The 57,671-nt window shown below is 67.8% G+C and carries 46 protein-coding genes (2 of these 46 cut by a window edge); 11 read left to right on the forward strand and 35 right to left on the reverse strand.

All coding sequences use genetic code 11. The features are described from left to right. Positions 1-436, forward strand: partial view of a hypothetical protein gene (locus J7643_09395; protein ID MBO9540791.1) — the final stretch only. The gene continues 806 nt to the left of window position 1, outside the view; 436 of the gene's 1,242 nt are visible here — the last part of the coding sequence; its start codon lies beyond the left edge, outside the window; the stop codon is at positions 434-436. A 28-nt stretch (positions 437-464) separates the two neighbouring features. On the opposite strand, the gene J7643_09400 is transcribed toward J7643_09395, so the two are convergent. Then, complete coding sequence (locus J7643_09400; protein MBO9540792.1) at positions 465-2,498, reverse strand: CHASE3 domain-containing protein; 2,034 nt, start codon at positions 2,496-2,498, stop codon at positions 465-467. A 320-nt stretch (positions 2,499-2,818) separates the two neighbouring features. Here J7643_09400 and J7643_09405 point away from each other — a divergent pair, with 320 nt between their 5' ends. Together J7643_09405 and J7643_09410 are read left to right on the forward strand one after the other, a co-directional pair. Next, the gene (locus tag J7643_09405) at positions 2,819-4,507 is read left to right on the forward strand and encodes an AMP-binding protein (GenBank protein ID MBO9540793.1); all 1,689 of its coding nucleotides are present in this window, start codon (positions 2,819-2,821) and stop codon (positions 4,505-4,507) included. A gap of 145 nt (positions 4,508-4,652) precedes the next feature. Next, entirely contained in the window at positions 4,653-5,414 is a 762-nt protein-coding gene (locus J7643_09410; protein MBO9540794.1) for a DUF2878 family protein, read from the forward strand. Here the strand turns inward: J7643_09410 and J7643_09415 are convergent. Next, positions 5,302-6,027 carry a single-stranded DNA-binding protein gene (locus tag J7643_09415; protein ID MBO9540795.1) on the reverse strand — a complete coding sequence of 242 codons (726 nt, stop codon included), beginning with the start codon at positions 6,025-6,027 and terminating at the stop codon, positions 5,302-5,304. The genes J7643_09410 and J7643_09415 overlap by 113 nt on opposite strands. A 171-nt stretch (positions 6,028-6,198) precedes the next feature. On the opposite strand from J7643_09415, the gene J7643_09420 reads away from it, so the two are divergent. Next, positions 6,199-6,849, forward strand: coding sequence for a hemolysin III family protein (locus tag J7643_09420; protein MBO9540796.1), 651 nt, complete (start codon positions 6,199-6,201; stop codon positions 6,847-6,849). 53 nt (positions 6,850-6,902) lie between these two features. Here the strand turns inward: J7643_09420 and J7643_09425 are convergent, their stop codons facing one another. Beyond that, complete coding sequence (locus J7643_09425) at positions 6,903-8,270, reverse strand: DEAD/DEAH box helicase (GenBank protein MBO9540797.1); 1,368 nt, start codon at positions 8,268-8,270, stop codon at positions 6,903-6,905. Between the two features lie 122 nt (positions 8,271-8,392). Between J7643_09425 and J7643_09430 the strand changes: the two genes are divergently transcribed. From J7643_09430 to J7643_09445, 4 genes are all read left to right on the forward strand, one after another. Then, complete coding sequence (locus tag J7643_09430) at positions 8,393-9,628, forward strand: DUF1015 domain-containing protein (GenBank protein ID MBO9540798.1); 1,236 nt, start codon at positions 8,393-8,395, stop codon at positions 9,626-9,628. A 6-nt stretch (positions 9,629-9,634) separates the two neighbouring features. Beyond that, entirely contained in the window at positions 9,635-10,843 is a 1,209-nt protein-coding gene (locus J7643_09435; protein MBO9540799.1) for a class I SAM-dependent rRNA methyltransferase, read from the forward strand. Between the two features lie 8 nt (positions 10,844-10,851). Beyond that, positions 10,852-13,143: an N-acetylmuramoyl-L-alanine amidase gene (locus tag J7643_09440; GenBank protein ID MBO9540800.1), complete on the forward strand. Its 2,292-nt coding sequence runs from the start codon at positions 10,852-10,854 to the stop codon at positions 13,141-13,143. 152 nt (positions 13,144-13,295) lie between these two features. Next, positions 13,296-13,991, forward strand: a complete 696-nt coding sequence (locus tag J7643_09445; protein ID MBO9540801.1) for a transglycosylase SLT domain-containing protein — start codon at positions 13,296-13,298, stop codon at positions 13,989-13,991. A 41-nt stretch (positions 13,992-14,032) separates the two neighbouring features. On the opposite strand, the gene J7643_09450 is transcribed toward J7643_09445, so the two are convergent. The 3 genes from J7643_09450 to lpdA are packed head-to-tail and all read right to left on the reverse strand — an operon-like array spanning position 14,033 to position 16,712. After that, a complete protein-coding gene (locus J7643_09450; GenBank protein MBO9540802.1) occupies positions 14,033-14,632 on the reverse strand; it encodes a TVP38/TMEM64 family protein in 600 nt (199 codons plus the stop codon). Further along, a complete protein-coding gene (gene lipB, locus J7643_09455; GenBank protein ID MBO9540803.1) occupies positions 14,633-15,304 on the reverse strand; it encodes a lipoyl(octanoyl) transferase LipB in 672 nt (223 codons plus the stop codon). Further along, positions 15,279-16,712: a dihydrolipoyl dehydrogenase gene (gene lpdA / locus J7643_09460; protein MBO9540804.1), complete on the reverse strand. Its 1,434-nt coding sequence runs from the start codon at positions 16,710-16,712 to the stop codon at positions 15,279-15,281. The genes lipB and lpdA overlap by 26 nt, the downstream gene beginning before the upstream one ends. A gap of 231 nt (positions 16,713-16,943) precedes the next feature. On the opposite strand from lpdA, the gene J7643_09465 reads away from it, so the two are divergent. Beyond that, the gene (locus tag J7643_09465; protein ID MBO9540805.1) at positions 16,944-17,954 is read left to right on the forward strand and encodes a hypothetical protein; all 1,011 of its coding nucleotides are present in this window, start codon (positions 16,944-16,946) and stop codon (positions 17,952-17,954) included. A 66-nt stretch (positions 17,955-18,020) separates the two neighbouring features. Here the strand turns inward: J7643_09465 and J7643_09470 are convergent, their stop codons facing one another. The 19 genes from J7643_09470 to J7643_09560 all read right to left on the reverse strand — a co-directional run bounded on the left by J7643_09470 (position 18,021) and on the right by J7643_09560 (position 41,231). Continuing rightward, positions 18,021-19,385 carry a 2-oxo acid dehydrogenase subunit E2 gene (locus J7643_09470; protein ID MBO9540806.1) on the reverse strand — a complete coding sequence of 455 codons (1,365 nt, stop codon included), beginning with the start codon at positions 19,383-19,385 and terminating at the stop codon, positions 18,021-18,023. Between the two features lie 15 nt (positions 19,386-19,400). After that, a complete protein-coding gene (locus tag J7643_09475; protein MBO9540807.1) occupies positions 19,401-20,375 on the reverse strand; it encodes an alpha-ketoacid dehydrogenase subunit beta in 975 nt (324 codons plus the stop codon). Between the two features lie 3 nt (positions 20,376-20,378). Continuing rightward, on the reverse strand, positions 20,379-21,413 hold the full coding sequence (locus tag J7643_09480) for a thiamine pyrophosphate-dependent dehydrogenase E1 component subunit alpha (GenBank protein MBO9540808.1): 1,035 nt from the start codon (positions 21,411-21,413) through the stop codon (positions 20,379-20,381). A gap of 128 nt (positions 21,414-21,541) precedes the next feature. Then, positions 21,542-22,483: a lipoyl synthase gene (lipA, locus tag J7643_09485; protein MBO9540809.1), complete on the reverse strand. Its 942-nt coding sequence runs from the start codon at positions 22,481-22,483 to the stop codon at positions 21,542-21,544. Positions 22,484-22,621: 138 nt separating this feature from the next. After that, positions 22,622-24,274, reverse strand: a complete 1,653-nt coding sequence (locus J7643_09490; GenBank protein MBO9540810.1) for an SUMF1/EgtB/PvdO family nonheme iron enzyme — start codon at positions 24,272-24,274, stop codon at positions 22,622-22,624. A gap of 21 nt (positions 24,275-24,295) precedes the next feature. Beyond that, entirely contained in the window at positions 24,296-25,945 is a 1,650-nt protein-coding gene (locus J7643_09495) for a hypothetical protein (protein ID MBO9540811.1), read from the reverse strand. A 20-nt stretch (positions 25,946-25,965) separates the two neighbouring features. Next, positions 25,966-27,264: a hypothetical protein gene (locus tag J7643_09500; protein MBO9540812.1), complete on the reverse strand. Its 1,299-nt coding sequence runs from the start codon at positions 27,262-27,264 to the stop codon at positions 25,966-25,968. A gap of 10 nt (positions 27,265-27,274) precedes the next feature. After that, entirely contained in the window at positions 27,275-28,399 is a 1,125-nt protein-coding gene (locus J7643_09505; protein MBO9540813.1) for an Ig-like domain-containing protein, read from the reverse strand. A gap of 303 nt (positions 28,400-28,702) precedes the next feature. After that, positions 28,703-29,227, reverse strand: a complete 525-nt coding sequence (locus J7643_09510) for an EF-hand domain-containing protein (protein ID MBO9540814.1) — start codon at positions 29,225-29,227, stop codon at positions 28,703-28,705. A 97-nt stretch (positions 29,228-29,324) separates the two neighbouring features. After that, a complete protein-coding gene (locus J7643_09515; GenBank protein MBO9540815.1) occupies positions 29,325-30,356 on the reverse strand; it encodes an FAD:protein FMN transferase in 1,032 nt (343 codons plus the stop codon). Continuing rightward, complete coding sequence (locus J7643_09520; GenBank protein MBO9540816.1) at positions 30,353-31,135, reverse strand: PepSY domain-containing protein; 783 nt, start codon at positions 31,133-31,135, stop codon at positions 30,353-30,355. Before J7643_09520 ends, J7643_09515 begins: the two co-directional genes overlap by 4 nt. A 9-nt stretch (positions 31,136-31,144) precedes the next feature. Beyond that, complete coding sequence (locus tag J7643_09525; GenBank protein ID MBO9540817.1) at positions 31,145-31,711, reverse strand: FMN-binding protein; 567 nt, start codon at positions 31,709-31,711, stop codon at positions 31,145-31,147. A gap of 10 nt (positions 31,712-31,721) precedes the next feature. Further along, positions 31,722-32,915 carry a hypothetical protein gene (locus J7643_09530; GenBank protein ID MBO9540818.1) on the reverse strand — a complete coding sequence of 398 codons (1,194 nt, stop codon included), beginning with the start codon at positions 32,913-32,915 and terminating at the stop codon, positions 31,722-31,724. Positions 32,916-33,103: 188 nt separating this feature from the next. Then, positions 33,104-34,762, reverse strand: a complete 1,659-nt coding sequence (locus J7643_09535) for a hypothetical protein (protein MBO9540819.1) — start codon at positions 34,760-34,762, stop codon at positions 33,104-33,106. Positions 34,763-34,778: 16 nt separating this feature from the next. Next, complete coding sequence (locus J7643_09540; protein ID MBO9540820.1) at positions 34,779-36,452, reverse strand: hypothetical protein; 1,674 nt, start codon at positions 36,450-36,452, stop codon at positions 34,779-34,781. 10 nt (positions 36,453-36,462) lie between these two features. Then, positions 36,463-37,761 (reverse strand): hypothetical protein, encoded by a 1,299-nt coding sequence (locus tag J7643_09545; protein MBO9540821.1) that lies wholly within the window; start codon positions 37,759-37,761, stop codon positions 36,463-36,465. 9 nt (positions 37,762-37,770) lie between these two features. Next, a complete protein-coding gene (locus J7643_09550; protein MBO9540822.1) occupies positions 37,771-39,000 on the reverse strand; it encodes an IPT/TIG domain-containing protein in 1,230 nt (409 codons plus the stop codon). A gap of 137 nt (positions 39,001-39,137) precedes the next feature. Further along, a complete protein-coding gene (locus J7643_09555; protein MBO9540823.1) occupies positions 39,138-40,037 on the reverse strand; it encodes a hypothetical protein in 900 nt (299 codons plus the stop codon). 141 nt (positions 40,038-40,178) lie between these two features. Then, positions 40,179-41,231, reverse strand: a complete 1,053-nt coding sequence (locus J7643_09560) for an EAL domain-containing protein (GenBank protein MBO9540824.1) — start codon at positions 41,229-41,231, stop codon at positions 40,179-40,181. A 261-nt stretch (positions 41,232-41,492) separates the two neighbouring features. Here J7643_09560 and J7643_09565 point away from each other — a divergent pair, with 261 nt between their 5' ends. Beyond that, a complete protein-coding gene (locus J7643_09565) occupies positions 41,493-42,116 on the forward strand; it encodes a response regulator transcription factor (protein ID MBO9540825.1) in 624 nt (207 codons plus the stop codon). Between the two features lie 119 nt (positions 42,117-42,235). Beyond that, positions 42,236-42,979 carry a HAMP domain-containing histidine kinase gene (locus J7643_09570; GenBank protein ID MBO9540826.1) on the forward strand — a complete coding sequence of 248 codons (744 nt, stop codon included), beginning with the start codon at positions 42,236-42,238 and terminating at the stop codon, positions 42,977-42,979. Here the strand turns inward: J7643_09570 and J7643_09575 are convergent. From J7643_09575 to J7643_09620, 10 genes are all read right to left on the reverse strand, one after another. Then, a complete protein-coding gene (locus tag J7643_09575; GenBank protein ID MBO9540827.1) occupies positions 42,976-45,219 on the reverse strand; it encodes a HAMP domain-containing protein in 2,244 nt (747 codons plus the stop codon). The genes J7643_09570 and J7643_09575 overlap by 4 nt on opposite strands. Beyond that, positions 45,212-47,554, reverse strand: a complete 2,343-nt coding sequence (locus J7643_09580; GenBank protein ID MBO9540828.1) for a HAMP domain-containing protein — start codon at positions 47,552-47,554, stop codon at positions 45,212-45,214. Before J7643_09580 ends, J7643_09575 begins: the two co-directional genes overlap by 8 nt. 262 nt (positions 47,555-47,816) lie before the next feature. Beyond that, the gene (locus J7643_09585; protein ID MBO9540829.1) at positions 47,817-50,171 is read right to left on the reverse strand and encodes a sensor histidine kinase; all 2,355 of its coding nucleotides are present in this window, start codon (positions 50,169-50,171) and stop codon (positions 47,817-47,819) included. A 98-nt stretch (positions 50,172-50,269) separates the two neighbouring features. Continuing rightward, on the reverse strand, positions 50,270-51,754 hold the full coding sequence (locus tag J7643_09590) for an NADH-quinone oxidoreductase subunit N (GenBank protein MBO9540830.1): 1,485 nt from the start codon (positions 51,752-51,754) through the stop codon (positions 50,270-50,272). Positions 51,755-51,757: 3 nt separating this feature from the next. Next, a complete protein-coding gene (locus J7643_09595; protein MBO9540831.1) occupies positions 51,758-53,299 on the reverse strand; it encodes an NADH-quinone oxidoreductase subunit M in 1,542 nt (513 codons plus the stop codon). A gap of 10 nt (positions 53,300-53,309) precedes the next feature. After that, positions 53,310-55,271, reverse strand: coding sequence for an NADH-quinone oxidoreductase subunit L (gene nuoL, locus J7643_09600; protein MBO9540832.1), 1,962 nt, complete (start codon positions 55,269-55,271; stop codon positions 53,310-53,312). Between the two features lie 10 nt (positions 55,272-55,281). Then, entirely contained in the window at positions 55,282-55,584 is a 303-nt protein-coding gene (gene nuoK, locus J7643_09605; protein MBO9540833.1) for an NADH-quinone oxidoreductase subunit NuoK, read from the reverse strand. An 8-nt stretch (positions 55,585-55,592) separates the two neighbouring features. Continuing rightward, positions 55,593-56,096 carry an NADH-quinone oxidoreductase subunit J gene (locus J7643_09610; GenBank protein ID MBO9540834.1) on the reverse strand — a complete coding sequence of 168 codons (504 nt, stop codon included), beginning with the start codon at positions 56,094-56,096 and terminating at the stop codon, positions 55,593-55,595. 29 nt (positions 56,097-56,125) lie between these two features. Then, positions 56,126-56,620 (reverse strand): NADH-quinone oxidoreductase subunit I, encoded by a 495-nt coding sequence (locus J7643_09615; GenBank protein MBO9540835.1) that lies wholly within the window; start codon positions 56,618-56,620, stop codon positions 56,126-56,128. After that, on the reverse strand, positions 56,620-57,671 hold the 3' portion of the coding sequence (locus tag J7643_09620) for an NADH-quinone oxidoreductase subunit H (protein ID MBO9540836.1). 313 nt of this gene lie beyond the right edge of the window; only the last 1,052 of its 1,365 coding nucleotides appear in the window; its start codon lies off the right edge, out of view — the gene reads right to left on this strand; its stop codon occupies positions 56,620-56,622. The genes J7643_09615 and J7643_09620 overlap by 1 nt, the downstream gene beginning before the upstream one ends.

Raw genomic sequence — 57,671 nt, forward strand, 5'->3', positions numbered from 1 at the left:
CGAGGCCCTTTCCCCCTTGGCGCAAGCGCGAGGCGTGGCGCTGGCCGTCACGCCCCAGCCGGACGGCGCCTGGGTGCACGGCGATCCTGCCCGCATCGGCCAGGTGGTCCGCAACCTGCTCGATAACGCCATCCGCTACACGCCACAGGGCGGCTCGGTGAGGGCGGGCATCCAGGTCGAGCCCGGGGCGATCGTGCTCGAGGTGAGCAACACCGGCCCGTGGATCCCGCCCGAGCAGCAGCGGCTGATCTTCGAGCGGTTCTACCGGCTCGACACGGGACGCGCCGCCAACCCGGACGGCTCGGGGCTGGGGCTTGCGATCGCCCGGGCGATCGCAAAGGCGCACGGCGGCGAGCTCTCGCTCGCGGCATCCAGCGCGCGCGAGACGACCTTTCGGCTGCGCCTTCCCCGACGCCAAAGCCCCCCGCCAAGCTAGGCGAGGGGCTTCGGGCCACAAGGGGCAGTTAGCGGCTGGCGGCGCTCAGGCGCGGCGGCTCGTGGGCGGCGATCGCAACGCGCCCCTCGCGGGAGAAATCGCTCGCCTGCTGCTCGTCCTGGAAGAAGGCGATGGCCTGCAGCAAGCCTTCGGCCTGCCCCCGCAGCTCGTGGACCGAGCCGGCGATGCCTTGGGTTGCGGCCAGGGACTCGCGGATGCCGTGGTTGATGTCCCCGATGGCCTTCAGGACCTGATCGCCCTCGAGCTTCTGCTCGCCGGTCGCCAGGGCCACTTCGCGGGTCATGCGGGCCATGACCCCGACGGCCGCGATGATCTGATCGCTGCCGAGGGCCTGCTCCTTGGTGGCCTCGGAGACCTGCCGGGTCATCAGACGCATGTTCTCGATGGCCCGGGTGATGTGGCCCGAAGCGGCAGTCTGCTCCTCGGTGGCGTGGGCGATCTGGCCCATCAGGCCCGAGGCCTCCGAGACCGCCGTGACGATCTCGGCGAGCGAAGCGCCCGCCCCCTGGGCGAGGCCCGTGCCCTCTTGGATCGCGACCTCTCCGTGGCGGGTGGAGGCAACCGCCTGCTGGGTCTCCTGCTGGATGCCCTTGATGAGGCTTGCGATCTCGCCGGTGGCGCGGGCCGAGCGCTCGGCGAGCTTGCGGACCTCGTCGGCGACCACCGCGAAGCCGCGGCCGTGTTCACCCGCCCTTGCCGCCTCGATGGCCGCGTTGAGCGCCAGGAGGTTGGTCTGCTCGGCGATGTCGTCGATCACCTCGATGATGTTGCCGATCTCGGCCGAGCTCTTGCCGAGGCCCTCGATGACGCCGACCACCTCGTCCATGACCTGGTGGATCCGCTGCATGCCCTCGATGGTCTGCGCGACGGCCTTGCTGCCGTCGTCCGCGACGCGCGAGGCCCGGGCCGCGGCCATGTTGGCACGCTGGACGTTCTCGGCGACCTGGGCGATGCTCGCGGTCATCTGCTCGATGCTGGCCGAGGTCTCGCCGACCACGGTCGCAAGCGAGTCGGCGTTGCCCGCGACCTGGGTGATCGAGGCGGCCATCTGGCCGATCGCGCTCGAGGTGGTCTGGACGTTGTCCTCGAGGGCCTCGGTGTTGCCCGCCACTTGCTGGATGCTGGCAGCCATCTCGCCCATGGTGCCGGTGGTCTGGTCGGCAGCGGCGGCCTGGATCTCCGAGGACTTGCCCAGGGCGACGGTTCGCGTGTCGATGAGCTCGGCGCTCGCGGCCACTGTGCGAGCGGTCCCCCGGACTTCGGCGACGATCCCGCGCAGCTGGGGCAGCATCACGTTGAAGGCGTCCGTCAGATCCCCCACGCAGTCCTGGTAGCGCTTCTCCACCCGCTCCGGCAGCACGCCCCGGGCCATGCCCTCGGCGATCGCGATCAGGCGCTTGAGGGGAACGGTGATGCTGCGGGCGATCCGCGTGGCGAGCAGGGTGCTCAGCACGAGGCTGAAGGCGCCGAGCACGCTCAGGCCCACGATCAGGCGGTTGGCGAGCTCGCGGGTGGCTGCGGCCGAGGCGGCGCTCTCCTTGCCTACCGCCGCCTTCAAGTCATTGATGGCGGTGTTGAAGTCGCCGAGCAACTGGGGCATGACGGTCTGCTCGATGCGGATGATCGCCGCGACGTCGCCCTGCTCGCGAAGGCGGCGCTTCTCTTCGAGCTTGCTCTCGGCCGCCCCGCGGGCCCGGTCGATCGTGGCGAGGGCGGCGGCGTGGGGGGTGCCCGCCAGAAGCCGCTCGCTCACGCTCAGGGCCTCATGGTAGGCCGCGCGCGCCGGCTCGAGATCGGCGAGGCCCGTCGCGCTCCCCGAGATGATGTAGCCGCGCATGGCGATGATCTCGCGGTAGACGCCCAGCTGCATCCGGCGCAGCGAATCCTGGGCTTCGGAGAGGCGATACGTCTGCTCCTGGCTCGCCTGGAAACTCTGCGTCCCCCAGACGGCCACGATCAGGATGGCCAGCATGAAGGCGAGCGACACCCCTTGCGACACCATCATCTTGGGGCCGATCTTGAGGTCATATAGACGCTTCATGGTTCCTCCAAAAATCTAATACAGCTAGGCTTCAAGGCATCATAATTCATCGGTGCTTAACGAACCATAAAAAACGGCTCGCGTAACACTTCTTCTCCAAATCTCCGGAATCAACCACGGACATAGATCCCATGGCACTTCAGTCAACTCGCAAGTGACTCGAATTATGAAAAATCCCCGTCCAAGCGTCATCATCCCCGGGGATGATGACGCGGAGTGATGACAAGCAATCGCCTATTCGCTTGATTAACAGCCGTTTGCCTGCATTCAAATCCTGACTTGGCGGGTATGTGCTCCATGCCCGTCCAAAGGAGGATGCCATGGTCACACCCGCCGCCGCCTTCATCCGAGCACGCGACTTCCTGCTCGCCCACCGCACGGACTACGAGACCGCCTACCGAGGCTTCGAGCCGCCGTCGCTTGCGCACTTCAACTGGGCGCTCGACTACTTCGACCCCTACGCCCAGGGCAACGACCGCCCTGCCCTCATCGTCCTCGACGACGACGGGCGCGAGGAGCGCCTGAGCTTCGCGGCCCTTTCGGCGCGCTCGAACCAGGTCGCCAACTGGCTGCGCGCGCAGGGGGTCGAGCGGGGCGATCGCGTGCTGGTGATGCTGCCGAACGTGGTGCCGCTCTGGGAGACCATGCTCGCGGCCATCAAGCTGGGGGCCGTCCTCATCCCCGCGACCACCTTGCTCTCGCCCGAGGATCTCGCGGATCGCTTCGAGCGCGGCGGGGTCAAGCACGTGGTCACCGACCCCTCGGGGGCCGCCAAGTTCGAGGGGCTGCCCAACGCCTTCACCCGGATCGTGGTCGGGGGCGCTGCCGCGGGCTGGCGATCCTACGCCGAGAGCGCGGAGGCCTCGGCGACCTTCGTGCCGGACGGCCCGACCTCCGCCGATGATCCTTTGCTCATCTACTTCACCTCGGGGACCACGGCCAAGCCCAAGCTCGTCACGCACACCCACCAGAGTTACCCGGTGGGCCACCTCTCGACCATGTACTGGATCGGCTTGCAGGAGGGGGACGTCCACTACAACATCAGCTCGCCGGGCTGGGCCAAGCACGCCTGGAGCAACTTCTTCGCCCCCTGGAACGCCGGAGCCACGGTCTTCGTCTTCAACTACCAGCGCTTCGATGCCAAGCGCACCCTCTCATACATGGTCCAGTACGGGGTCACCACCCTCTGCGCGCCGCCCACCGTCTGGCGCATGCTCATGCTGGAGGATTTGGCCTCCTACCCGGTCAAGCTCCGCGAGATCGTGGGGGCGGGCGAGCCCCTCAACCCCGAGGTGATCCGGCAGGTGGAGGAGGCCTGGGGCATCACCATCCGGGATGGCTACGGCCAAACCGAGACCTGCGCCCAGATCGGCAACACTCCGGGCCAGCCCCTCCGCCCGGGCTCCATGGGGCGGCCGCTGCCCGGCTATCGGGTGACGCTGTGCGACCCGGACGGGCAGGAGGGGCACGAAGGCGAGCTCTCGCTGCGGCTCCAGCCCTCCCCTATCGGCCTGATGAAGGGCTACCTGGACGATCCCGAGAAGAGCGCGCGCCTCTTGGGCGGCGCCTACTACCCCACCGGCGACGTGGCGAGCCGTGACTCCGAGGGCTACTACTGGTACGTGGGCCGCGCCGACGACGTGTTCAAGAGCTCCGACTACCGGATCAGCCCCTTCGAGCTGGAGAGCGTGCTCATCGAGCACGAAGCGGTGCTCGAAGCCGCCGTCATCCCGAGCCCCGATCCCCTACGCCTGAGCGTGCCCAAGGCCATCGTCACCCTCAAGCCCGGCCATTCGCCCTCGGGCGAGCTGGCACAGGCCATCCTGAGCTTCGCCAAGTCGCACCTCGCCCCTTACAAGCGGATCCGCCGGCTGGAGTTCGCCGAGTTGCCCAAGACCATCTCGGGCAAGATCCGCCGGGTGCAGTTGCGCAAGGAGGAGCTGGAGCGCCGCAAGCACGACGCGCGGGGCGCCCACGAGTACTGGGAAGAGGACTTCGCTACCCGCTAGCCCTCGCTTCGAGACGCACGACTCCCCCGGCCATCAAATGGCCGGGGGAGTTTGCATGCGCAGGGGCCTCAGGCTCTCCGATCCGGCCGACGACCCGCGCGCCTCGGAGTGTTAGAACCGAGACGAAACGGCGAAGGAGGAAGCGATGAAGCGCTCATTGGCGATCGCCTGCATCCTGACCCTGTCCTGCCTCGGGATGGCCCTGACCTGGCAGAGCTGGCTCGTCTATCCAGTCTTGCTCGGGGGGCTCGTCGCCATGCTCGCCGTGAGCCGCGAGAAGCTGGACGTGGCGTTCTACCTGCTCGGCCTGACCCTGGGGGCTGCGATCGACGTGGGCCAGACGGCCTCGGGCGTCACGGTCTACGCGGCTCCGGCCTGGCTGTTGTTCTTGCCGGGCTTCGTCTTCTTGTACTGGGCACTCGCGGGCATCGCCCTGCGCCACCTGAGCCGGGTGCTCCCGCCGATCCAGCCGCACCCGGCGGACGTGGCGCTCTTCGTCGGGGTGATTGGCCTCTCGCTGGCGGCGAACCTCTCGCCCTGGCGCGTCGCTGCCCTGATGCTCGTGGCGCTTACCATACGCTGCCGCTTCATCCGGCACCCGGGCGACGGGATTGCGGCACTGGCAGGCATCGCCCTGGGGCCGGGCCTTGAGAGTCTCTTGCTGAGCCGCGGGCTCTACCACTTTCCCTCGGCGGGCAGTGGGCTGATCCCCCTGTGGCTGGTGGTGCTCTACGCCTGCATCGGGGTTTCGGCCCGCAGCTTCGTGGCCTACGCCGAAGCGGCCGTCCGAAGGCTTAGCGGACCAGGCAGATACCTTGCGCTTCAAGCTCCTTGGCGGCGGCTTGGGCCCAGCCGCGGTTCGCAGCGGGGCTCGCGGGGCTCGGATGCAGGACCCGGCCGATCTTGACGGGCATGCCGGCGAGGGCCGCCTTGGCGCGAGCCTGTGCGAAGGCCCCCACCCCCACGACCCACTCGGGTTCGAGGTCGGCGATCGCACGGGCCAGGTGGCGATCGCAAGCCTCGAAGAGAGGCGTTCGCTCGCTCACGGGCAGCTTGTCCGGGGTACGGTTCGCCCCTGACGCTTCCATGAAGACCAAGGGGCAATAGTTGAGGACGAAGTGATCCTTGAAGAAGGCCTCAGGCGTGCCGTAACGCTCCGCGGCGGCCCCCCAGAGCCGGGTGCCGCTCACCTCGCTCTGCTTGCAGGCGAAGCCGTCGATGGGGCGCTTGGGATGCTCCTTGGGCGGTTTGCCGATGGGGGCCTCGATGCCCATCCAATCGCGCACCATCTTGACGTCGCCGAAGGGCACCCCGGTCTGGGCCATGCCGAAGGGCCCCGGGTTCATGCCGAGGAAGACGACCCGCTTGCGCCCGTTGCCGTAGCGGCGCAGGTAGGCCTCGTAGCCGGCATGCGCGTAGATCAAGGGGTTGTAGACGTAGGCGACCGGCGGCGCGAAGTCGAGCCCCGCGATCTCGTCGCACAGGCTCTGGGCGGCTTGAATCAGGGTTTCAGCAGACATGGCGCCACCTTACCACCGAGGCTCGGCCGCTGACAATCCGCAGGCTCCCAAAACGATGACCGAACTTTGACCAAGCGTTACGCGCTCGTGACCGACTCCGGCGCCCTAATTTGGTTAGCTTAAGAAGCAACCCATTCGGCCTCTCGGGGCCCGTGCGGAGGTGAATCCATGATGGCGCCCATCCCTCACCCGGAAAAGCCCCTGCTGCGCGGGGTCTCTCATCACGTCGCCTTCGTGGTCGCCCTCTTGGCGGGCGGCCTGCTGGTCCTCGGCTCCCACGGGGCTGAGACCATGGTGGCGAGCCTCGTCTACGCCTTGAGCCTGGCGACCCTGTTCGGCGTCAGCGCCCTGTACCACCGCAAGAACTGGCAGCCCGCCGCCCGGATGGTGATGCGCCGGCTCGACCACTCGGCGATTTTCCTGCTCATCGCGGGCACCTACACGCCCGTGTGCATGCTCTTGCTGGAGCCCGGCGTCGGGAAACTGCTGCTCGGCCTGGTCTGGGCGGGCGCGATCCTGGGCATCGCCCAGTCCGTCTTCTGGGTCAATGCCCCCAAGGCGGTCTCGGCGACGATCTACGTGGCGTTCGGGTGCCTCGTCATCCCCTTCCTGCCCCAGACGGCCGCGGCCCTCGGGGGGATGCGCCTTGCGCTCATCGCGGGGGGCGGGGCCCTCTACGCCCTGGGGGCCGTGGTCTACGCTCTGAAGCGGCCCGATCCGTGGCCTGCGGTCTTCGGCTACCACGAGATCTTCCACGCATTGGTGATCGCTGCGAGCGTGGCGCACTTCGCGGCGATCGCCTCGGTGGTCCTGGGGACCTGATCCGATGGGCCTGAAAACTTGCCCCCGCCCGTTTGGGCGGGGGCAAGTTTTTGCTAGCGGCGGCCGCGCGACGGGCCCTGCTTGGGCGAGCCGGCCTTGGTGGGCTTGCCACCCTTGGCGGGAGCAGTGGGCTTCTTGGGGCCCTTCGCGCTCGAGGCCTGCGCCGCAGTCCCCTTGGTCGCCGAAGGCTTGCTAGGCGCAACCTTCGTCGAGGTTCGGCCGGTGAGTTGCTTGGTCCCCTGCATGGCGCGCGTCGGGCGCTTGGGCGCCTCGGTCGTGAGCGCCCGGCTGCGCGGCAGGGGCTCCACCTTCAGGCCGCGCCAGGCCTCGACCGGCACCAGCTTCTGGATCGCCTGGAGGGCGTTGCGCTCCTGGGTGCCCACCAGGGTCAGGGCGACGCCGCGACGGCCCGCGCGGCCAGTGCGGCCGGTGCGGTGGACGTAGGTCTCGGTGTGGGTGGGCACCGTGTAGTTGACCACGTGGGTCACGCCCGCCACGTCGATGCCGCGCGCCGCGAGGTCCGTGGCGATGAGCAGGGGCAGATCGCCGCTGCGGAAGGCGTCGAGGATGCGGCTACGCTTGGCCTGCGAGAGCTCGCCGCTCAGGTACTCGTTCTCGAGCCCCAAGAGGGAAAGCTGCTCGGAGAGCCACTCGGTCTCGGTACGGGTGCGGCAGAAGACCATCGTCATGAAGGGACGCTCGGCCTTGAGCCACGAGACGAGGGCCGCGAGACGGAACTCGTCCTTGGTCTCCAGGGTGAAGTGGTCGATCTCGGGCGGGGTCTCGGGGGCGTGGGCCACCTTGATCCGGTGCGGGTTGTTGAGGGCCGCATCCGCCAGCCGCTGCACCGCCGAGGGCATGGTCGCCGAGAAGAGCATGGTGTGGCGGGCCTGGGGCATCCGCTCGACCAGGGCCAGCAACTCGGTCTCGAAGCCCTTGGCGAGGATCTCGTCGGCCTCGTCCAGGACCAGGGTCTGAACGTGCTTGAGGTTGAGGGCGCCACGCTTCAAGAGGTCCACCAGGCGCCCGGGGGTGCCGACGACCACGTGGGCGCCGCGCTTGAGCTGATCCACCTGCTTGTCGAGGCTTTCGCCGCCCGCGAGGGCCACGACCCGGCGCTCCAGGCCGCCGAGGATGCTCATGAGCTCGGTGCGAATCTGCTTGGCGAGTTCGCGGGTCGGCGCGATGACGAGCACGGAGGGCGCCTTCTCGTCGATCGGCTCGCGATCGAGCAGGGGCAGGCCGAAGGCCAGGGTCTTGCCCGAACCGGTCTGGGCCTGAACGATGAGGTCGCGCCCCTTGCCGACCTCGGGGATCACGAGCGCCTGGATCGGTGTCGGGTGCTTGAAGCCCCGGCGGCGCAGACCGGCAAGCAGCTCCTCGCGGAGCTTGAAGGATTCAAAAGTGGTTTCGACGGTCATCACGGCCTCTACTTGCGCTTGGCGCTCGGGGGGACTTCCCCATTCTACGCGGGATCCGCCTTGCTTGCGAGCGTATCCGGCGACGTGTAACATGGATCGTCTTTCGGTTTGAAGAGGCGACGATGGCAGAACTACAACCTTTTCGCGGGATCCGCTACCACGTGAGCAACGTGCCGAACCTCGACGGCGTGCTGTGCCCGCCGCGCCACGCGCTGAGCGAGCAAGAGCGTTTCCGGTACTACCTGCGCCACCCGCACAACGCGGTACGCCTGGAGTACGGCCAGGACGAGCCGGACGACGACGCGGTGATCAACCGTCACGGCCGCGCGGCCGAGACCATGACCCAGTGGTTCAAGGACGGCGTCCTGCGCCGGGACGAGATCCCGGGCTTCTACATCTACGAGCAGGAGTTCGTCCCCCTCGAAGGCGGCAATCCCGTCAAGCGACTCGGCCTGCTCGCCCTGGCGCGGCTCGAGGACCTCGAAAACGGCAACGTGCGCGTGCTGGATGCGCCCCGGCCGGAGCTTACGGCGGATCGCCTGGCCCTGCTCAAGGCCACCCATGTGGAGCTCGCTCCCCTCGTGGCCTTCTACGAGGACCCCGACCAGTTCGCCGCCGAGATCCTGCTCGAAGAGAAGGCCATGCCGCCCTTCCTCTCGCTCACCGACGAGGAGGGCCAGCAGCACCGGCTCTGGCGCGTGATCGACCCGAGCCTGATCATCCGGGTGCAAGAGGCCCTCGCCGAAAGCCCCCTCTACCTGGCCGACGATCGCTACCGCTACGAGGCGGCCCTCGCCTTCCGCGACCACCTCAACGCCAACGGGGCGGACGCTGAGCGCGGGCTGCACAACTACGCCATGATGCTGCTCGTCGACGCCGAGGACCCGGGCCTGAACCTTTCGCCCGTCCATCGCCTGGTCAAGGCGCCCCAGGTGCCCGCCGATCTCCTGGAGCGACTCGCGCCCCACTACGACATCCAGCCGCACGCCCTGTCGAGCGACGCGCCCGATCCCGAGCAGTTGGCCGCCCTCCATGGCGCCTCGCCGCTCGGCATGCTCCGCGCCAGCGAGCGGACCTACTACGCCCTCTCCCCCAAGGCCGCGGGCCTCGAAGCCGCACAGCTGCACGAGCGGGTCCTGCCCGAGATCCTGGGCCAGGCTGAGGCTGCCGTTTCCTACGCCGGCGACGTGCGCGAGGTGCTGGTGGGGATGGGCTCGGGCGAGTTCGACCTGGCCTTCCTCCTGCCTCGCCCCAAGCTCGACGCCGCCCCCAAGGGCACCGCTCCCGCCCGGACGGCGGAACTCTTTCCCAAAGCCCCCACGGGGCTCGTCTTCCATCACCTCGAAGGGACCATCTAGCACGCCATGACCGCCACTTCCGAACGCACGACCACCCGCTACCGCGTCCAGTTCAAGCGCAACCGCGACGAGCGCGTGCGGGCCGGGCACCCCTGGGTCTTCTCCGGTGAGGTCCTCGAGAAGCCCCCCGCCGAGGCCCACGGCCAGATCGTCGACGTCTACGACTCGCGCGGCAAGTTCATGGGGCAGGGCTACTGCAACATCAACTCCAACATCCTGGTGCGCCTCTTGAACCGCCGGGTCGACGAGGTGATCGACCGCGCGTGGTGGAAGCAGCGCCTCCAGGAAGCGATCGCCCTGCGCGCCGAGTACGTTTCGGGTACCGACGCCTGCCGCCTGGTGAACGGTGAGGCCGACGGCCTGCCGGCCCTCATCGTGGACAAGTACGGCGACTACCTCTCGATCCAGGTGCTGTCTCACGGCATCGAGGTCCGGTTGCCCGAGATCGTCGAGATCCTGGCCGAGCTGGTGCAGCCCAAGGGCATCTACGAGCGCAGCGACGTGCCCGTCCGGCGCCTCGAAGGCCTCGAACAGCGCACCGGCGTGCTCTGGGGCGAGGCGCCGCCCAGCGACCTCTCCATCCAGGAAGGCCCCTACCGCCTCAACGTGGACATCGTGACCGGCCAGAAGACCGGCTTCTTCCTCGATCAGCGCCCCAACCGCCTCAAGCTGGGCGAGCTGAGCAAGGGTAAGCGCGTCCTGAACTGCTTCAGCTACTCGGGCGGCTTCTCGATGGCTGCGGCTGTGGGCGGTGCGAGCGAGGTGGTGAGCGTGGACATCTCGGCCGAGGCGATCGCCCTCGGCGAGGCCAACGCCAAGCTCAACGGCGTCGAGGACCGCTGCAAGTGGGTGGTCGCCAACGCCTTCGACTACCTGCGCGAGCTGGAGAAGGCCGGCGAGAAGTTCGACGTGGTGATCCTCGATCCTCCCGCCTTCACCAAGACCAAGGATTCGATCCCTGGCGCCGTGCGCGGCTACAAGGAGATCAACCTGCGCGGCATGCGCCTGCTCAAGCCGGGCGGGCTCCTGGTCAGCGCCTCGTGCTCGCACCACATCAACCCGAGCCACTTCGTCGAGATCATCCAGTCGGCCGCGGTGGACTCCTACAAGCGCCTGCGCATGCTGGCCCTCGAAGGCGCCGGCATGGACCACCCCATCCTGCCTGCGGCCTCCGAGACCAACTACTTGAAGTGCTTCTACGGCACCGTCCACTAGGAGTTGTCATGAACGCCTCGCGCCTCCTTCCCGGCCTCGTCGCCCTGACCTTCAGCGTGTCCGGCTGTGCAGCGACCCTCGCCAGGGCCGCTCAGGAGGAGGCGCCCGCACCGCTCGCGGACCGCACCTACGACGCGCTGGTCGACGCCTTGCCCGCGCCCGGCCAGACTCCGCTCAAGGGGCGGGTGATCGTGGTGGACCCGGGCCACGGCGGCAAGGAGCCCGGCACCGTGGGGCCCACCGGCCTCACGGAGAAAGAGGTCAACCTGGGGGTGAGCAAGGCCCTCGCGAACCTCCTGCGCGAGGCGGGCGCCAAGGTCATCCTGACCCGCGAGGGCGACACGGGGGTGGCCCCTGCGGGATCGAGCCTCGCCGACGACCTCAAGGCCCGCATCGCGATCGCAAACGCCGCCAAGGCGGACCTCTTCATCTCGGTCCACCACAACGCCACGCTCGACCCCAAGCACGAGCGCCTGATGACCGAGACCTACTACAAGATGGACGATGCGGGTCCCTCGGCGGACGCCGGTTCGAGCATCCATCGCCACCTGCTGCGCAACCTGGGCCTGCCCCAGGAGAAGCTGGTGCCCGGCAACTACGCCGTGCTGCGCAACGCCGAGGTCCCCGCCATCCTGGGCGAAGCCTCCTACCTCTCGCATCCCTCGACCGAGGCCAAGCTGCGCCGGCCCGAGAAGCAACTGCTCGAGGCCCAGGCCTACTTCGCCGGGATCCTCGATTACTTCGCCAAGGGCACCCCGCGCGTCGTCTCCTTCAACCAGCAAATGAGCGCCGACGCCGCGCGCACGACCCTCATCGCTCGCCTCGACGGCGGGGGCGGAGCCATCGACCCAGCCTCGGTCGCCCTGCGCCTGGACGGCACCAGCGTCAGTGCCTTCTACGACGCCGAGACCCGCACCGTGCGCCACACCCCCAAGGATCCGCTCGCCAACGGGCCGCACACGGCGACGCTGGCGGCCCGGAACGTGGGCGGCAACGCCACCCCGCTCTCGACCCTCACCTTCACCGTCGATCGCCCCGCCGCCGAGATCCGGCTCCAGAGCCCCCTCGCCATGCTCCCGACCAGCGGGATGCTGCCGCTTCGCGCCCGGGTGTTCGACGCCCTGGGCCTGCCGGTCGCCGAGGGCACGCCCGTGACCTGGCAGCTCGAAGGGGGCGGTCTCACCTGGCAGCAGACCCGCACCGTCCGGGGCGAGGCGACCAACCACGTCCGCGCCCCCAAGGCCAAGCAAACCGTCACGGTCAAGGCGGGCAAGGCGACCGCCAGCTACCAGCTGCCGACTGCTCGCGCGGCCGTCCTGATGGGGCGGGTGCTCGGCCCCGACTCGCAACCCCTCGCCCGCGCCTCCGTCGTGGCAGTCGGCACCTCCGACCGGCTCGTGACCGAGAGCGACGAGAGCGGCTACTGGCACTTCGAGACGGCTCCTGGCGGCCTCAAGGAGGTCCGCGTCTTACTGCCCGGCTATCGCCCGCAGGCCCTCGCGCTCTCGGCGGCCCGCGAACTCGAAGTGCGCCTGGAAGCGAGCGCCCCCTTCGCCCTGCGTGACCAGCTCGTCGTCCTCAACCCCGAAGGGGGCAGCGAGGAGCGCGATCCGTTCAAGCGCAAGCTCTCCGGCTACAACTGGCTGGTGGCCGAGCACCTGCGCGGCTATCTCGAAGCCGCCGGGGCCAGGGTACGCCTCACCCGCGGCGTCGACGAGGGCCCGAGCGACATCCAACGGATCCGCGAGGCCAACGCCCAGAACGCTGCGCTGTTCGTCACCATCGGGCACCATGCGAGCGATAGCATCCGCACCTCGCACTATCCGACCAGCGCCAAGGGCAAGCAGATCGCAGCCTCCGTGCGCGAGGCCCTGCTCGCCGCCGACGGCAGCCTCAAGGACGGGGGGACCCTGCCCGACTCGACCTACGTCCTGATCCAGACCAGCTGCCCCTCGGTGACCGTCACCCACGGGACCAAGGGCCTCACGACCGACGACCCCGCGGCCTCGGCCCGCAAGGAGGCCTACGGCATCCTGCTCGGGCTTTTACCCAAACCGGATCGGGCGGCAAGCCTCGCCGTGCAGGTGCGGGGAATGGATGAGAGGGCTGTCGGCAACGCCCTGGTCACCCTCGACGGGGTCTGGCACGGCCAGACGGATGTCGAGGGCCGCTGGCGCTTCGCCAACCTCGCTCCCGGCAAGCATGAGGTGACGCTCGTCCTCGGCAGCGGCGCCATGGTGCGCCAGGACGTGACGCTCGCCGACAACCAGGCGGGCGCACTGGTCCTTCGCTTCCCCTGAGCCGCGCCCGGACCGTCATGTCTCCCCGGGATGACGCGGCGCTTGCGTCGAGGTCAAGAAACGCCCGTAACCTTCGCTCGACCGGTATTCGCAGGCATCCAGGCGGGTATTCTGAAGAAACCGCACCTGCCAACCCATAGGAGTTCCTCGATTTGCGTCTCGTGCTGTCCCTGGCCCTCGGCCTGATCCTCGCCACCACCTCGCTGCCGACCGTGGCCCGCGCGGATACCCCCGAGAACCCCAACCCCACCTACCAGTACATCAAGTCGGTGGCGGGCGAGGCCAAGGCCAAGCGTTACGCCTGGCACATCGAGCAAGCGGCCAAGAAGTGGAAGCTGGACCCCTTGCTGGTGGCGCGGGTCATCCGGCTGGAGAGCAGCTTCAACCCTCGCGAGGTCAGCCACGTGGGAGCCCACGGGCTCATGCAGGTCATGCCCTTCCACTTCACCCGGCGCGGGATCCCGCGCGCCAAGTGGTTCGACACGGCCATCAATCTGGATCTCGGCTGCCGGATCCTCGCCTGGTACCTCGATCGCATGGAGGCCCAGTACCCGGGCCTCGACCCCCGCGCCATCAATCACCGGGCGCTGGTGGCCTACAACATGGGCCCCCGGGCCGTGGTCTCGCGCGGCATCTACCGCTCGCGCTACTCCGAGATCATCATGAAGCGCTACCTGCTGCCGGGTGCTTCCGAGAGCGCCATGCTCGCGGGCCCCACGCCCCAGGGCCCCAACCCCGCCGAGGGCCTGCCCGCCATGAGCGACGCCAACCAGGCGGCCATGCAGGCGGAGCTCGCGGTCATGGACGCCACCTCCTCGGTGCCCACCGCTCCCGGCCTCTCGCGGTAAACCACAGCTCGTTCACCCCGCCCCATCGAGGGGCGGGGATTTCAGTCTTTACCGGCTTGGCGGCGTCGGGTGCGGCGCTCGACGAGAAACGAGGTCACGGCGAGCAGCAAGAGGCCGCCCATGGAGGCCCAGAAGAGGGGATCGCGCGGGTTGAGGATGCGATCGCCCAGGAGCACGTGCAGGAAGTTGCCCGGCAAAGTCCCGATGAGCGAGCCCAAGAGGTAGGTCCTCAGGGGCAGGCCCACGATGCCCGCCGCATAGCTCACGATGTAGGAAGGCACGAAGGGGAAGGCCCGGATCACGGCGACCGTGCGCGGCCCGTGATGGGCAAGACGCGCCTCCACCGCCCGCATCCGGACATCGCCGGCAACGCGATGGACAAGCGCGCGCGCCGGGCCCCGCCCCATGGTGTGGCAGGCCGCCGACGCGCAGAGGGTGCCGACGGTGACGACGGCCAGGCCCATGGGCACGCCGAACAGGGTGCCCGCGAGCGCGATCAAGAGGCCGCCGGGGAAGAGGGGCACGAGCTGCTGGAGGGTCATGACCCCCACCATGGCGAGCGGCGCGAAGGCCCCAAGCTCACGGCTCCAGGCGCGGATCTCGGGAAGGGTCGGCAGGGCGAGGGCCCAGCTCGCCTCCATCTAGCGCGCCTGCTGCAGGGTGCGCTCCAGGTCCGCCGGTAACACGGTGCGTTCGAGCACGACGGCCGCCTCGGCGGCGATCGCCGCCTTGACCTCGTCCATGGCGACCGGCTTGCCAAGCAGGGCCTCCATGGAGGTCATGACCCCCGCCTCCATCCCGCACGGGCGGATGGCCTGGAAGCCCCCCAGGTCCGTGGAGACGTTGAGCCCCAGGCCGTGGTAGGTGACCCAGCGGCGCACCGCGACGCCGATCGACGAGATCTTGCGATCGTCCACCCACACCCCGGTCTTGCCAGGGTTACGGCCGGCCTCGATCCCCCAGCGCGACAGGGCGCGGATCTGGATCTCCTCGATCTGGCGCAAGAGACGGTGCAGATCCCGCTCGGCCCCCTCCAGCTTCAGGATGAAGTAGCCAACCAGCTGCCCCGGCGCATGGTAGGTGGCCTCGCCCCCGCGCTCGATCTCGAAGGTCGGCACCCCCTTCCCCGCCTCGCAAACGTGCTCGGCGGGGTCGGCCTTGCGGCCCAGGGTGATGACCGGCTCGTGCTCGAGCAGGAGCAGGTGGTCCTCGATGTGGTCGTCCGCCCGCAGGTCCACGAGCTTCTTTTGAAGCTCCCAGGCCGCCGGGTAGGGGATGCGCCCGAGGTCAGCGACGCGCAGCGGCCGGCTCACGGGAGTCCTTGTTCATAACGTGGATCGCCTCGCCGATGGCGGCCTTCGCCGCCTCCATGATCCCCTCGGCGAGCGTCGGGTGCGCGTGGACCGTGAGGCTCAGGTCGTCGATGAAAGCCCCCATTTCGAGGGCGAGGCCCGCCTCGGCCACCAGGTTCGAGGCCTCGGGCCCGACGATGTGGACCCCCAGGACCTCCTGGGTCTTCTTGTCGGCCACGACCTTGACGAAGCCCTCGGTCTCGCCCGTGGTCATGGCCCGGCCCAGAGCAGCGAAGGGGAACTTGCCGACGACGGCATCGAAGCCCTGCGCCTTGGCCTCGGCCTCGGACATGCCGACCGAGCCGATCTCGGGATCGGTGAAGACGACCGCGGGGATGGCCTTCACGTCCATGGCCGCCGGGTGACCGGCGATGACCTCGGCGGCCACCTCGGCCTCCTTGGAGGCCTTGTGGGCGAGCATGGGCTGGCCGGCCAGGTCGCCGATGGCGTAGATGCCGGGCACGTTGGTCCGCATCTGCTTGTCGGTGAGCACGAAGCCCTTGGCGTCGATGCGCACGCCCACGCGCTCCAGGCCCAGACCCTCGGAGTTGGGACGACGGCCCACCGTCACCAGGATGCGGTCGGCGTCGATCTCGATGGCCTTGCCGTTCTGGTCGAGCTGGACCTTGGCGCCCATGGGGCCGTCCACGTAGCCCTTGGCGGCAGTTTCGAGCAGGACCTCGACGCCGAGCTTCTTGAGCTGGCGGCTGAGCAGCTGGGCGATCTCGGGGTCGAAGCCGGGCAGCACCTGGCCCATCCGCTCGACGACCGTGACCTGCGCGCCGAGCTTGGCGTACATCATGCCCATCTCGAGGCCGATGTAGCCGCCGCCGATGACCACCAGACGCTTGGGAATCTCGGGAAGGGCGAGAGCCTCGGTCGACGAGATGACGCGCTTGCCGTCGAAGGCGAAGCCCGGAATCTCGATGGGGCGGCTGCCGGTGGCGACGATGACGCTCTGGGCCTCGACCAGCACCGGCCCGTCGTCGGTCTGGACCTCGACCTGGTTGGCGGTCTTGAAGGTGGCGGTCCCGTAGAGGACCTCGCCGCCGTTGCCCTTGACCAGCTGGCCGACGCCGCCGGTCAGCTTCTTCACGATGCTGTCCTTCCAGCCGATCATCTTGGGGAAGTCCACCGAGAAGCCGCCCACGGTGATGCCCATCTGGTCCACCTTCTTGAGCTTCTCGACCGTCTTGGCGGCGGTGATGAGGGCCTTGGAGGGGATGCAGCCCACGTTGAGGCACACGCCGCCGAGCTGGCCCTTCTCGACCAAGAGCACCTTCTTGCCAAGCTGGGCAAGACGGATGGCCGCCACGTAGCCCCCGGGGCCCGCACCGATCACCAGGGCTTCGACGTGTTTCTTCTGCATGGGTAGGTTGTCTCCTCGCTGGAAAGCTAGGCAAAATCGAGCCGTCGACCGCTTTGTCGACGTTATTATTCTACTATCACCGACCGGACCTTGACGACCGGCGAGAAAGCCCTTGCCACCCCCTTCACGAAAGCGGGGACTTTCGTCTCTAATTGTTCAGGTCTCTCACGCGTTAGGTTAGTCATGGGCTATCCCGCGAGGTAGGCTTGCAACGATGAAAGCGAGGATGAGATGAAGGCGACACGCCTGCTGGCGGTGAGCGTTGGATGTTGGGCTTATGCCGTTTCCCCGGCGAGCGCTCAGGGCGAGGGGTTCAAGCCCGTCGGGCCCGAGGTGAAGACCACCCTCACCACCTGGTACACCGCCAACACGAACGCCCTCGACGCCTTCTTGATCCGGCGCGTGAACATCGTGGTGAACGGCGAGGTGACGCCTCAGCTCTCCTACGCCATCATGTTCGACCCTTCCAAGAACCTGGCCCTGCCCACCGTCTCGGCGAGCGCGCCCGGCGGGCCCTTCCAGGTTTCGAGCGGCGGGGACACCAAGATCCTGCAAGACGCCTACATCGGTGCGAAGTTTCCCGGGGGCATCACGACCCGCTTCGGCCAGTTCAGGCCCCCGCTCTCGGCCGCGGCCATGGAGTCGGGCTACAAGCAACCGCTCGCAAGGCGCCCCCTCTTCCTCGAAGGCAACTCCTTCGGTTACTACCGGGACGTGGGCTTCCAGGCGAACGCGCCCGTCCTGCCGTGGCTCTCTGCGACGGTCGGGGTGTTCAACGGAGCGACCACCAACCAGCCCGAAAGCAACGAGGCCAAGGACGTGATCGGCCGCCTGGAGTTCTCGCCCGGGCCCCAGCTCAAGACGGGCCTCTCATACCTGAGAGGCGTCCGGGGGACGGCCCTGACCTTCGCCGAGCGGCTCGGCGCCAACGCCGAGTGGAACGCGGGCCCCATGCAGCTTCGCGCCGAGGCCCTGTCCGGCACCGACGGCACCACGAACAAGCTCGGATGGTACGGCCAGGGCGCCTACTACCTCACCCCCAGCCTGCGGACCGTGCTGCGCTACGAAGAGTGGGACGCCAACCTGGCCGCCGCTGGCGCCCAGCAGAACACCACCCTCGGCCTGAACTGGTACTTCAGCGGCTTCAGCCTGGCGGGCCTCAACCTGATCCACGAGAACCACACCGGTCCCGGCGCCCATACCAACGACGCCGCCCTCTTCATCTGGCAGCTGGTCATTTAGCCAGCCAAAAAGGAATCGGGGGACCCGCGATGCGGGTCCCCCGATTCCTTTCGATCGAGACTGGGGCTAGCTCATCGCCAGCATCAGCTTGGTCGGGTTCTCGAGCAGCTTGATGACCAGGTTGGTGAACTCCGCGCCCACCGCGCCGTCCACCACGCGGTGGTCGAAGCTGAGGGCCATGTTCATCATCTTGGCGGCGACGATCTGACCGTCGCGCACCACCGGGCGGTCCTGGATCTTCATGATCGCAAGGATGCCCACCTCGGGGTGGTTGATGATCGGGGTGGCGAACAGGCCGCCCACGTTGCCGATGCTCGACAGCGTGAAGGTGCCGCCCTTGAGGTCATCCGGGTTGTTGCGGCCGATACGGGCGCGCTCGGCAACCTCGGAGATCTCCTTGGCGAGCTCGAGGATGCTCTTCTTGTCCACGTCCTTGATGACGGGGACGATGAGGCCGTTCTCGCCAGCGACCGCGATGCCCAGGTTGTAGTAGTGCTTGATGACCAGCTCGCCCGTGGCATCGTCGATGCTCGCGTTGAGGGTCGGGAACTTCTTGAGGGCCGCGACCACCGCCTTCATGATGAAGGGCAGGTAGGTGAGCTTGATGCCCTCGGCCTCGGCCAGGGGCTTGGACTCGGCGCGCAGCCCGATGAGCTTGGTGGCATCCAGCTCGTCCATGTAGGTGAAGTGGGGCGCCGTGAACTTGGACTGAACCATCTTCTCGGCGATCTTCTTGCGCACGCCCTTCATGGGGATGCGCTCCTCGGGACCGTAGGAGGCGAGCGGGGTAGCAGCCGGCACCACCGCAGCGGTGGCCACGGGGGCAGCAGCCGCGACCGGAGCCACAGGAGCAGGAGCGCTCAGGCGCTGATGGAAAGCCGACACGTCCGCCTTCATCACGCGACCGTTGAAGCCCGAGCCGGGGACGCGGGCGATCTCGACGCCCAGCTCGCGAGCGAGCTTGCGGGTCGCGGGGGTCGCGAGCACGCGGCGGCCCGGCTCGATGGCGGGCAGCTCGGCGGGGACCTCGGTGAGGATCTCGGCCATGGGGGCGCACTCGGGAAGGCTCTCGGCGATCTGGACCGACGCGCACGAGGGAGCCATGACGGCCGCCGCAGGCGCCTCAGGGGCGCTGCTGCCGCCGTGGCCGTGCATGATGGGCGCGGTCTGGCCGGCGGCCATCTCGATGGTGACGACCACGTCGCCCACCTTGAGGATCTCGCCTTCCTTGCCGAAGGTCGCGAGGATCTTGCCCTTGCGGGGCGAGGGGATCTCGACGGTCGCCTTGTCGGTCATGACCTCGAACATGGGCTGGTCTGCGCCCACCTCGTCACCCGGCTTGACCAGCCAGGCGATGAGTTCGCCCTCGACGACCCCTTCGCCGATGTCGGGGAGACGGAAATCGAAAACGTTGCCGGTAACGGTACTCATTCTCTGTCCCGCCTCCTAGAAGTTGAGGGTCTTGCGCATCCCCTGGAGGACGCGATCGGCGCTGGGCAGGTACTCCAGGTCCAGCGTGTAGGGGAAGGGGGTGTCCCAGCCGGTGACGCGGACGATCGGCGCCTCGAGGCTGAGGAGCGCGTGCTCGTTGATCAGCGCGATCAGCTCGGCGGCGAAGCCCGCCGACTTGGGGGCCTCCTGGACGATGACCACGCGGCCGGTCTTCTCGACCGACGCGATGATCGTGTCGATGTCGAGGGGCACCAGCGAGCGCAGGTCGATCAGCTCGGCGTCGATGCCCTCGGCCTCGGCCTTGGCAAGCGCCTCCATGGCGGTGTGGACCATGGAGCCGTAGGCGAGGACGGTGATGTCCTTGCCTTCCTTGACGACCTTGGCCTTGCCGATCTCGAGGGTGTAGTCGCCCTCGGGCACGTCACCCTTGGCCGCACGGTACATCCGCTTGGGCTCCATGAAGATCACGGGATCGTCCTGGCGCATGGCGGCGAGCAAGAGGCCCTTGGCGTCGTAGGGGTTCGAGGGGATGACGACCTTGAGGCCGGGGGTCTGGACCCAGTAGGCCTCGTTGGACTGCGAGTGGTAGTGGCCGCCCTTGATGCCGCCGCCGTAGGGGGTGCGGACGACCACCGGGCAGGGGTACTGACCGCCCGAGCGGTAGCGGTACTTCGCGAGCTCGTTGACGATCTGGTCGAAGGCCGGGTAGATGAAGTCCGCGAACTGCATCTCGGGCACCGGGCGCAGGCCGTAGAGGGCCATGCCGATGGCGGTGCCCATGATGCCGGCTTCGGAGAGGGGGCAGTCAACGACGCGGTCGGCGCCGAACTGCTCCTGGAGGCCCGAGGTGGCGCGGAAGACGCCGCCGAACTTGCCCACGTCCTCGCCGAGGATGACCACACGGTCGTCCTGGGCCATCTGGATGCGCAGGGCGTCGTTGACGGCCTGGATGATGTTCATCGTGGGCATGACTTAGCGGGCCTCCTTGGACTGCTGCAAGCTATCCATCAGCTCGGCGCGCTGCTCTTGGAGGAAGCGCGGGATGTCGCTGAAGACGTCGTCGAAGATGGTTTCGGGCGCGGGCGCGGGGGCCTTCTCGGCGGCCTCGGCGGCAGCCAGGACCTCGGCCTTGCAGGCTTCCTGGATCTCGAGCTCCCACTCGGGGGTCCAGAGGCCCTTCTTGGCGAGGAAGCGCTGGAAGCGCGCGATGGGATCCTTGGCCTCCCAGGCCTTCACTTCCTCGTCCTTGCGGTAGACGCTGGGGTCGTCCGAGGTCGAGTGGCCGCCGACGCGGTAGGTCACCGCCTCGATCAGGGTGGGGCCGCCGCCGCTGCGGGCCTTGTCGGCCGCGCGCTTGGTGGCGACGATGACGGCCAAGAGGTCGTTACCGTCGACCAGGACGCCCTCGAAGCCGTAGGCGTTGGCCTTCATGGCGAAGTTCTCGCTGGCGGTCTGGACCTCGCGGGGGGTCGAGATGGCCCAGCCGTTGTTGCGCAGGAAGAAGACGGTCGGGGTCTTGTACACGCCGGCAAAGTTGAGGCCCACGTGGAAGTCGCCCTGGCTCGACGCGCCCTCGCCCAGGTAGGTGAGGGTGATGATCGGGTCCTTGCGGAGCTTGGCCGCCCACGCCGCGCCCACCGCCTGCGGCAGCTGGACCGTCAGGGGGCTCGAGATCGAGACGATGTTCTTGTGGCGGAAGGAGTAGTGGACCGGCATCTGGCGGCCCTTGGTGTAGTCGAGGCCGTTGCCGTAGCACTGGTGGGCCATCTCCTGCACGGTCACGCCGCGCCAGAGGTAGGCACCCTGCTCACGGTAGCAAGGGAAGATCCAGTCCTCGGCCCAGAGGGCGAAGGCGGAGCCGACCGAAGCGGCCTCCTCGCCCAGCGAGCCCAGGTAGAAGCCGAGGCGGCCTTGGCGCTGGAGGGTGATCATGCGCTGGTCGAAGACACGGGTCATGACCATGGTGCGGTAGAGGGCCTTCAGATCCGCATCGGAGATCTCGGGCATCAGCGCGGGATCGGCGGTGTCGTCTTCGCGCAGGACGGTGAAGAGCGCGGTCGGAACCGACGCGTTCTTGCCGACCTCAAACTCGACTAAACTCACGGGTCTTGTTCTCCTTCAGTGCTTCGGCCGGCTTACGACGGCTGAAGGCTTGCATCATTGGAAGCGGACGCGGAGGCGTCCTGGGAGAGCTTCGGGTTCTGGCTTTCGATCATGCCCTTGATGAAGAGCTCGCCCGCGCGGTAGCTGGAGCGGACCAGAGGGCCGCTCGCCACGTAGAGGAAGCCCAGCTCCTCGGCCCATTGCTGGAACTCGGCGAACTTGGCGGGGGTGACGAAGTCCACGACCTCCAGGTGCTTGGCCGTCGGCCGCAGGTACTGGCCGAAGGTGACGATCTGGCAATCGTACTCGCGCAGGTCGCGCAGGGTCTCCATGATCTCCTCGTCGGTTTCGCCGAGGCCGACCATGATGGAGGTCTTGGTGACGATCTTGGGGGCGATGCGCTTGGCGTCCGCGAGCACCTTGAGGCTCTGGGCGTACTGGGCGCGGCGATCGCGCACCTTGGGAGTCAGGCGTCGCACCGTCTCCACGTTGTGGGCGATGACGTCGGGGGCCGACTCGACCACCGTGCGCAGGGCCTTGGTGTCGCCCTGAAAATCGGGAATGAGGACCTCGACCAGCACCTTGGGCGTGCGCTCCTTGATGGCGCGAATGACCGCCGCGAAGTGGGCGGCGCCGCCGTCGGGCAGATCGTCACGGTCGACCGAGGTGAGGACCACGTAGTCGAGCCCCATCACGTCGACCTGGAGAGCGACCTTGGCGGGCTCGTCCGGATCGAGGGGCAAGCCCTCCTTGGCGGTCTTGATGTGGCAGAAGCGGCAGCCGCGGGTGCAGGTGTCGCCCATGACCATCATGGTGGCGGTGCCCCCGCCCCAGCACTCCCCGATGTTGGGGCACGAGGCCTCCTCGCACACGGTGTGGAGGTTGAGGGTGCGGAGGTTCTCCTTGATGGCGAGATAGCGCTCGCCAGCAGGCGGGCGGATCTTGAGCCATTCGGGCTTGCGCTTGGTATCCATGGGGGTCGTCTCGCTTTCCGGGTCAAATGCCGTTTGAGCGGGCATTTCGGCACTAGCAGGCCGCCATTAATGGTACCCGGAGCGAGGCGTTCCGTCAAAGCGGGCCAAAGAGGCCGCTGGGGCCTCAAATCGCCCGCGTCAGTACTTGAGCACGGGGCGAAAACCGTAGGAGGTGTTGGCAGTGGTGCGATCGTTGGCCACGTAGACCCCCCACACGCCTGCGCTGCCGCCGTCCGCCCAGCGCCCGCCACGCGAGGCCGCGGAGGTCCAGCCGGTGGTCGTCCAGATGTAATCCCCCCCGAAGACAGGGCTGGCGCTCCCGCCGGTCGCTCCGGGCAGCCCGTAGCGGCGCAGGCGCGGATCCGTGCTCAGCTGGGTCACGAAGTTTTGTCCGGGGACTGCCACGGGCAAGGTCACGTCGTTGACAATGTAGTTGCCGCTGGTCTGCGCTGTGCCGATCGTGCCCGTCCACTCCCAGACGTTGCCGTTGAGGTCGTACACGCCCCCCGTCGTGCCGGTGTGGGTCGTCAGGTTCACGCCGGCCGCCCAGCCGGCTTTCGTTCCGCTCCCGGTCAGGGCGCGGCCCGCGACGTTCGGATCGGCGGTGAAGGTGATGGCCGCGTCGAGGTGGTCCTTGCGGGTGTTGTTGTTGCCGTAGACCGTGACGTTGTTGATCATCGACCAGACGGCGAGCGCCGTCCATTCGTCGTCGCGCATCAAGTGACAGTGCGCGTCGTAGGCAAGACACGCGTTGACCGCCCCGTCCCAGCTGACGTTCGTCCACGGCACCCGATCCGCCTGAACCTTGAGCGCCGTGGCCGTGCCCACCGCCGCGTTGGTCGCGTCGTTGCGCGACGCCTCGTACTTGCCCGCGTAGAAGCCCCCGAAGGACTCGCGGGCCCAGTCGGTCCCCTCGATGCCGCTGCTCGGCTGCGTCTTGACCCACGTCCCCACGGGGCTCGCGGCGTTCGTCGCTCCGCAGTTCGCGGGCACGATGAGCTGGTAGGCCGTGAACACGGGGATCCAGACGAAGGTGCTCACCTGGCCGTTCTTGGTCACCTGGTAGTCGTGATGGGTGCTCTCGTCGCCGCTATCCCCCGGCGCGAGCAGGCCGGAAGCGAGGATGGGCCGATCCCCCAGGGGATCCAGGTCCTGGAGCAGCTGCGTGGTGACGCTCGCGACCCGTGCCAGCACCATGGCCACGGAGTTCCCCTGGAACGCCGAGACCGCATCGAAGGAGCTCCCGGCGACCGTCCCGAGGATGTCGTCGAGGGACGTCGCGGGATCCTCGCGATCGATCAGCGCCACGGCCGTGGTGGTGGGATTGACGACGATGGTGCCGACGCCTCCCGCCCGGTTGGTGATGCTCGCCCACCCAGAACCCGTCCACTTGAGCACCGTGAGCATCGAGAGATGGTTGGCCGTGGGCCCGCTCGTGCGCTTGAGGACCTGCAGGTAGTAGTGGCCGTTGAGGACCGGGCTGAAGGTCGTGTCCACGTCGATGGCGAAGGCACCCTGCGCGTTGGTGAGGCCGGTCGCCATGGTGCGGGCCGTGCCGGGGTCGATCACGGCGACGGTCGCGTAGGCCGCGAGATCGGCGCTCGCCGCCGTCACCTGGCGATCGCCCGACGGGAAGATCACCCGGCCTGCGATCGCGCGCGGCCCAGCCTGCTCGTTCGATACTCCGGGGGTCAGCGCTCCGCCGCTCGGCGGCAATCCGGGTGCCGCCACCTGGCAGGCCGTCAGCAGGGTCGCCGCCAGGGCGATCGCGACGTGATTCGAAGGCTTCATGCGCATCAACACCTCCCCCGCTTACCGGAAGGACAGAACGGGGCGGAAGCCCAAATGGGCCTTGGTCACGGTCCGAGCATCGTCGATGTCGGTGCACCACACGCCCGCATCCCCCCCCTGGTACCAGGAGCCGCCCCGGTACATCTTGATCGAGGCCGCGGTCGCAAGCCAGTAGTAGTCGCCCCCAAACGCCGCGGTGATAGCACCGGTGGTCCCCGGCAGCCCGTAACGGCGCAGGCGCGAATCGGTGCTCAGGGCGGTGATGTAACCCATGGCCGTCTTGAGGCCCGTGTCGACCCCATTGACCGCGAAGTTGCCCGACGTCTGGACGGCGCCGATCGTCTCATTCCACTCCCAGAGATTGCCGTTGAGGTCGTAGACGCCCGCCGTCGTACCGGTGTGCGTCGTGAAGTTCGTCGCCCCCGTCCAGCCGGCCTTGGTCCCCGTGCCCGTCAGGGCGCGTCCCGCCTGGTTCGGGTCCACGATGAAGGTCACGGCCGCGTCATTCTGATCCTTGCCCGCGTTGTTGTTGCCGTAGACCGTGAGGCCGTTGATCATCGACCAGACGGCAAGGGCCGTCCACTCCTCGTCCCGCATCAAGTGCGCATGGGCGTCGTAGGCAAGGCACGCTGCCGCCGCGGCGTCCCAGGTCACGCTCCCCCAGGGGACGCACCTCACCTGCACCTTGAGGGTGGTGGCGGAGCCCACGGTCGCCCCCGCCCCGGTCCCCGCGGCACCCTGTACCGCATCGGCGCGGCTCGCCTCGTACTTGGCGACGTAGAAGCCCCCGAAGGTCTCGCGCGCCCAATGAACGTCCTCGGTACCGGTAGTAGGCTTGGTCTTGACCCAGACCCCGACGGGCGAGGCGGGATAACCCGAGGTGGTCGGGTCGATGAGCTGATAGGCATTGAAGACGGGAATCCAGACGAAGGTGCTCGTCACCCCGCCCTTGGTCATCTGGTAATCGTGGTGCATCGTCACGTCCCCGGCGTCGTCCGGGGCCATGATGCCGCTCGCGGGGAGGCGATCGCCCAACGGGTCCACGTTTTGCTGGAGCTGCGCAATGATCGCCGCCACCCGAGTCGTGAGCTCGGGGACCGTATGGGTGGTGAAGGCCGCCGCCACGTCGAAGCTCGCCCCCGAAACCTTGCCGATCACGTCCGCGTAGGCCGTGGCCGCGTCCTCGCGGTCGATCAGGGCCACGGCCGTGGTCGTGGGGTTGAGGACGATGCTGCCGGCGCCGCCCACGGCGTTGGTGATGCTCGCCCAACCGGTGCTGGTCCACTTGAGGACCGTGAGCAAGGAGAGCTGGTTATCACCCGTGACCGCGCCGCCGATACGCTTGGTCACCTGCAGGTAGTAGTAGGAGTTGAGCGCAGGCGAGAAGGTCCCGCCCGGCGCGAGGGTGAAGGTACCCTGGGCGTTGGTGAGGCCGCTTGCGATCGCCCGATTCGTATCCGGCTCGAGCAGGGTGACGGTGGCGTAGCTCGTGACATCGGTCCCGGTCGCCGCCGTCATGCGCTCGGGGAAGAAGCCCTGGCCGCGGACGACGGTATCGAGCGCCCGAACCACCGATTGAGTGTCAGGCCGCGTAGGCTCGACCACCTGGCAGGCGGCCAGCAGCGTCACCCCGAGCGCCAGCAGCGCTCGGCTCCAGTTTCGCTTCCGCATCTTCACCTCGCCTTCCATCGCTACAAGCTCGCGCTCGCCGTCACCGAGACCGGCGCGAGGCGCAAACCGGCCGCCCAGGTGTTCAGGCCCGAGCCCACCGTGAAGGGACCCGGCTGGGGCACCGCCACCAGGTTCATCGCATCGACCGGCCCATCGATCCGCACCGTGCTCGCCCAGACCTGGTTGGCGGCATTCACCGCCGTCGCGCTCAGCGCCCAGCCATCCCCCGGCACCAGCCCCTTGAAGACGAGCGAGCCCGTCGCCCCGGGGCTTGTAATCGTCTTGGTCACCGCCGGCCCGCTCGAAGGCGTCAGGGTGACGCTCGCCGTCGCCGTGGAGCCGGGGATGCCCGAGAGCGAGAGCCGCACCGTCCCCAGGATGGGGTAGTCCGACACCGCGCTCGTCTTGGCGGCCACTTCGACTGTCACCGGCCCACGGGTCGCCCCATCGGGCACCGTCACCTGGATCGATCGGCGATCCGCGGCCACCGCGCTCACCGCGGCCGAGACCCCGTTGAAGCGGACCCGGTTCTTGGAAGGATCCGCGTCGAAGGTGATCCCCGAGAGGGTCACCGTGTCCGCCACGTCGGCCCCGAGACCGGGCAGGATCCCGATCCCGCCCACCGGCTTCAGGTAGAAGCCGCCCCCTGCGATCTTGTCGATGCTCGCCAGCGGATCCAGGTCCCCGCCGAGAGCCGCGCTCACCACCGCGTAAGCCGCCTGGTAGTCCGCGACCGAGAGGTTGGCCACCGGCGTGAAGGTGCTGGGGGTGACCCCGTCCGACACCCCTGACTGCAGCTTGCCCATCAGCGAGGCGAGCGCCACCGCGGCCCCTTGCCTGGTGTTGATCTGGGCGGCGGCGGCCACGGCGGTGGTCGCGAGGCTCAGGGTCACCCCGCCGCCGGTCAGGCTATCCCAGCCGCCCGCGTTCCAGCGCACCAGGGTCCTGACGCGGGCGGCGCTGCTGCCCGCGAGGTTCGAGTCGAGGCCCTTGACCGCCTCCAGGTAGTAGACGCTGCCGGCCTCGGGCCGAAAGCCGCCAGCGAGCTTCAAGACGAAGGAGCCCTGGGCGTCCGTGACGGTAGTCGCCACGGTCAAAGGGGTGGCCCCGGGCTGGATGAAGGAGACGGTCGCACCCTTGGCCACATCGTTGACCAGGTCGGCCTGCACCGACCGGAAGCGGTTCAAGACGCCCGCTTCGAGCCGTCCCATCAAGGGCGGCAGGGCCTCCGCCGTCACACCCGGGCGGGGGGCGGGGCTCACCAGGGCGCAACCCGAGAGGCCGAGGATCAGGGCGAGGCCGTACGGCGTATATTTCATCGAGGCCTCCTTACTGCACGGTGACCGAGGTGGTCGCCGTCACGGTGCCGGATCGCACGGTGATGGTCGAGCGGCCCAGGGTGGTGGCGGTGAAGTTGCCGTCAGAGGTCATGGTGCCGCCCCCCTTGTCGCTCGCTTCCCAGGAGAGGTCGACACCGTTCAGGGTCTGACCCGCCGTGTCATAGGCGATCGCGGTGTAGCGGCGCTCGGTCAGGTTCGCCATGGTGTCCGGCAAGGGGTCGATCTGGATCGACCCCACCAGCCTGAAGCTCGCACTCACCGGGCAGCCGTCGAGGGTGAGGGTGAAGGGCCGGGCCGCAGCCCCGGCGAGGGTCGCAGGAACCGCGACCTGGGCGACGCCGTCGCTCAGCACCGTGACCGTCGCGGGGACCCCGTCGAAGTCGGCCGATACGGCAGGGGCATAGGTCAGCTGCTGACCGGCCTGCAGCTTGACCCACCGCGAGAAGCCGCTACCCGTCAGGGTCACCAGGGCCTTGGGGCCGCCGCTCGTGACGGCATCGAGACGCGGGACGTTGAGCGGAATCGAGAGCGTCCTCAGCTGGTTGGGAAAGAGGCTCACGCCCTCGGCCCGACCCACAGCGAGGGCCCGGCCGCCCGCATCGCGCGCGACGGCTTCGACCGTGAGGTTGCCAAGTCGGGTCAGGTCGGACGTGGCCTGTGTCGCCAGCACCTGGCCCTGCTCATCCTTCACGCTCACCGTGACCCGGGAAGTCTGCCCAGGCGCCCCCTGGGTAGAAACCGACAAACGAGCCTTCTCTGCGACCGTGACGCTGGCCGTGGCGCGCGCCTCGGCGCAGCGGGCGGTGATAACGGCCGTCCCAGAGCGTAGGGCCTGCACCCGGCCATCCGCGCCCACCGTGGCGATCCGCGTATCCGATGATTGCCAGGTGATGGGCAACGAGGGGCTGCTCGATTCGGCAGCGAACAAGAAAGAAGTTGGGTACAGCGGGGAGACGACATCCACCGGTGGCACGAAAAGGCTGTCGGTCGCCGATTTCAGCGAGAGGGTGATGGCCGGTGTCGGGGCCGGCGTCGGTGAGGCGCCGCCCTCGGTTCCGACCGAGCCGCCGACCTCACCGCCGGGGGTAGGGGTGGGCTGCGGGACGCCCGTCACCGGGGGCCCCTCCTCGTCGCCAGGGGCGCAGGCCGTCACTGCCAGCAGGCAACAGAGGGATAAAAGCAGGCGTTCCCAGGCTCGGCTCTGCCGATTCGATCGGATTCGCACCAATATTCCCGCCTCTGTTCATCAACGCCGCTCGCATCGAGCAGACAACCGTAGAGAACAGAATACCCAACCAAGGCTTAGGAATAGCTGAAGATTTACGTTCTGATTGAGTTAGCGACCAAGCTGAGCAAGGGGAGTGCGTCTCCTGGTCGAGCGCAAAGGCGCCCTAATCGAGAAGCTTTTCGACCGCGACTACCACCACTTGCCAGGGTTGATCATCCCGGGGCTCGTGACGAAGCGCTGGAACTCGTTGAAGTCCACGCTGCCGTTGTCGTTGGTGTCCATCAGGGAGATGATCGCCTTGTAGCCCCACTTGCTCACGTCCGCCGCGCTGAGCAGGCCGTCGTTGTTCACGTCCATCAGGGTGTAGAGCAGGCGGGAAACCGCGTCCATGTTGCCGGCCATCCGGTTCATGAACTCATCGTAAGTGACCACGTCGTCCATGTTCACGTCGATGGTCTGCCACATCACGAGGAAAAGCGGGCTCTTCTTGGCGAGTTCGGCGCGCGTCAGGACGCCATTCTTGTCGGTGTCGAGAGACTGGAACTCACGCTTGACGACGTTCGCGATCGCCGAGCGCACCAGGTTGATGTCCTGGGCCTTCACCGCGCGGCTCTCATCCTGGGCGGTCGCCGAGGGCAGCGAGGCGGGCCGGGAGCAGCCGGCGAGGAGCACGAGGAGAGCCAAGCCTAAGACGGTGCGGGCGCGGTGGAACATCGACGCTTCTCCTGGTCACGACACAGCAGTTAATCGTTATTTAATTTACTACAAATGCCGTATTAAAGAAGCCACGTCCATGAATCAGGACGCCCCACTAGGGAGCAGCGTCGCTCTCTTCCTCCCACTCGAAGCCGGCGCCGACCGTCGTGCGGAACTCGCCGGGGGCCGAGCCCGCCCGGACGTAAAGGGCCGAGGCGTCCGGATGACGCGCAAGCAGCGCCTCGCCGCGCTCCTCGCCCAGCACGTAGAGGCAGGTCGAGAGGGCGTCGGCCTCCTCGGCCGTCCGTGCGCGCACGGTGACGCTGACCATCCCTTTGACCGGCGCGCCCGAGGTCGGATCGACGATGTGGCCGTAGCGCACCCCGTCCTTCCAGAAGCCACGCTCGTTATCGCCCGAGGTCGAGATCCCCCCGCTCGAAAGCGGCACCACCCCGAGCATGTCCCCTTCGCTGCGCGGGTGCTTGATACCGAAGAACCAGGACTGGCCCGCCGGGGGCAGGCCCCAGACGCCCTGGTTGCCGCCCGCATCCACCCGGGCCGCCACGGCGCCGTGGCGCTGCATGACCGCAAGGGCCCGATCGACGGCGTAGCCCTTCGCGATCGCCCCCAAGTCGAGTTCCACGCCCGCTTGCGAGAAGCGGACGCCCTTCGCCGGATCGAGCCGGACCTTCCGGTAGCCCACCTTGGCGCGGGCCTCGGCGATACGCGCGGCGGGCGGCACCTGGTAATCCAGGTACTTGAAGCCCCAGGCGCGGACCAAGGGCCCGACCGTCGGATCGAAGGCGCCGCCCGTCTCTTCGGCGTAAGCGAGCGCGCGCCGCAAGAGGCCCATGGTCTCGGGGCTGACCGTCACCCAGCGCTTGGCGGCCTCACGGTTGACGCGCGAGAGCTCGCTCTCCGGGCGGTAGGTGCTGAGGCTCTCGTCCAGGCGCTTCACCTCGGCGAAGGCCTGTGCGATCGCCTCTTCGGCCTTAGGGCCGCGGGCCTCAACCGTCCAGAGGGTGCCCATGGAATAGCGGACCTGCGTGAGAACGCCGCCCTCCTCGGCCGCCGACGGCGGACAGGGGGCGGCGAAGAGCGCGAATGCCACGAGGGTCCAGGCGGCCCGAACGCGACCGTGCATCATGGCGAGACGAGGGGCTCGGGAGCCTTCTCGCGGGCGGCGGCTGCGCGAGCCGCGCGCATGCGGGACAGGCGCACGCGGATGACCCGCCCGAAGTAAAGGAAGTAGCCACTCAGCACCAGCACGATCAAGGCGACCGAGACCGCGTCGGTGATCGGCACCCCGTAGGTGCCCCAGAAGCGGCCGTCGTGCAGGTCGTACATGAGCTGCGCGAGTTGCTTGCCGTCCTCCGCCTTGGGGGCGGCGGGCTTGGCCAGGTGGCGCCACTCGCCGCCGGACGCCGCCTGGAGGTAGAGACCCTCGGTGGTGGCGATCAGGACGCGGCCCGCCCCGTCCAGCGAAAGCCCCGTCACCTGGGTGCCCTCGGGCGGATAGAAAGGAAGGGTCATTTCTTCCCAGATGTCGCCGTGGTCCTCGGAGCGGAACACCCCGATGGAGCGCAGCGAAAGGTAAACGACCCCCGGCCGATGGGGGTCGAAGAGAATGGTCCCCGCCTGCTCGGCGGGAACGGGCAGGACGGCCTCCTCCCAGGTCTGACCAGCGTCGAGCGAGCGGAACACGCCGTCGTTGGTGCCGACCAGGACACGCCGCGAATCCGTCGGATCCACGGCGGTCGAGAGCACGTACTTCTGGAAGGGGGACTGCGCCGCGGCGCCGCCCTGAGGAGGGCGACGCCAGGCGTCCTGGTGGTTGAGGCCGATTGCCGTACCGGCGGCGATGAGGATCATCACCCCGGCCACGAGGCCGAGCCAGCGGTGCAGCGTCAGCATGGTCTTGGTCATGTCTCGATCCTAGCGGCTCGCCTTCAGTTCGTCGATGATCACGACGGCCTTCTTGACCCCAGCGGCGATGGACCAGGACGAGACGGTCGCCCCCGTCAGGTGGACGACGTCCCGATTGACCATCAAGGCGTCGTCGCTCGTCTTGCCAAGGAACTGGTTGAGGAAGCGGCGACGCTTGACCGCGTCGCCGCGCCGCTCCCGGTACACCATGACGGCCACGTCGCGGACGCTGCCGTCCGGCTTGATGCCGACCACGAAGGTCATGGGGTAGTACTTCCCCTGCTCGTCGAGGATCATGGCGTAACCGGAAGGCTTGCCGCCGCTCGCGCTCTGGTAGACCGTGAACGAATCGTCCTCGATCTTGCGGCCCAGGCGACGCTCGATCCGCTTGCGCTCCTCGGCGCGAGGGGCGTAAGTGCGCGTCGTGACCGGGTCACCCGCGGGCAGGGCGATCTTGAGGGCCTGGTCCTTGGTCAGGTAGACCTGCTCGTAGAGCTGGGGGGCTTCCTCTTCTGCGAAGGCCGGAAGGGCCGTCGCGATCGCCGCGAATGCGACGAGCGGCAATGCAATCCTCATGGTTTCCTCGTTAGAAGCCGACCGCGATCGAGCTCCAGATGGCGTCCTTGTTGCCGCCGATCGGGTCAGCAAGGCGCTGGTACTCGATCTTGGTCACGAAGGTCTGGATGGGACGGTAGTTGAGACCCACCAGGTACTCGGTCTGGTCGTTCTTGGTGCCGGACTTCGCCTTGTCGGTGTTGGCCTGGCCATAGCGGCCGACCAGCGCCATGCTCGCCTGCGGGAAGCCGCCCTCACGACCCATGAAGGTATTGTGCAGCATCTCGGGGAAGAAGCGATAGCGGCCCTCGACGTAGTAGCCCTCCATGCTGCCGGGGATGGTGGTGAGGATGTTGGGCTTGGTGGCGTCGGCGACGAAGCTGCCGCCCTCGGTCAGGACGTTGGCGTACTCGCCGAGGATCTCGACGGGGCCGAGCGAGAGGGTGGTGTCGGCGCCGAGCATGCTCATGTTGCGGTTGGCATCGTACACGCCGCGGTAGCCGCTCATGCCGACCTCGAGGCCGAGCCAGGGGCTGACGGACAGGCGGCCCGAGAGAGCCTTGTTGCCGTTGTTGTCCTTCTTGAAGCTGGGACGAGCGTCCTTGAGGCCGCGATCAGCGCTGATCTTGTCGCTGAGGCCGTTGGTCACGTAGGCCTCGTACGAGATCTGCATGTCCTCGGTGGGGTAGACGAAGCCGTGGAAGCCGGCGCCGGTGTCCATCCAGGTGGTGGGGATGACCTTGTCGGCCATCAGGGGACGGTTGGTCGTCTCGCGGACGTCCGAGTCGTGCAGGACGTTGACGATGCCGAAGGGCACCAGGACCACGCCGCCGCGCAGCGAGAGAGCATCATTGATGCGGTAGTCGGCCCAGGCCTGCTCGATCTTGAGCTCGCCGTCCTTGGTGTTGGCGTTGATCTGACCGCCGTACTCGTACTCGATCTCGGTGTTGAAGAACAGGTTCTCGTGCAGGTAGCTCGACGCCTGCAGGATCAGGCGGTGCTGGCGGAAGGTGCTGTCCTTGCCATCGAGGGGCAGGCTGAACTCGTTGTCGAAGTAACCGCCGATGCGCGACTGGGCGCGACGATCGAAGGAGGTGATCGAGCGGCCGCCGGGGCCCTGGTTGGAGGTGATGCTCGGGGCCTTGGCGTCGGTCGTGGGCTGCGCCATGGCAGGAGCCGCCACCAGGACGGACAGGGCGGCGAGAGCGTGAATCGCGTGCTTCATTTGGGGGGTCCTTTTGGAGATGAAAAAGCAAAAACAGTGACAGTGAGAATCATTCTCAGTTGCAACATGTACCAGATTACGCCTACTTGCGAAAGGTTGTCAATAAGGAGCGCCCACTTGATCTCGCGCAAGTTTGACGCCCCCTCGCTGGTTGCGAGGGGGCGTCAAAGCGAAAGATCCGGGCTGGCTCAGTAGCGAAGCGCCGGTCGGAAGCCGATCCGCGCCGTCGCGGCGTTGCGCGGGCTCTCCAGCACGACGGTCCAGATCCCGGAGTATTTCTCGCCTTTGATGTTTTCGGCGGTGCCGCCCCGGTAACTCTTGGCTGCGGCCACCCCAGGTTCGATGTAGAACATGTCGTTGGAGAACAAAGCGAGCCCCACCCAGTTGACCGACTTGGCCACCCCGTAGCGCCGCAGGCGCGGATCGGTCGCGATCGCCGTGAAGCTGTCGCCGCCGGTGGGAGCGGCGATGGGCAAAGTCACGCCGTTCACGACGAAGTTGCCCGACGCGCCTCCGAGGGTCGCCGTCCACTCGGCGATGTTGCCGTTGAGGTCGTACACCCCGGCCGTCGTCCCGGTATGGGTGGTCAGGTTCGTCGTCCCGCTCCAGGTTCCACGGGTGCCGGTGCCCGTCAAGGCCCGGATGCCGCTCGCGGTCGGGTCGTCCTGGAAGGTAATGCTCGTGTCCTCGACGTCCTTGCCGCTTTGGTTGTTGCCGTAGACCTTGAGACCCTGGATCATCGACCAGACGGCGAGCGCCGTCCACTCCTCGTCCCGCATCAGGTGGCAGTGGGCATCGTAGGCCATGCTGGCCTTGGAAGCCTCGTCCCAATCGACCATGGCCCACGGCACCGCGCCCTTCTGGACCTTGAGCGCACCCGAGACGCCCGCGGTGGTGCCGGTCGCATCCGCGCGCGAGGCCTCGTACTTGCCGGCATAGAAGCCGCCGAAGGTCTCCTGGGCCCAGTCGGCATTCTCGGTGCCCAGGGGCTTGTCCTTGACCCAGTAGCCCACCGGCTTGGTCGTGTTGCTCCCCCCGCAGTTCGCAGGGTTGATCAGCTGGTAGGCAGTGAACACCGGGATCCAGACGAAGGTGCTCTCTACCCCGTTCTTGGTGAGCTTGTAGTCGTGGTGGACGGTCTCGTCCCCCACGTCGTCCGGGGCCTTGAGGCCCGCCGCCGCCGACGCGCGATCGCCCAGCGGGTCCAGGTCCTGCTGGAGCAGGGACGTGATGCTGGCTGCGCGGGCGGTGACCTCGGCGGCCGAGTGAGTGCCGAAGGGCGTGACCGCACCGTAAGTGGGGCCCGAGACGACCCCGAGTAGTTGCGAGAGCGAGACGGCCGGATCCTCCCGGTCGATCAGGGCGACGGCGGTGGTCAGCGGGCTGATGACGATCGTGCCCTGGCCGCCCACCGGGTTGGTGATGCTCGCCCAGCCGGTATTCGTCCACTTGAGGACCGTGATCATGGAAACGTGGTTGCCGCTCACGCCTCCCACCCGCTTGCTCACCTGCAAGTAGTAGTAGGCGCCCGTCACGACCGAGAAGGGCATCTCGAGCGAGAAGGCCCCCGCGGCGTCGGTCAGGCCGGTGGCGAGCGTCCGGGCCGTGCCGGGGTCGATCACGGCGACGGTAGCATCGGCCCCGACGTCGCTCGCCGCCGCCAGGACCTTGCGTTCGGGGAAATCCACACGCCCCTGCACCGGGGCTGCGGCGATCGCTTCAGTCCCAGGGGGCGCACCGGGCAGCCCCGGCGCGACCAGGGGGCGATCCAGGGAGGGGGTGTGGCACGCCGCCAGCAGGGTCACCCCCAGCACCAGCGCCGCCCGGTTCAACTTGGTCGTTCTCATCGTCCCTCTCTCCCGCCTAGCGATAGGACAGCACCGGCCGGAAGCCGAAGTAGGACTGGGTGTTGGTGCGGGCCTCATCCAGGGCCATGCACCAGAGGCCCGCGTCGTTGCCGTTGTGACGGGCCCCGCCGCGCAAGGCCCCGGTGGCCCCGCCCTGGAGCAGCCACACACGGTCGCGGCCCCAGGCATCGGTGCGCGCGAGCTGGGCCGTCGCGGGCAGGCCATAGCGACGCAGGCGGATGTCCGTGCTCAGCGTCAGCACCCCCACGTCCGTCGCGCCCCCGGTCGAGATCCCCAGGCCGGTGTCGACCCCGTCGATACGGTAGGTCGAGGCATTCCCCGAGACCGCCGCTGTCCACTCCCACACGTTGCCGTTGAGGTCGTACACCCCGGCCGTCGTCCCGGTATGGGTGGTCAGGTTGACGCCCGGCGCCCAGCCCGGCTTCGTCCCGGTCCCGGTCAGGGAGCGGCCCCCGGTGCCCTGCGGATCCGCGGTGAAGACCACCGCCGCGTCGGTGATGTCCTTGGCGGCGTTGTTGTTGCCGTAGACCGTGACGTTGTTGATCATCGACCAGACGGCAAGCGCGGTCCATTCGTCGTCCCGCATCAGGTGAGCGTGGGCGTCGTAGGTGAGGCAAGCCTGGGCGGCCTGATCCCAGGTGACGCCGGTCCAGGGGATGACTCCCTGCTGTACCTTGAGGACTGCCGAGGCGTTCGCAGCCGCCGCCGTGGCGTCGCCGTGGCTCGCCTCGTACTTGCCGACGTAGAAGCCGCCGAAGGTCTCCTGTGCCCAGTCGACGTTCTCGGTGCCCAGGGGCTTATCCTTGACCCAGTAGCCCACCGGCTTGGTCGTGTTGCTCCCCCCGCAGTTCGCAGGGTTGATCAGCTGGTAGGCAGTGAACACCGGGATCCAGACGAAGGTGCTGTTCACCATCCCCACCTCGGGGACGAGGACCTTCTTGATATAGTCGTGGTGCTTGGTGGCATCCCCCCCGTCGTCCGGGGCCATCACCCCGGAGCCCGCGGCGCGATCGCCCACCGGGTCCACATCGGACTGGAGCGCTCCGACGACCTCTGCGACCTTGGTGCCGATCGCCGCCAGGTTGTTGCCGGGCAGGGCCGTGGGCTGGTCGAAGGCGGCCCCCGAGACCGTCCCGATCAGGTTCGCGAAGGAGACCCCCGCATCCTCCCGATCAATCAGCGCCACGGCGGTGGTCGTCGGGTTGACGACGATGGCCCCCGTGCCGCCCGCCGCATTGGTGATGCTCGCCCAGCCGGTGCTCGTCCACTTGAGGACCGTGAGCATGGAGACCTGGTTGCCACCCACCACGGCACCGCCCACCCGCTTGGTCACCTGCAGGTAGTAGAAAGCGTTGAGCCCGGGGCTGAAGCCGCTCGAAGGAGCCAGGGAGAACGCCCCCGACGCGTCGGTCAGACCCGTGGCGATCGCCCGGCCCGTCGCCGGTTCGAGCAGGGTGGCCGAGGCGTAGGAGCCGACCTCGGTCGCCGTCGCCGCCGCGCGCCGCTCAGGGAACACCCCTGTTCCACGCACGACCGTCGAGACGCTCTCCTGGGTGAGGCCAGCGGGCGAAAGAGAAAAGGCGGGCCCCTGGGGCGAGGCCGCATGGCAGGCCGCCAGCAGGGTCACCCCCAGGGCCAGCGCCGTCCGATGCCAGATTTGCTTGCTCATGGACACCTCGCTAGTAGCTACCGGTCGCCGTCACGCCGACCGGTGCGATCCGCAGGCCGACCCCCCACGTGTTGAGGCCCGAGGTCAGGGCGTAGGGGCCTGGCACGGGCCGGGTCGTGAGGGTCAGGGGATCGCGGGGACCGTCGAGCTGGGCGGCGGTCGCCCAAGCCTGGTTGGCCGCGTTCAGCGCCCGAGCGCTCACGGTCCAGCCCTCGCCCGGCGTCAGGCCGGTGAAGAGGACCGAGGCCGTCGCGCCAGCAGGATTCGAGACGGTCTTGGTCACGGGCGAGCCGCTCGGCGGGGTGAGGGTGACGCTCGCCGTCGCCGTAGCGCCGGGAATCCCCGCGAGCGTTAGGCGGACCGTCCCGAAGACCGGATAGTCGAGCACGCCCGAGGCCTTGCTCCCCACGGTCACCGTCAAGGCACCGCGGGTCGCCCCGTCGGGCACCGTCACCCGGATGTAGCGCCGGGCCGGATCGACCGCGGTCACCGTCGCCTCGGCCCCGTTGAAGCGGACCCGGTTCAGGGCGGGGTCCGGGTCGAAGACGAGGCCCGAGAGGGTCACGGTCCCGCCCAGATCGGCCCCGAGGGCGGGCAGGACGCCGAGCCCGGTCGCCGGCCGGAGCACGAAGCTGCCGTCAGCCTTGGTGATGGTCGCGAGCGGGTCCAGATCGCCGCCTAGCGCGGCGCTGACGACCTCGTAGGCCCCGTGGAAGTCGGCGACCGAAAGGTTGGCGACGGCGCTGAAGGTATCAGGGGTGACCCCGTCCGACACCTTGCGCTGGAGGCGGCCCATCAGGCCGCCGAGATCCACTGCCGCCCCCTGGGCCGTGTTGATCTGGGCGGCCGCAGCCAGCGCCGTGGTCGTGAGCGTCAGGTCGATGACCGCCCCCGTCAGACTCTGCCAGCCGCCACTCGTCCAGCGCACCAGGGTCCGGACCCGCGCGGCGCTGTGGCCGGCCGAGTTGGAGCCAAGGCCCTTGAAGGCCTCCAGGTAGTAGACGGAGCCCGCCTCGGGCCGAAAGGCGTTCCCAAGCTGCAGCTGGAAGCGCCCGTCGGCGTCGGTGACGGTGGTCGCCACGGTCAGGGGCGTCGCGCCGGGCTTGATGAAGGAGACGCTCGCGCCCTGGGCCACGTCGGTCACCAGATCGGCCTGGACCGAGCGGAAGCGATGAACCACCCCCGGCTCGACGCGGCCCACGAGGGGGGCAACCGATACGGTCGCCTCGGGAGGCCTGGCGCCGAGGCCCACCAGGGCACAGCCAGCCATCGAGAGGGAAAGGGCGAGGCAGAGGATGACAGGTCTCACGATCCCTCCTTACTGCACCGTGACCGTGGCGGTCGCGGACACCGTCCCCGAACGGACGGTGATGATCGAAGTACCGACGCGCATGTCCTGGAAGAGGCCGTTGACGACCATGGTCCCGGCTCCCTTCTCGCTCGCCTCCCAGCTCAGCTCTACCCCTGGAAGGGGGTTGGACTGAGCGTCGAGGGCCTCTGCGTTGAAGCGGTACGAGGCCTGCAGAGGCAAGGGGTCCGGGAAGGGGAGGATCCGCAGAGACGCGACGCGCTTGAACGGGGTGCTCACGGCGCACGAGTCGACGGTGAGGGTGAGGGGCAGATCCGCCGACAAGCCAGCAGGCACCGTGACCAGGGCCTGGGAGTCGTTCAGGACCGAGACGGTCGTGGCCTGGCCGCCGAAGGCCGCCGTGACGGTCGGCTCGTAGAAGGTCTGGACGCCGTCCTGAAGCTTGACCCAGCGCTGGAAGCCCGCCCCCGTCGCGAGGATCTGCGCGCCGGGTCCGCCGCTCTGGACCACGTCGAGCCGGGGCGCGTTGAGGGGGATCGCCAGCGATGTCTGCTCGTTCGGTAATAGGTTCACCCCTTCGGCCCGGCCGAACGCGAGGACCTTGCCGAGCGAATCCTTCGCGCTCGCCTCGACCGAAAGGTTCCCCAGTTGGGTCAGATCGGCCGGGGTAGAAGTCGCGATCGCCGTCCCCTGATCGTTTCGGACCGTCACCACGAGCGAGTGGGAGACCGCCGGGGGGTTCTGGGCGGCGACCAAAAGGCGCGCCTTCTCCTGGACGGTCACGCTCGCCGTCGCCTTGACCGCTCCGATACTCGCCGTGATGATCGCCGACCCGGCGCGCAGGGCCTGGACACGGCCCACCTGGTCCACCGAGACGATCGAAGGAGCCGAGGATAGCCAGGTGATGACAGCCGACGGGCTGCTCGACACCGTCTGGAAGAGGTGCGAGGAGGGGAAGAGACCACCGCCACCCTGACGGGGCACGGCCAGGGCCGCCGCCGGCGAGGAAATCGAGAGGGTGATGGGCGCGGGGGTCGGCGCGGGTGAGGCACCGCCGTTCGGGTCACCGCCCACCGAGCCGCCGACCTCTCCGCTGGGCGGAGCCGTCGTCGGCTGGGGCACACCGGTCACGGGGGGCCCCTCGTCCTCCGGCGCACAGGCTGCCAGCGAGGCGCAAAGGCTCGCAAGCAAAAGCATGCTAGCCAGGGGGAAGACGGGATGCCGCACGGGGGTTCGCACCGATTCCACTGCCTCTTGAGGGTCGGTTCCTGCCGATTCGCGCTGTCCGGGATACAAACAAGCATACCCACAACTAAGCCCCCCGTCCCAAGCCGCATGTCACGACTTGGCGGGGGGCTTAGCGGCACAGGGCCTGACTAGGGGCGTGCAGGAGGCGCCGGGGGCAGCTCGAAGTGGTAGTGAGCCCCGGCCTGCGCGAAGTCGGCGAAGGTCTCGACGTCCCCGACCAGCTCGATGTCATCGGCCGAGACCAGCTGGGCGTCCGGCAGCTTGCCGGTGGCGGGCTCCTGGCGCTTGAGGTCGCCCTTCTCGATCTTGAAGCGCTGGACCTTGATCGCCGAGCCCTCGCCCGCAAAGGCCACGAACCAGGTCACGTCGAGCACGTCCGAGGGGTTGGGGCCCGTCAGGTTGAGGACCTGGACGTCCATCCGAAGATCCCCGTCAGTGGGCACGTCGAAGGCGAAAGGCGGCAGGGCGTGGACGCGCTCGGCGAGCTCCCGGCTGTGGGCCCCGCCGAAGAACCTGACGCTGCCAGGCTTGAGGCCCGGGACGTTCAGGTCCAGGGTGATCCGGTGCTTCAGGTCCTCCTCGCGCTGGCGCTTGAAGGCCTCCTCGGGGGTCATGCCGGGTTCGGCCTCGTGGAAGCGACCGTCGGCGCCGGGGACGAAGACCTCCCGGTTGTCGAAGGCGCGGCCCTCGCGGGTGTCCAGGTCGAGGCCGTCGAGGGTGCCCATGTCGCCGTTGAACTCGATGCGGACTTTCTGCTGCTTGTTCTTGGGCACGTCGCGGAACTTGAGCTTGCCGTCGACCACGTCGTACTGGTCGGCCGACAGCGGCTTGCCGTCCAGGTAAACCGCCTTGATCTCGTCCCGCTTGAGGGTCCTGGCCTGGCCTTCGTTGTCGGTCAGCCTGAGCTCCAGGCCCGCCTCGGCGAGCAGCGCGTTGACGTCGTTGGGGGTGAGGTTCTTGAGGGCGTCGCAGCCGGTGAGGGCCAGGGCGATCGCGCCGATGCCGAGCAGCTTCGAGACGTGTTTCATGGCGGCTTTCTACTTTCACGGTAGGAGTGAAGGTGCACTTGCACGCTTCTAGCCCATGAGTACCCGTCGCAATAGCGGCCCAGCCGTGAAAAACGTGAGGCTTGCGCAAAGCCAAGCGGGAGTTAACCTACGGCGTTTCGATTAAAGCCAGCCCCTGCTGCTAAAGCCGGCCCCCGCCGCCGCCCTTGGCAACAGCTCTTCGAGGATCTCCGGCGAGAGGGGCCGGTAGAAGCGATAGCCCTGCATGATCCGGCAGCCCATGGCCCGCAGGAAGGCGACCTGCTCGTGCGCCTCGACTCCCTCGGCGACCGTGTCGAGGCCGAGGCTCCGCGCCATGGCGATGATGGTCGAGACGATCGCCGCGTCGTCGCGGCTGTTGGGCAGGTCGCGCACGAACGATTGATCGATCTTGAGGGTCTGGATGGGGAAGCGCTTGAGGTAGGCGAGGGACGAGTAGCCGGTGCCGAAGTCATCGAGCGACAGGGTCACCCCCGAGTGCCTCAGGGCGTCGAGCTGGGCGATGGCGCCCTCCACGTTCTCCATCAGGCTGCTCTCGGTGAGCTCCAGCTCCAGCTGCTCCGGGGCCATGCCCGTCGCGCGGAGGGTGGCCTCGACGCGCTCAACCAGACCCTCCGAGGCGAAGTGGCGGCCCGAGAGATTGACCGAGACCCTGACGGGGGCCAGGCCGTTCCGGCGCCAGTCCATGTGCTGCTCGCAAGCCGTCTGCAAGACCCACTCGGTCATGGGGATGATGAGGCCGCACTGCTCGGCGATGGGGATGAACTCGGCCGGCGAGACCAGCCCCCGCTCGGGATGGCGCCAGCGCATGAGGGCCTCGACCCCGACGATCCGGCCGGTGCCCGCGTTCACCTTGGGCTGGTAGTGCAGGTGGAAGGCCCGCTGCGCCAGGGCGCCGCGCAGGTCCCGCTCCAGGGCGACGCGATCGAGCGCCTGCTCGTTCAGTTCGCTTGCGCCGAACCCGGTCACGCAGTCGTCCACCCGGCGCAGCAGAGTCCGGCTCAGGGCCTCCCCGCCGTCCTGCGAAAGCGCCTGCTCGAGGCCCTCGCGATGGAGGCGCCCGATGCGCGGCAGCGCCAGGCGCACATGGCCCGCCACGTCCTCGGCGAGCCGAGCCGTGAAGGCCTCGACCGGCATGGGGACCAGGGCGGAAGCATCAAGCTGCGGGTCGTTCATCGTTGCTCCTCTTCGCGGCCACCGACGAGGCCTGCGCTGTCGGTTATAGCGAAGCGAGCGAAGACGGCCAAGGGAAGAAGGTCCCGACGGGGTGGGGGCGAAAGTCACGAGCGCGCCACGATAGGCGGAACTTCACGTAACCAGAATTTATGACCGAGGTGCGACACGACTTCTTCACAATCGCAACCTTGTAGGCTAAGCTAGGGGCACTTCGCACCAGCACGCTTCGCTCCACTCGTCCGAGGCAGGATTCCAGCCCCTATGCTTGATACCGCACCCGAACCCGGCGCTCGCATCCTGCTCGTGGATGACGAGCGCGACCTGCTCGCGATGCTCCACGAGTGGCTGAGCCACTTCGGCTACCAGACCCGAACAGCCTCCAACACCCTCGAAGCCGTGGCGCTCTTCAAGCAGGAGCCCTTCGACGTCGTGGTCACCGACCTCAAGATGCCGGGGCTCGACGGCTTGCAGTTGCTCTCGCTGTTCAAGGAGCTCGACGCGCGCACCGAGGTGATCATCCTCTCGGGCCAGGGCACCATGGAGGACGCCATCCAGGCGCTGCGCGGAGGCCGGGCCTTCGACTTCCTCCAGAAGCCCCTGCGGGACCTGCACAAGCTCAACCACGCCATCGAGCAGGCCCTGGCGCGGCGCCGGCGCAAGGCCCCCGTCCTGCCGACGCCGATGGTGCTCGAAGCGCTCACCGAGCGCGAACGCGAGATCGTCGCCTGGCTCGCCCAGGGGCTCAACAACCGCGAGATCGCCGATCGGATCTGCCTCAGCGACAAGACCATCAAGAACCACCTCTCGCGCATCTACGACAAGCTCGGCGTGAACAACCGCACCCAGGCGGTGCTCCTCTGCCAGCAGCTCGGCATGGTCGAGTGAAACCTCCGCGCCCGTCATCCGGGACTTTCGTCCCTGGCGCTCCGGCCTCGGCGGCGCTAGACTCCGAACCACGGCCCTCGAAGCGACCCGGCGGTCCGGGGCAGGTAAGCAGGTGCGACATGCCGTGCAACCAACCAGACCAGCCTCTCGGCTCCGGCGTCTGCGCGGAGACCGGAGCGCATCCTGAGCGCTTTCTCAACACGGTCTCGCACGGCCTACGCTCGCCGCTCACCGCCATCATCGCCGCCACCGAGCTCCTGCTGCACGCGAGCGGCCCGCTCACCGAGCGCCAGCGCCGTCACGCCGAGCGGGTCCGCGCCAACTCCCAGGACATGCACGACCGGGTGAGCGACTTGCTCGAGCTGAGCCTCCACCAGGCGGATCGCGTCACCCTGCACCTGCGCCCCTTTGACCTGGAGGCGTGTGCCGCCGAGGCGATCGCAAGCATCCGCCCCCTCGCGCTGGCGCAAGGGGTCGAGGTGATCCACGCCCCGAGCGCGCACCCCGTCACCTGCCGGGTGGATGCGGCGCGCATCGTCCACCTGCTGCGCAACCTCCTCTCCAACGCGATCCGCCACACGCCGACCGGCGGCCAGATACGCCTCAGCCGCGAGGTGCAGGGCGCCTGGATCGTCCACCGGATCGAAGACACCGGCTGCGGGATCGCCCCCGCCAGGCTCGAGACCCTGTTCGAGCCCTTCTACCAGGGCCGGAGCGAAGGGGGCGATCGCCTGGGCATCGGCCTCAACGTCTGCCGCGCCATCGTGGAGCGCCACGGGGGCACCCTCTCCGTCGAGAGCATCCTGGGGATCGGCAGCAGCTTCAGCTTCACCCTGCCCCACCCCGCAGGCGACGAGGCCTAAACCGCGCGCGGCTCCTGCGGGGCCAGCGGCAGCCAAAACCAGAAGGTCGCTCCTTCGTCCGGCGTGCTGCGCACCCCGATGTCGCCCCCATGGGCCTCGACCACGGCCTTGCAAATGCTCAGCCCCAGGCCGAGACCGCCTTGCCCCTGCCCGGTCCCGAGCTCGCTGAAGTGACGGAACAGCTTGGGCAAGTCCTGCGGAGCAATCCCGGGCCCGGTGTCCTCCACCTCACACCGCAGGCCGTCCCCCTCCCTCCAGAGCTGCACCCGGACGCGCCCGCCCTCGGGAGTGAACTTGAGGGCGTTCTGCAGCAGATTGACGACCACCCGCTCGATGCGCCGAGCGTCGAAGCTGGCCACGGGGAGGGCGGGAGGCAAGTCGAACGCCACCTCGAGATGCTTCTGCACCGCGAGCGGAGCGAGACCCTCGGCGGCCTCGCGGATCACCTGCCCGAGATCGCCCTCGGCCAAGGCCAGTCGGAAGGCGCCGGCCTCCAGCAGGGCCAGCTCGAGCAGGTCGTCGATGAGGTGCTCGAGTTGTAGGCTGCCCCGCAGGATCCGCTCGACGAAGGCGCGCTGCTCGGCCGTCAGTGGGCCGCCGAGACCTGCCAGCAGGAAGTCGGCGTAGCCTCGCACCGACGAGGCGGGCCCGCGCAGGTCGTGGGAGACGGCGTTGATCAGGCGGGTCTTGAGGCCGTCGAGCTCGCGAAGCTCGACATGCTGCGCCCGCAGCGCCTCTTCGAGGCGCTTCTGGTGGGTGACGTCCTGCATCGTCGAGACGAGCCGCTCGGGGCGCCCTGTCGGGTCCAGGACCGCCTCCACCTGCATCCGGAAGACCTTCTCGGCACCGCTCGGCAGCACCAGCCGGACCTCGTCGGCCAGACCCTGGCGCCCCGCGAGGGCGGCTTCGATCATGCGCCAATAGCGCCTGCGGTCCTCCGGCAAGGGCATGGCCTCGATCCAGTTATCCTTAGACGGAAGCGCCGACGGATTCAATTCGAGCATGCGAAACAGTTCGGCGCAGCCCGTCCACTTGTCGCTTTCAATATCCACCTCCCAGGTCCCGATCCCTGCGATCGCTTGGGTGCGGGCCAAGCGACGCCGACTCTCGCGCAGGGCCTCGTTGCGGACCAGCAACTCGTAGGTCCGCTCGCGCACGCCGGCCTGCAGCGAGGCGGTACGTTCTTGGAGCTCCTCGGCCATCAGGTTGAAGGCCGTGGCGAGCTCCGTCACCTCCTGACAGCCCTCGACCGGCGCCCGCGCCGCCAGGTCCCCGCGCCGCCACCGCAGGGCCACGCGCTGCAGGGCCACGAGCGCCCGCAAGAGGCGCCTGGCGAAGACGCGTGCGAGCAGGTAGACCGTGCCGAGGCCCATGAGGACAAGCACCGCCCCCCAGCCCAGCTCCTCCCAACGCCGCGCACGGGCGACCTCCACGGGCACCACCACCGAGAGCCCCCAGGGCTGGTGCTCCAAGCGGGTAAGGTGAACGCCGGCGCGCTGCGCGAGTGCCTCGCGCTCGGCAGGGGTCAGGGGGAAGGGATGCAGCGCCTCGGTGGCCGGCCCCTCGCCCTGGGTGGGCGCGTCGACCAGCACCCAGAAGCTGCCCGGCGCCACCTGACCCGCGCCGCGATCGACGATCGTGCCGATGACACCGTCGAGGCGATCGGCGAGCACCGCCACCCCGAGCACCGGCCCGCCCGGGTTGGCGCGCACCGGCGCCATGGCGGCGTAGGTGGGATGCTTGCCCGTGCGATCGCGCAGCACCTCGGTCAGGGCCGGGTGACCTGCGATCGCGCGGCGAAAGGCGGGGGTCGCCGCGAGGCGCTCGGCTTGCTCCAGCTTGCCCACGCCGAGCACCACGCCGCCGCTCCGTGTCAGGACGAAAGCGCTCGCGAGGTGCCGCCCCTCGAGCAACGACAGCAGGAGCCGCCGCTCCAGATCCGCCCGGGCCGCCACGTCCGGCACCCGGAGGTACGCCCCGAGCTCCGGGTAGTCCGTCCCCAGGTGTTGGGCGTAAGCCAGTACCGCGTGCAGCCGGCGCTCGATTGCAGCGCTTCCCTGTTCTCCAGCCAGCGCCATCCGCGCCTGGAGCAACTCCGTCCGGGGGCTCTCGGTGAGCAGCAGCAGGGCGGCCACGGATGGCAGCAAGGCACCTGCGACCAAGAGCAAGACCAGGCCCACGAGCAGATAGCGCAGCGGCCAGTCTCGAACCCAGGCGAGTTTGCGAAGTGCGTTAAGCATCGATCCCCTCGACCTCCCTGCCTCGAGGCCCGTCCCCGCTCGGCACCGACGCATCGAAGGGCAGGCAAAACCAGAACACCGAGCCGCGGCCCGGGGTGCTCCGGACGCCGACCTCGCCGCCGTGCGCCTCCACGATCGCCTTGCAGATGCTGAGCCCCAGCCCGCTTCCCCCCCTGCGAATGCCCAGTTCGAGCTGGGTGAAGTGCCGAAAGAGCAGCGGGACTTCCTCCGGGACGATTCCCTCGCCCGAGTCCTCCACCTCGCACCGCAGGCACCGACCCTCGACCCCCGCCCGAACCCGGACGCTACCGCCGGCGGGGGTGAACTTGATCGCGTTGGTGAGCAGGTTGACCAGGACTCGCTCCAGGCGGTCAGCGTCCATCAGGACGATCAGCGGCGCTGGCGGCAGCTCCAGGTGCAAGTCGAGCTCCGCCTGGACGAACTGCGGCGCAAGCCCCGTACCGGCATCCCGCACGACCCGACAAAAGTCGCCCCCCGCGCGATCCAGCTCGAAGCGACCCGAGTCGAGGCGCGCGTAGTCCAGGAGGTCCTCGAGGAGGTACTGCAGACGGTGGCAGGCGCGCGCGATCTGCGCCAGGTAGCGCTGCTGCGCGGGCAAGGGGGTCCCGCCGAGGCCCTCTTCGAGGAACTCAAGATAGCCCCAGATGACGGTGAGCGGCTCCCGCAGGTCGTACGAGATCGAGTGGACGAAGAGACGCTTGAGGCGATCCAGCTCGACCAGCTGCGCATTCTGCGCGAGCAACTCGCGCTCGAGCTGCTTGACCGCGCTCACGTCCTGGAACGTCCCCATCAGACGGGGATCGGCTCCCACCCCGGCCTCCTCGCGGGCGCGCAGCTCCCGCAGCGTCCCGTCCGGCAGCAGCAGGCGGCAATCGAAGGCGCGCCCCTCGTGGCGCTCGGCGCCACGGTAGAAACGCGCGAAGGCCTCGCGATCATTCGGGTGAACGACCCGCAGCAGCGCCTCCAGAGTCGGCGCCACCCCCTCCGGCGTCAGGCCGAACAAGCGGCATGCCGTCTCCCCGAGGCGCAGACCACGCCCCTGGGGGTCGCGCTCGTACTCGCCGATCCGCGCCAGGCCCTGCGCCTCGGCCAAACGGCGTTCGCTCTGGCTGAGGGCCTCGTTGACCCGGACGAGCGCCTCGGTCCGCTCCTGCACCAGGCTTTCCAGGCCCGCCGTGTGGCGCTCGAGCTCCGAGGCCATGTGGTTGCATGCCTCCGCCAGCTGGCCCAGCTCGTTGGCCCCGTACGCGGGGATCCGCTCGGAAAAATCCCCCTGGGCCCAGGCCGCAGCCGTGCGCTTGATGGTCTGGAACGGGCGCAAGAGGGCCTTCATCCCCGCCAGCGACACGCTCGCAACCCCCAGCAGGATGAGCGACAGCCCCCCCGCATCGAAGGCGAGCGCCTGCATGAACGGCACCCGGTAAGGGTTCTCCTGGACCGCCAGGCGCAGCAGCCACGGCTGGCTGCGAAGCGCGACCTCGAACACCAAGCCCTGAGGGCCGGACCCGGCCGACGAGGCCTGAGAAAAGACACCGAGACCGGGGGCTTGCAGCAGCTCCGCCTCGATCCGCTCGTTGAGGGGAAAATCGGCCGAACGCTGCAGCATACGCTCCGTGAGGATGCCGTAGCGCAGCGCGCGCCGCAGGGTCTGCTCCTCGGCCGCCGGTGATCGGCTGGCGGCTCCCCCCACCAGCCAAGGGCGAAGGGTATGGATCAGGCAAATCTTTTGCCCATCGAACAGGCTCACGTGGCTCGAACCCGGCAAGGCGAGGGCCCCTCGCAGGAGGGTGGCCTCGAGGGTCCTGACGTTGGCGGCCAACACGCAGACCCCGACCACCCGCCCGAAGGCCGGTTCGCGCACCGGGGCGAGGGCCGCGACGTAGCGCTCACGGCTCGCCAGGTCCATATACGGGTCCGTGACCCGGGTCTGGCCCGCAAGCGCCGCTTCGAACTCCGGACCGGCCACCAGCAGGTCGGGGCGCTCGGCCTCGCCGACCCTCAACACCACCCTCCCGGCCGGCGAGAAGACCATCAGGCCCGCGTAGCCGGAACGCTCGACCAGCGCGAGGAGCCGGGCCCGCGGGGCCGAATCCCAGCCTTCGACGAGCGCGCGACGGGGCTCGGGCATGGTGGCGCCAATGGTCGTCGCCCACCCTTCGAGCTCCTCGAGATAAGCGTCGGCCTCCTCGGCCAAGCCCTGGGCGGCATGCCGCGTCATGGCCCGGACGGCCTCATCGGCCTCCCGGCCGCTCACGACGGCATACATGGCAATGACCGATGCCAGGGCGATGATCCCGGCCACCAGCAGCAGCACGAAAAGCATCCGCGATGCCGAGCAAGCCCTCGATTTCAAGCGCATTGCCCAGAGCGAGCGCGAAATGCCGCGCTCAGCGAATCGGATCGAGTCACACTACCGCCCTATCATTGCTTGATCACATCATTGGATTATCAACTAATACTCACAGCATTTGTGAGATTTATGAGCAATCTTACTCAAACAAGGTTTCTTGCGGCATATTTGTCACAATTATTCATGAAGCAATCCACATAAATTCATGAATAAATCAAGAGAAGCTTTACGTTTGGACGATGGGCAGGGTGAACCAGAAGACGCTGCCCTCTCCCGGCGCGCTTTCGAGCCCGATCCGGCCCCCGTGGGCCTCGACCAGAGCCTTCGATATCGCAAGGCCCAGCCCGGCGCCGCCGTGGGCGCGGGTCGAGCTGGAATCCACCTGGTAGAACTTCCGGAACAAGGCCCGCTGGTGCTCGGGGGCGATGCCGATCCCCGTGTCGCACACCTCGACGCGGACCTCGCCGTCCAGGCGCTTGGCGCTCACCGTGATCCGGCCGCCGGCCGGGGTGAACTTGAGGGAGTTCCCCATGAGGTTGAGCAGGACCTGGCCGATGCGCTGCGCGTCGATGGACAGGGTCAGCGGCGGCACGAGCGGGGTGGCCTCCAGGGTGAGATGGGCCTCGCGGGCCTGGGGCTGCAGCATGCGCACTGCGTCCTGGATGATGCCGCCCAGCTCGACGTCGGCCCGCTGGAGCGAGAAGGTCCCCGCCTCAAGGCGGGCGAAGTCGAGCATGTCGTCCACGATCCGCCGCAGACGCGCCGATCCCGCCTGGATCTGGTGGATGAACTCCCGCTGCTGGGGGGTGATGGGCCCTCCGATCTCATCCTCCAGGAACTCGGAGTACCCCACGATCGAGGCCAGTGGGGTCCTGAGCTCGTGCGAGGCCGAGTTGAGGAACTCACCCTTGAGGCGATCCAGCTCAAGCAGTCGCTCGTTGGCCTCCTCAAGCTCCAAGGTCCGGGCCCGGACCTGCTCGGCCAGCTCTTCCTGCTTCATGCGCACGATGGCCGCCATCTCGCGCAGGTTGGTCGTCAACCCGGCGAGCTCCTCGACCGCCGGCAGCGCCTCCCCGCGCAAGGCATGCGCATCCCCACGGGCAAACGCCTGGCTGTCTTGCGCCAGGACCAGGAGCGGCCTGGAAAGGACTCGGGCCAACAGGACACTCAGGCCGAAAGCGGCGAGAACCCCGAGCACCATCCCGCCCAGGATGCCGAGATAGCTCGCCTGCATGCGTTCCTGCACCGCCAGGACCGAGGTCTCGATCCAGAGGATCCAGCCGAGCCCGGGCAGGGTGGTATAGCTGACCAGCTGCCGTTCGAAGGCCTGTGCGATGCTCATGCGGGTGAGTTCGGGCACGTACTCGGTCTGGGTAATGCCGGCCTGGGAGCGGTAGTCGAAGGGGATCCGCGCCGGCTTCAGCGTCCAACTCGCTCCATGGGAGGTAGCGACGTAGCGGCCACTCGCATCCACCAGGTTGATCGCAGTGTACGGGCCCGGGTGGCCCATCCCGTTCGCCAGGTGCGCCAGATCGACCGCCCCCGAGACGTAGCCCGCAAAGCGGCCCGCACGGTGGATGGGCTCGCCCAGCACCACGATGGGCTCGGCCGTACCGCCCCGCCCGAGGAACACGTCCGAGACCACGGCGGAGCGCCCCGCGCGCAAGGCATGGAAATAGGGGCGATCCGAGAAGTCCTGGCCGATGGGATTGGTGCCGCCGGGGCCCAAGGGAGGATAGAAGAGCAGGGCCTTGCCCTTGGGGCTTCCGATGTAGAGGTTGACGAAGCCGGGCACGCTGCGATGGGTCGCCTCGAGCAGGAACTGCTCCTCGGATCGCGAGAGGTCCGCGCGGGAGAGGAGGACCGCCACCGTGCGGACCGCGTCCTGGTGCTCCTTCAGGTAGCCCTGGCCCCCCTGGCTGAGCATCGCAAGCTCCGCGCTCTGGAGCGCGCGCTGCCGCTCCTCCTCGCGCTCCCAGAGCGATCGCCCGTACAGGCTGCCCGCCAGGAAGATCGGCACCGCCGCGACCGCCATGAGAACCAGTTGCAGGACCCGCTTGAGGGGAAGGCGGCCCGGCGAAAGAGCAAGCCAGCGCGTCCATGGCTCCCTGCGCGGCCAGAAGGTCAGCAGCAGCAGCGCAAAGAGCACGTTCAGCCAGCTGTTCAGCATCTGCTTGAGGAGCAAGGGCACGAGGATGTTGGGATCCCAGCCGAGATAGAACCGGTAGTACCCCCAGTTGAAGACCCAGCCGAAGAGCAGCCAATAAAGCAGAATCGCCGAAAGGGGCGGCCAACGACGCGAAAGCCAGGCCACGGCCCCGACCTCGATCGTCATGGGGAAGATGGCGTAAGGATGCAGCCAGATCACGATCGTCGGCAGCAAGGCGATAGCGGCCGCGAGCATCCCGGGCACCGGGCCGAAGTTGAGGGCCACCGCGAAGGCCAGGGTCGTGCCGAAGAGGCTGTGAACCCCCGGCATCAGCGGCACCGGCAGACAATTGAGCAACGCCCCGCCCAGACCCGCCGCGAGGACCACGGGCCACAGGGAGGGATGCCGGTTGGGTTGCGGCGCGTGAGGCATTTGTTAAAGAATATTACACGCCTCGCGCATCGCTGACCAGCCAAAGCGAAGGGAGCGGCATCGCTGCCGCTCCCTTTCGTTGCGTCGTCCGCGTCCTCTTAGAAGAGGCTTGCGATCGAGGTCTTGGCCCAGGCCATCAGAGGCTGCGCCCCGGGGACCATGTAGAAGAGGCTGCTTGCGCCCACCCCGGCCCAGATGATCATCACGGCGCAGATCACGCCGACGATGCGCGCCGGCACGATGCCCGCGGTGTCGCTCCAGTCGGCGCGGGGCTCCTTGAAGTACATCACCACGATCACCCGCAGGTAGTAGTAGACCGAGAGGATCGAGTTGATGATACCCAGCACCGCCAGCCAGGCGAAGCCCTGCTGGATCACGGCGCTGAACAGGAAGTACTTCGCGAAGAAGCCGGCCGTGGGCGGGATACCGATGAGGCTCGCCATGCAGATCGAGATGACCAGCGCGAGGCCGGGGAACTTGGCGCCCAGGCCCGAGAAGTCCTCGATCTCCGTCAGCTTCTCGCCCTGCTTGCTGATGAAGCCGATCACCGCGAAGAGGGCGAGGTTCGTCAGGCAGTAAGCGACCAGGTAGTACAGGATCGCCGCGCCCCCGAAAGCGCCTTCCTGGTTCGACAGGGCGGTGAGGCCCATGAGCATGTAGCCGGTGTGGGCGATGCTGGAGTAAGCCAGCATGCGCTTGATGTTGCCCTGAACGAACGCCAGGATGTTACCGGTGAACATGGTGACGACGGCCAGGCCCGCGACCACCTCGACCCACTCGCCCTTGACGGGCAGGAAGGCCACCGCCATGGTGCGGAGGATGAAGGCGAACGAGGCGGCCTTGACCGCGGTCGACATGAAGCCGGTGATGGGGGCGGGAGCGCCCTCGTACACGTCCGGAGTCCAGGCGTGGAACGGAGCCGCCGCCACCTTGAAGCCGAAGCCGATGATCAGCATCGCGATGCCCGCGATGAAGAGCGGCAGCTTGGCAGCATCGGGGCTCGCCGCGAAGGCGCGCAGGCCATCGAAGTGAGCCGAGCCGGCCGCGCCGTAGGTCAGCGCGATGCCGTAGAGGATGATGCCCGAGGCGAAGGCGCCGAGCAGGAAGTACTTGACCGACGACTCGTTGCCCTTCACGTCCAGGCGACGGGCGCCGACCAAGGCGTAGATCGCGATCGACATGATCTCGATGGCGATGAAGACCGTGATCAGGTGGGTCGCCGCCGGGAGGATCAGCATCCCCGAGAGGCTGAGCATCAACAGGGAGTAGACCTCGCTCTGGGCCATCTTCTCACGAGGGAAGTAGGCCCAGGCCGCGACCAGGGTAAGCGCTGCGCAACCGAGCAGCAGCAGGGTGAAGAAGTGGCTGTAGGCGTCGAAGGTCACGACCCCGTGGAAGAGGACGCGCTTGAAGCCGGCCGGGCTCTGGATCAGGTCGATCCCCGCGGTCATGGCGGCGAGCGCCAGGGCCGAGAGTGAGATCCCGCCGAGCAGCGCGGGGGTACGGAAGAAGGTCAGGGCCAAACCCGCCACCACCGTGATGATGATGGGCATGATCGAGAGCCAGTGGATTTCCATGTTCATGCCTTAGTGCCCTCCGGCGTGAGATTCGCCTTCGGCCGCCACCGGGGTCGAAGCCGCGGCCTTGGCGGCCGCCGCGTTGACAGGACCCAGCAGGGACTGGACCGAGGGGTCGATTCGCGAGAGCACCGGCTGGGGCACGAAGCCCGTGTAGACGATGACGAGCGCGATGGGGACGATGACGAGGGCCTCGCGCAGCGAGAGGTCCGCGAGCTTGGCGTTCGCCGGCTTCTCCTCACCGAAGAAGGTGCGGGAGATGCTCCACAGCAAGTAGCAAGCACCCCACACGACCGAGGTGGTCGCGACGGCGCCGAGCACGTTGTGGCTGGTGTACGAGCCGAGCAGGATCATGAACTCGCCGATGAAGCCGTTGAGGCCGGGCAGCCCGATCGAGGCCATGCCGACGAGGATGAACGCGGTGGTCATCCAGGGCATGGTCTTGGCGATGCCGCCGAAGTCCGCGATCTGGGTGCCCTTGCGCTCGGCGAGCATGCCGACCATCAGGAAGAGACCACCGGTCGCCAGGGCGTGGGCCATGAACATGAACACCGCGCCGGTCCAGGCGTGCTGGTCGAGGGCGAAGACGCCCAGCAGGATCACCGCCATGTGCGAGATCGAGCTGTAGGCGAGCAGACGCTTGATATCGGTCTGAGCCAGCGCGACCCAGGCCGCGTAGACCAGCCCGATGACCGCCAGACCCATCAGATAGGGCTGGGCCATCTTGGCCGCCTCGGGGAAGAGGGGCATGGCAAAGCGGATGAAGGCGTAGACGCCGATCTTCCCCATGATGCCGCTCACCAGGAAGGTGACCGGGGCGGGCGCTGCCACGTAAGTGTCGGGCGCCCAAGTATGGAAGGGGAACAGGCCGCTCTTGATCGCGAAGGCGAAGGCGAACGCGAGGAACGCCCAGACCATGGCGGGACCGGCGAGCGGGGTGGCCATCAGGTCGGCGAGCTGGAAGCTCCAGGTGCCGGTGGCAGCCTGGTGCTGGACCGCCAGGTACAGGATGGCGACGAACAGGAAGAGCGAACCGACCAAGGTGTAGACGACGAACTTGATCGTCGCCTTGACCCGGCCCTCACCGCCCCAGAGGCCGATGAGGAAGAAGGCCGGCACGAGCATCAGCTCGAAGAAGACGTAGAAGAGGAACATGTCGAGCGCGCAGACCGCGCCGATCATGCCCGCCGAGAGCAAGAGCATCCAGGCGTTGTAGCCCCGCACCCGCTCCTTGATGAGGTTCCAGGAGGCCAGGAGGGCCACCGGGGTGAGGACGGCCGTCAGGACGACCAGCACCAGGCTGATGCCGTCGATGCCGAGGTGGTAGGAGATGCCGGCGTTCGGCAGCCAGGGCGCGTTGACTTCGAACTGGTAGCCAGGCTTGGCCGGGTCGAAGGTGCCCAGGAGCGAGAGCGCCAGGGCCGCGTTAATGAGCGCGGCCACCATCGCGAATCCCTTGATCCCCTTTTCCGAGCCGTTCGGCATGAGCATGAGGCCCAGCGCCGCCACGACCGGCAGGAAGATCAGGATCGACAATACGTTCTGGTCCATTGATCAATCCTTAATGCAGCGTGTCGAACTTCAAGATGTAGTACACGGCGATGACGGCCGCACCGACGAGCATCATCAGGGCGTAGGAGCGGGTCAGACCGTTCTGCAACGTCCGGACCGCACCCGAGATGCTCGCGTAAACGCGAGGCGCCTCGTTGACCGCCTTGTCGATGCCGTTCTCCTCGGTGCCCTTGTTGAGCAGCACCCGCGCCATGTAGCGGAGGGGCTTGATGAGGACGGCGTCGTAGAACTCGTCGATGTAGTACTTGTTCTTGAGGACTTCCCACCACACGGTGCGGGTGGGCTCGGTGGCAGGGGTGGCCTTGCCGTAACGGGCGTAGGCGATCGAGATGCCGATGACGGCGACCAGGACCGAGAGGCCCATCAGGCCGTACTCGAGGCCGAGGGAGACGTGGACGGCGCTGGTGCCGACCACCGGGGCAAGCCACTCGCCGAACAGGTTGGGACCCCAGATATGGGGCAGGCCCAAGAAGCCGACGAAGACGGTGAAGGCGCAGAGCACGACCAGGGGCAGGGTCATGACCCAGGGGCTCTCGTGGGCGTGCTCCACCCGGTGCTTGTCACGGGGCGTACCGTAGAACGCCAGGAAGAACATGCGGAACATGTAGTAGGCCGTGATCGCCGCCGTCAGCAGCAGCACGCCGTAGATGACGTAGTGCTGGTGCGCGAAGGCGTGCAGCAGGATCTCGTCCTTCGAGAAGAAGCCCGCAAAGGGCGGGATGCCTGCGATGGCCAGGGTCGCGATGCCCATGGTCGCGAAGGTGATGGGCATCTTGGCCTTGAGGCCACCCATCTTCCAGAGGTTCTGCTCCTCGTGCATGGCGTGGATAACCGAGCCGGCGCCGAGGAAGAGGAGGGCCTTGAAGAAGGCGTGGGTGAAGACGTGGAACATGCCGGTCGAGTACGCGCCGATGCCGACGCCGACGAACATGTAGCCGAGCTGCGAGAGCGTCGAGTAGGCCAGCACGCGCTTGATGTCGGACTGGGTAAGGGCGATGCTGGCGGCGAACAGCGCCGTCAAGGCGCCGATCGAAGCCACGACGGTCTGAGCCAGGGGGCTCAGGCCGAAGATGAAGTTGCAGCGCGCGACCATGTAGACGCCCGCCGTGACCATCGTCGCGGCGTGGATCAGGGCCGAGACCGGGGTAGGACCGGCCATCGCGTCCGCAAGCCACACGTGCAGGGGCACCTGGGCGCTCTTACCCATGGCGCCGATGAAGAGCAGCAAGGCGGCGGTGGTCGCGACCGTGATGGTCAGCGCCTCGCCCTTGGGCATCGCCTCGAAGAAGGCCTTGAGGCCCACGAAGTCGAGGGTCGCCCCGCCGTGGTTCATGGTGTAGACGAACAGGAAGAAGATACCGAGCAGGAAGCCGAAGTCGCCCACGCGGTTGGTGATGAACGCCTTGTTACCGGCGTTCGCCTTCAGGATGTCTGAGTACCAGAAGCCGATCAGCAGGTACGAGCAGACGCCCACGCCTTCCCAACCCACGAACATCATGGGCAGGTTCTTCCCGAGGACCAGCACCAGCATCGAGAAGGTGAACAGGTTCAGGTAGGTGAAGTAGCGCGAGAAGCCGCGATCGTGGCTCATGTAGCCCACCGAGTACAGGTGGATGAGCGTCCCGATGAAGGTGACCATCAGGATCATGACCGCCGAGAGCGGGTCGAGCATGAAGTCCATGCCCACGTTCAGCTGACCGGCCTGAATCCAGGTGGCCACGTGCTGGGTCATGAGGCGCGCGCTCTCATCGAGGCCCCGCAGCTCGAAGAAGAGCTTGAGGGAGACGAAGAAGGCGAGCAACGGGGCACCGACGGCCACGGCCGAGACCAGGCCCTTGGGGGCGCCGTGCTCGGACTTGGCGTAGAAGAGGGTCAGGAAGCCGTTGATGATCGCGCCGAGGAGCGGCAGCAACGGCACCCAGAGTAGCAAGTTGGTGGTGTGTGAATCCATCGGGAAACCTCTACCGCTTCAGGACGGAGAAGTCGTCGACGTTCAACGACTCCTTGTTCTTGAAGAGCAAAATGACGATCGCAAGCCCGATCGCGGCTTCGGCGGCGGCAACGGCCATGACGAGGAAGACGTAGACGTGGCCGTCGAGCTGGTTCAAGAACCGCGCGAAGGCGACGAAACTCAGGTTGACCGCGTTCAGCATCAGCTCGATCGACATGAAGACGATGAACAGATTCTTGCGGCCGACCACGCCCGCGACGCCGGTGGCGAACAGCAGCAGGCTGGCAATCAGGAAGTGTTGCAGCGTAAGCATGGGGACTCCTAAATCCGGCGCTTCGCCAAGAGCACGACGCCGACCATGGCGACCGTGAGCAGGATCGCGACCATCTCGAAGATGAAGATGTAGTTCTGGTAAAGGAACAGACCCACCAGCTCGATGGAGCCGTAAGCCGGATCCTTGAGCGCGGGGAAGGCGTCCTTGGGCAGCTTGCCGATGGCGGCCATCACCAGGCCGACCACCGGCAGCAGGCCGGCAATGGCCAGACCCAGCTGCGGGATGAACTCTTCCTGGTAGTTGAGGTCCTCGTCCCGGACGTTGAGCAGCATGATGACGAAAACGATCAGCGCGATGATGGCCCCGGCGTAGACCAGGATCTGGAGGATCGCGATGAGCTGCGCCGTCAGCAGGGCGTAGAGCCCGGAGAGGGCCATGAACGAGACGACCATCGAAAGGGCCGCGGGGAGGGGATGGCGCCGGGTGATGGTGACGAAACCGCCGAGGACCATCACCGTGGCCAAGATATAGAACAGGATGGTGGATAGCATGGAAGGGGGTGGCTCCTACTTCGGTGCGGCTAGTCCGGCATGCCTTGCGGCTTGACGGCCATCAGCTCTTCTTTGGTGATGACGAAGTCCTTGCGGTTGAAGTCGGTGAACGAGTAGATGCCAGAGTCCATGCGGATGGCATCCACCGGGCACGCTTCGACGCACATCCCGCAGAAGACGCACTCCAGCAGGTCGATGTCGAAGCGCGCGGGCGCCTTCTCGACCGTGGGGTCCGTGACCTCTTCGGCGACAATGTGAATGCACTCGGCCGGGCAGGCCGTGGCGCACATGTAGCACGCCACGCAGCGAACCGAACCATCCTCGCGCTTGGTGAGGCGGTGCTTACCGCGGTAGCCCGCGGGGAACTGCTTCTGCTGCTCGGGGTACTCCACGATGGGCAGCTTGCGAGGCTTGAAGATGCTCGACACCAGGTGCTTGAACGTGATGCCCAGGCCCTTGATGATGGCCAGGAGGTAGATGTCCTCCTTGATGTCCGTACTCGGACGCTCGATCTTGATCGACATTAGATCCCACCTCCAAGCTTGAAGTGATTCATCAGCAGAATCACCACGCCGGTGACGAAGATGTTCGCGAGCGCCAGGGGCAGCAGGGTCTTCCAGCCCAGGTTCATCAGCTGGTCATAGCGGAAGCGCGGCAGGGTCCAGCGAACCCAGACGAAGGTGCTGGCGATGAAGAACATCTTCAGGAAGAAAGACGTGAACTGAGCGACGGCCGCGAAGGCCACCCCGCCCCAAGCGGGCAGAGCGCTGATCGAGAGGCTCGCCACGAAGACCACGGCGATGACCACGGCCAGGGCGCTGACCACGATACCGAGGATCTTGCCCTCGTTGTCGCGGGCGTCGCCGAAGCGGCCCTTGTTCGACTGGTAGAGCTTGAACAGGCCCATCGCCATCAGACCGAGCAGCACAACGGCGCCGACCAGGCCGATCCGGATCATGGGCAGGGAGAACTCTTGGAGCGCCTCGGTGCTGAAGAAGGGCACCTGCCACCCGCCGAAGAACAGGGTGGTCATGATGCTCGAAGCGATGACCATGGCCATGTACTCGGCGAAGAAGAACATGCCGAACTTCATGGCGCTGTACTCGACGTGGAAGCCCGCGACGATCTCCGCCTCGGACTCGACCAGGTCGAAGGGAGTACGGTTGGTCTCGGCGTACGACGCGACCAGGAAGATGATGAAGGCGAGGGGCTGGATGAAGACGCCCCAGTTGGGGATGCCGATCCAGACGTTGCCCAGGTGGAAGCCCAGGTCGAACAGACCGAAGAAGCTCAGGGGACCGCCCTGGGCCAGGACGATCTTGTTGAGCTCGAGGCTCTGGTAGGTCATCAAGAGACCGATGACCGAGAGGCCCATGGGGATCTCGTAGCTGATGATCTGCGCGCTACCGCGCAGGGCGCCGAGCAGCGAGTACTTGTTGTTCGAGGCCCAGCCCGCAAGGATGATGCCGTAGACGCTGAGCGACGCGGCCGCGAAATACCACAGCAAGCCCGCGTTGATGGGCAGGACCTGCATGGGCACCGACACGTCGCCGAACTTGAGGGTGTCGGCGAAGG

Source organism: bacterium, assembly GCA_017744355.1.
Taxonomy (GTDB): Bacteria; Cyanobacteriota; Sericytochromatia; order S15B-MN24; family UBA4093; genus JAGIBK01.

What these genes read in the sequence shown, in the direction of transcription:
- J7643_09400 (MBO9540792.1), bottom strand. Translation starts at nt 2,498, where the DNA reads ATGAAGCGTCTATATGACCTCAAGATCGGCCCCAAGATGATGGTGTCG.
- J7643_09405 (MBO9540793.1), top strand. Translation starts at nt 2,819, where the DNA reads ATGGTCACACCCGCCGCCGCCTTCATCCGAGCACGCGACTTCCTGCTC.
- J7643_09410 (MBO9540794.1), top strand. Translation starts at nt 4,653, where the DNA reads ATGAAGCGCTCATTGGCGATCGCCTGCATCCTGACCCTGTCCTGCCTC.
- J7643_09415 (MBO9540795.1), bottom strand. Translation starts at nt 6,027, where the DNA reads ATGTCTGCTGAAACCCTGATTCAAGCCGCCCAGAGCCTGTGCGACGAG.
- J7643_09420 (MBO9540796.1), top strand. Translation starts at nt 6,199, where the DNA reads ATGGCGCCCATCCCTCACCCGGAAAAGCCCCTGCTGCGCGGGGTCTCT.
- J7643_09425 (MBO9540797.1), bottom strand. Translation starts at nt 8,270, where the DNA reads ATGACCGTCGAAACCACTTTTGAATCCTTCAAGCTCCGCGAGGAGCTG.
- J7643_09430 (MBO9540798.1), top strand. Translation starts at nt 8,393, where the DNA reads ATGGCAGAACTACAACCTTTTCGCGGGATCCGCTACCACGTGAGCAAC.
- J7643_09435 (MBO9540799.1), top strand. Translation starts at nt 9,635, where the DNA reads ATGACCGCCACTTCCGAACGCACGACCACCCGCTACCGCGTCCAGTTC.
- J7643_09440 (MBO9540800.1), top strand. Translation starts at nt 10,852, where the DNA reads ATGAACGCCTCGCGCCTCCTTCCCGGCCTCGTCGCCCTGACCTTCAGC.
- J7643_09450 (MBO9540802.1), bottom strand. Translation starts at nt 14,632, where the DNA reads ATGGAGGCGAGCTGGGCCCTCGCCCTGCCGACCCTTCCCGAGATCCGC.
- lpdA (MBO9540804.1), bottom strand. Translation starts at nt 16,712, where the DNA reads ATGCAGAAGAAACACGTCGAAGCCCTGGTGATCGGTGCGGGCCCCGGG.
- J7643_09465 (MBO9540805.1), top strand. Translation starts at nt 16,944, where the DNA reads ATGAAGGCGACACGCCTGCTGGCGGTGAGCGTTGGATGTTGGGCTTAT.
- J7643_09470 (MBO9540806.1), bottom strand. Translation starts at nt 19,385, where the DNA reads ATGAGTACCGTTACCGGCAACGTTTTCGATTTCCGTCTCCCCGACATC.
- J7643_09475 (MBO9540807.1), bottom strand. Translation starts at nt 20,375, where the DNA reads ATGCCCACGATGAACATCATCCAGGCCGTCAACGACGCCCTGCGCATC.
- J7643_09480 (MBO9540808.1), bottom strand. Translation starts at nt 21,413, where the DNA reads ATGCCCGAGATCTCCGATGCGGATCTGAAGGCCCTCTACCGCACCATG.
- lipA (MBO9540809.1), bottom strand. Translation starts at nt 22,483, where the DNA reads ATGGATACCAAGCGCAAGCCCGAATGGCTCAAGATCCGCCCGCCTGCT.
- J7643_09490 (MBO9540810.1), bottom strand. Translation starts at nt 24,274, where the DNA reads ATGAAGCCTTCGAATCACGTCGCGATCGCCCTGGCGGCGACCCTGCTG.
- J7643_09495 (MBO9540811.1), bottom strand. Translation starts at nt 25,945, where the DNA reads ATGCGGAAGCGAAACTGGAGCCGAGCGCTGCTGGCGCTCGGGGTGACG.
- J7643_09500 (MBO9540812.1), bottom strand. Translation starts at nt 27,264, where the DNA reads ATGAAATATACGCCGTACGGCCTCGCCCTGATCCTCGGCCTCTCGGGT.
- J7643_09510 (MBO9540814.1), bottom strand. Translation starts at nt 29,227, where the DNA reads ATGTTCCACCGCGCCCGCACCGTCTTAGGCTTGGCTCTCCTCGTGCTC.
- J7643_09515 (MBO9540815.1), bottom strand. Translation starts at nt 30,356, where the DNA reads ATGATGCACGGTCGCGTTCGGGCCGCCTGGACCCTCGTGGCATTCGCG.
- J7643_09520 (MBO9540816.1), bottom strand. Translation starts at nt 31,135, where the DNA reads ATGACCAAGACCATGCTGACGCTGCACCGCTGGCTCGGCCTCGTGGCC.
- J7643_09525 (MBO9540817.1), bottom strand. Translation starts at nt 31,711, where the DNA reads ATGAGGATTGCATTGCCGCTCGTCGCATTCGCGGCGATCGCGACGGCC.
- J7643_09530 (MBO9540818.1), bottom strand. Translation starts at nt 32,915, where the DNA reads ATGAAGCACGCGATTCACGCTCTCGCCGCCCTGTCCGTCCTGGTGGCG.
- J7643_09535 (MBO9540819.1), bottom strand. Translation starts at nt 34,762, where the DNA reads ATGAGAACGACCAAGTTGAACCGGGCGGCGCTGGTGCTGGGGGTGACC.
- J7643_09540 (MBO9540820.1), bottom strand. Translation starts at nt 36,452, where the DNA reads ATGAGCAAGCAAATCTGGCATCGGACGGCGCTGGCCCTGGGGGTGACC.
- J7643_09555 (MBO9540823.1), bottom strand. Translation starts at nt 40,037, where the DNA reads ATGAAACACGTCTCGAAGCTGCTCGGCATCGGCGCGATCGCCCTGGCC.
- J7643_09560 (MBO9540824.1), bottom strand. Translation starts at nt 41,231, where the DNA reads ATGAACGACCCGCAGCTTGATGCTTCCGCCCTGGTCCCCATGCCGGTC.
- J7643_09565 (MBO9540825.1), top strand. Translation starts at nt 41,493, where the DNA reads ATGCTTGATACCGCACCCGAACCCGGCGCTCGCATCCTGCTCGTGGAT.
- J7643_09570 (MBO9540826.1), top strand. Translation starts at nt 42,236, where the DNA reads ATGCCGTGCAACCAACCAGACCAGCCTCTCGGCTCCGGCGTCTGCGCG.
- J7643_09575 (MBO9540827.1), bottom strand. Translation starts at nt 45,219, where the DNA reads ATGCTTAACGCACTTCGCAAACTCGCCTGGGTTCGAGACTGGCCGCTG.
- J7643_09585 (MBO9540829.1), bottom strand. Translation starts at nt 50,171, where the DNA reads ATGCCTCACGCGCCGCAACCCAACCGGCATCCCTCCCTGTGGCCCGTG.
- J7643_09590 (MBO9540830.1), bottom strand. Translation starts at nt 51,754, where the DNA reads ATGAACATGGAAATCCACTGGCTCTCGATCATGCCCATCATCATCACG.
- J7643_09595 (MBO9540831.1), bottom strand. Translation starts at nt 53,299, where the DNA reads ATGGACCAGAACGTATTGTCGATCCTGATCTTCCTGCCGGTCGTGGCG.
- nuoL (MBO9540832.1), bottom strand. Translation starts at nt 55,271, where the DNA reads ATGGATTCACACACCACCAACTTGCTACTCTGGGTGCCGTTGCTGCCG.
- nuoK (MBO9540833.1), bottom strand. Translation starts at nt 55,584, where the DNA reads ATGCTTACGCTGCAACACTTCCTGATTGCCAGCCTGCTGCTGTTCGCC.
- J7643_09610 (MBO9540834.1), bottom strand. Translation starts at nt 56,096, where the DNA reads ATGCTATCCACCATCCTGTTCTATATCTTGGCCACGGTGATGGTCCTC.
- J7643_09615 (MBO9540835.1), bottom strand. Translation starts at nt 56,620, where the DNA reads ATGTCGATCAAGATCGAGCGTCCGAGTACGGACATCAAGGAGGACATC.